At 61.0% G+C, this 57,671-nt stretch carries 46 protein-coding genes (2 of these 46 running past the window's edge); 24 read left to right on the forward strand and 22 right to left on the reverse strand.

Annotated features, from left to right (window positions below; all coding sequences use genetic code 11):
* Positions 1–652, forward strand: the 3' portion of a protein-coding gene (locus F6X39_RS18320) for a DNA-binding protein (RefSeq protein ID WP_187617634.1). It extends 578 nt beyond the left edge of the window; only the last 652 of its 1,230 coding nucleotides appear in the window; its start codon lies off the left edge, out of view; its stop codon occupies positions 650–652.
* 69 nt (positions 653–721) lie between these two features.
* Here F6X39_RS18320 and F6X39_RS18325 read toward each other — a convergent pair whose 3' ends face one another.
* From F6X39_RS18325 to F6X39_RS18335, 3 genes are all read right to left on the reverse strand, one after another.
* A complete protein-coding gene (locus F6X39_RS18325; protein ID WP_184031072.1) occupies positions 722–1,804 on the reverse strand; it encodes a tyrosine-type recombinase/integrase in 1,083 nt (360 codons plus the stop codon).
* Between the two features lie 115 nt (positions 1,805–1,919).
* Positions 1,920–2,318, reverse strand: coding sequence for a DUF2471 family protein (locus F6X39_RS18330; RefSeq protein ID WP_184073414.1), 399 nt, complete (start codon positions 2,316–2,318; stop codon positions 1,920–1,922).
* A gap of 67 nt (positions 2,319–2,385) precedes the next feature.
* Complete coding sequence (locus F6X39_RS18335; protein ID WP_187617635.1) at positions 2,386–3,033, reverse strand: helix-turn-helix domain-containing protein; 648 nt, start codon at positions 3,031–3,033, stop codon at positions 2,386–2,388.
* A 137-nt stretch (positions 3,034–3,170) separates the two neighbouring features.
* Here F6X39_RS18335 and F6X39_RS18340 point away from each other — a divergent pair, with 137 nt between their 5' ends.
* Together F6X39_RS18340 and tdh are read left to right on the forward strand one after the other, a co-directional pair.
* A complete protein-coding gene (locus tag F6X39_RS18340) occupies positions 3,171–4,376 on the forward strand; it encodes a glycine C-acetyltransferase (RefSeq protein WP_187617636.1) in 1,206 nt (401 codons plus the stop codon).
* A 28-nt stretch (positions 4,377–4,404) separates the two neighbouring features.
* Positions 4,405–5,436 (forward strand): L-threonine 3-dehydrogenase, encoded by a 1,032-nt coding sequence (gene tdh, locus F6X39_RS18345; RefSeq protein ID WP_187617637.1) that lies wholly within the window; start codon positions 4,405–4,407, stop codon positions 5,434–5,436.
* Positions 5,437–5,477: 41 nt separating this feature from the next.
* On the opposite strand, the gene F6X39_RS18350 is transcribed toward tdh, so the two are convergent.
* The gene (locus F6X39_RS18350) at positions 5,478–6,128 is read right to left on the reverse strand and encodes a YceI family protein (RefSeq protein ID WP_187617638.1); all 651 of its coding nucleotides are present in this window, start codon (positions 6,126–6,128) and stop codon (positions 5,478–5,480) included.
* A 122-nt stretch (positions 6,129–6,250) separates the two neighbouring features.
* On the opposite strand from F6X39_RS18350, the gene F6X39_RS18355 reads away from it, so the two are divergent.
* The 6 genes from F6X39_RS18355 (at position 6,251) to F6X39_RS18380 (ending at position 14,552) form a co-directional block, all read left to right on the forward strand.
* Entirely contained in the window at positions 6,251–6,916 is a 666-nt protein-coding gene (locus F6X39_RS18355) for a TetR/AcrR family transcriptional regulator (protein WP_187617639.1), read from the forward strand.
* A 13-nt stretch (positions 6,917–6,929) separates the two neighbouring features.
* Positions 6,930–7,409, forward strand: a complete 480-nt coding sequence (locus F6X39_RS18360; protein ID WP_187617640.1) for a DUF1348 family protein — start codon at positions 6,930–6,932, stop codon at positions 7,407–7,409.
* A gap of 249 nt (positions 7,410–7,658) precedes the next feature.
* Positions 7,659–8,177, forward strand: a complete 519-nt coding sequence (locus F6X39_RS18365; RefSeq protein WP_184031106.1) for a hypothetical protein — start codon at positions 7,659–7,661, stop codon at positions 8,175–8,177.
* A gap of 1,595 nt (positions 8,178–9,772) precedes the next feature.
* On the forward strand, positions 9,773–10,792 hold the full coding sequence (locus tag F6X39_RS18370) for a DUF6236 family protein (RefSeq protein ID WP_175163447.1): 1,020 nt from the start codon (positions 9,773–9,775) through the stop codon (positions 10,790–10,792).
* Positions 10,793–11,154: 362 nt separating this feature from the next.
* Positions 11,155–12,984 (forward strand): hypothetical protein, encoded by a 1,830-nt coding sequence (locus F6X39_RS18375; RefSeq protein WP_187617641.1) that lies wholly within the window; start codon positions 11,155–11,157, stop codon positions 12,982–12,984.
* Positions 12,981–14,552, forward strand: a complete 1,572-nt coding sequence (locus tag F6X39_RS18380) for a hypothetical protein (RefSeq protein ID WP_187617642.1) — start codon at positions 12,981–12,983, stop codon at positions 14,550–14,552. Before F6X39_RS18375 ends, F6X39_RS18380 begins: the two co-directional genes overlap by 4 nt.
* A 426-nt stretch (positions 14,553–14,978) precedes the next feature.
* Here F6X39_RS18380 and F6X39_RS18385 read toward each other — a convergent pair whose 3' ends face one another.
* From F6X39_RS18385 to F6X39_RS18430, 10 genes are all read right to left on the reverse strand, one after another.
* Positions 14,979–15,539: an ATP-binding protein gene (locus F6X39_RS18385; protein WP_187617643.1), complete on the reverse strand. Its 561-nt coding sequence runs from the start codon at positions 15,537–15,539 to the stop codon at positions 14,979–14,981.
* Position 15,540: 1 nt separating this feature from the next.
* On the reverse strand, positions 15,541–16,707 hold the full coding sequence (locus F6X39_RS18390; protein ID WP_187617644.1) for a toll/interleukin-1 receptor domain-containing protein: 1,167 nt from the start codon (positions 16,705–16,707) through the stop codon (positions 15,541–15,543).
* A 418-nt stretch (positions 16,708–17,125) separates the two neighbouring features.
* Positions 17,126–18,721 (reverse strand): GMC oxidoreductase, encoded by a 1,596-nt coding sequence (locus tag F6X39_RS18395; protein ID WP_187617645.1) that lies wholly within the window; start codon positions 18,719–18,721, stop codon positions 17,126–17,128.
* Positions 18,718–20,250, reverse strand: a complete 1,533-nt coding sequence (locus F6X39_RS18400) for a patatin-like phospholipase family protein (protein ID WP_187617646.1) — start codon at positions 20,248–20,250, stop codon at positions 18,718–18,720. Before F6X39_RS18400 ends, F6X39_RS18395 begins: the two co-directional genes overlap by 4 nt.
* Positions 20,247–20,651, reverse strand: coding sequence for a DUF4345 family protein (locus tag F6X39_RS18405; protein WP_175164047.1), 405 nt, complete (start codon positions 20,649–20,651; stop codon positions 20,247–20,249). Before F6X39_RS18405 ends, F6X39_RS18400 begins: the two co-directional genes overlap by 4 nt.
* A gap of 3 nt (positions 20,652–20,654) precedes the next feature.
* Positions 20,655–21,038 (reverse strand): patatin, encoded by a 384-nt coding sequence (locus F6X39_RS18410; protein ID WP_187617647.1) that lies wholly within the window; start codon positions 21,036–21,038, stop codon positions 20,655–20,657.
* Positions 21,035–21,526 (reverse strand): hypothetical protein, encoded by a 492-nt coding sequence (locus tag F6X39_RS18415; RefSeq protein ID WP_175164043.1) that lies wholly within the window; start codon positions 21,524–21,526, stop codon positions 21,035–21,037. Before F6X39_RS18415 ends, F6X39_RS18410 begins: the two co-directional genes overlap by 4 nt.
* Positions 21,523–22,407 (reverse strand): acetoacetate decarboxylase family protein, encoded by an 885-nt coding sequence (locus F6X39_RS18420; protein WP_187617648.1) that lies wholly within the window; start codon positions 22,405–22,407, stop codon positions 21,523–21,525. Before F6X39_RS18420 ends, F6X39_RS18415 begins: the two co-directional genes overlap by 4 nt.
* 26 nt (positions 22,408–22,433) lie before the next feature.
* A complete protein-coding gene (locus F6X39_RS18425; protein WP_187617649.1) occupies positions 22,434–23,453 on the reverse strand; it encodes an esterase in 1,020 nt (339 codons plus the stop codon).
* Between the two features lie 165 nt (positions 23,454–23,618).
* Positions 23,619–23,948 carry a hypothetical protein gene (locus F6X39_RS18430; protein ID WP_175164037.1) on the reverse strand — a complete coding sequence of 110 codons (330 nt, stop codon included), beginning with the start codon at positions 23,946–23,948 and terminating at the stop codon, positions 23,619–23,621.
* 559 nt (positions 23,949–24,507) lie between these two features.
* On the opposite strand from F6X39_RS18430, the gene F6X39_RS18435 reads away from it, so the two are divergent.
* The 6 genes from F6X39_RS18435 to F6X39_RS18460 all read left to right on the forward strand — a co-directional run bounded on the left by F6X39_RS18435 (position 24,508) and on the right by F6X39_RS18460 (position 32,383).
* Positions 24,508–25,560 (forward strand): hypothetical protein, encoded by a 1,053-nt coding sequence (locus F6X39_RS18435; RefSeq protein ID WP_187617650.1) that lies wholly within the window; start codon positions 24,508–24,510, stop codon positions 25,558–25,560.
* A gap of 269 nt (positions 25,561–25,829) precedes the next feature.
* Positions 25,830–27,335: a metallophosphoesterase gene (locus F6X39_RS18440; protein WP_175164033.1), complete on the forward strand. Its 1,506-nt coding sequence runs from the start codon at positions 25,830–25,832 to the stop codon at positions 27,333–27,335.
* 2 nt (positions 27,336–27,337) lie between these two features.
* Positions 27,338–29,362: a CHAT domain-containing protein gene (locus F6X39_RS18445; RefSeq protein ID WP_187617651.1), complete on the forward strand. Its 2,025-nt coding sequence runs from the start codon at positions 27,338–27,340 to the stop codon at positions 29,360–29,362.
* 51 nt (positions 29,363–29,413) lie between these two features.
* Positions 29,414–29,998, forward strand: a complete 585-nt coding sequence (locus tag F6X39_RS18450; RefSeq protein ID WP_187617652.1) for a hypothetical protein — start codon at positions 29,414–29,416, stop codon at positions 29,996–29,998.
* A gap of 7 nt (positions 29,999–30,005) precedes the next feature.
* Positions 30,006–31,373, forward strand: a complete 1,368-nt coding sequence (locus F6X39_RS18455; protein WP_187617653.1) for a TRAFs-binding domain-containing protein — start codon at positions 30,006–30,008, stop codon at positions 31,371–31,373.
* A 107-nt stretch (positions 31,374–31,480) separates the two neighbouring features.
* Positions 31,481–32,383 (forward strand): toll/interleukin-1 receptor domain-containing protein, encoded by a 903-nt coding sequence (locus F6X39_RS18460; RefSeq protein ID WP_187617654.1) that lies wholly within the window; start codon positions 31,481–31,483, stop codon positions 32,381–32,383.
* A 10-nt stretch (positions 32,384–32,393) separates the two neighbouring features.
* Here F6X39_RS18460 and F6X39_RS18465 read toward each other — a convergent pair whose 3' ends face one another.
* From F6X39_RS18465 to F6X39_RS18500, 8 genes are all read right to left on the reverse strand, one after another.
* A complete protein-coding gene (locus F6X39_RS18465) occupies positions 32,394–33,173 on the reverse strand; it encodes an N-acetylmuramidase domain-containing protein (RefSeq protein ID WP_175164023.1) in 780 nt (259 codons plus the stop codon).
* Positions 33,174–33,184: 11 nt separating this feature from the next.
* Positions 33,185–34,240, reverse strand: coding sequence for an SLATT domain-containing protein (locus F6X39_RS18470; protein WP_187617655.1), 1,056 nt, complete (start codon positions 34,238–34,240; stop codon positions 33,185–33,187).
* Positions 34,241–34,949: 709 nt separating this feature from the next.
* Complete coding sequence (locus F6X39_RS18475) at positions 34,950–36,584, reverse strand: DUF4157 domain-containing protein (protein ID WP_175164019.1); 1,635 nt, start codon at positions 36,582–36,584, stop codon at positions 34,950–34,952.
* 221 nt (positions 36,585–36,805) lie between these two features.
* Positions 36,806–38,800: a hypothetical protein gene (locus tag F6X39_RS18480; protein WP_187617656.1), complete on the reverse strand. Its 1,995-nt coding sequence runs from the start codon at positions 38,798–38,800 to the stop codon at positions 36,806–36,808.
* Positions 38,801–38,817: 17 nt separating this feature from the next.
* Positions 38,818–42,033 carry a WD40 repeat domain-containing protein gene (locus F6X39_RS18485; protein WP_175164015.1) on the reverse strand — a complete coding sequence of 1,072 codons (3,216 nt, stop codon included), beginning with the start codon at positions 42,031–42,033 and terminating at the stop codon, positions 38,818–38,820.
* Positions 42,030–43,232 (reverse strand): AAA family ATPase, encoded by a 1,203-nt coding sequence (locus tag F6X39_RS18490; RefSeq protein WP_187617657.1) that lies wholly within the window; start codon positions 43,230–43,232, stop codon positions 42,030–42,032. Before F6X39_RS18490 ends, F6X39_RS18485 begins: the two co-directional genes overlap by 4 nt.
* A 37-nt stretch (positions 43,233–43,269) precedes the next feature.
* Positions 43,270–43,992 carry a hypothetical protein gene (locus F6X39_RS18495; protein ID WP_187617658.1) on the reverse strand — a complete coding sequence of 241 codons (723 nt, stop codon included), beginning with the start codon at positions 43,990–43,992 and terminating at the stop codon, positions 43,270–43,272.
* Positions 43,989–44,564, reverse strand: a complete 576-nt coding sequence (locus F6X39_RS18500; protein ID WP_262414740.1) for a toll/interleukin-1 receptor domain-containing protein — start codon at positions 44,562–44,564, stop codon at positions 43,989–43,991. The genes F6X39_RS18495 and F6X39_RS18500 overlap by 4 nt, the downstream gene beginning before the upstream one ends.
* A gap of 916 nt (positions 44,565–45,480) precedes the next feature.
* On the opposite strand from F6X39_RS18500, the gene F6X39_RS18505 reads away from it, so the two are divergent.
* The 9 genes from F6X39_RS18505 to F6X39_RS18545 form a co-directional block, all read left to right on the forward strand.
* Positions 45,481–48,168 carry a glycoside hydrolase family 15 protein gene (locus tag F6X39_RS18505; protein ID WP_187617660.1) on the forward strand — a complete coding sequence of 896 codons (2,688 nt, stop codon included), beginning with the start codon at positions 45,481–45,483 and terminating at the stop codon, positions 48,166–48,168.
* A gap of 460 nt (positions 48,169–48,628) precedes the next feature.
* The gene (locus F6X39_RS18510) at positions 48,629–49,684 is read left to right on the forward strand and encodes a sigma 54-interacting transcriptional regulator (RefSeq protein WP_262414738.1); all 1,056 of its coding nucleotides are present in this window, start codon (positions 48,629–48,631) and stop codon (positions 49,682–49,684) included.
* Between the two features lie 380 nt (positions 49,685–50,064).
* Positions 50,065–50,322, forward strand: a complete 258-nt coding sequence (locus F6X39_RS18515; protein WP_187617661.1) for a hypothetical protein — start codon at positions 50,065–50,067, stop codon at positions 50,320–50,322.
* Between the two features lie 87 nt (positions 50,323–50,409).
* Positions 50,410–52,437, forward strand: coding sequence for a phage tail sheath C-terminal domain-containing protein (locus F6X39_RS18520; RefSeq protein WP_187617662.1), 2,028 nt, complete (start codon positions 50,410–50,412; stop codon positions 52,435–52,437).
* Between the two features lie 30 nt (positions 52,438–52,467).
* Positions 52,468–52,989, forward strand: coding sequence for a phage tail protein (locus F6X39_RS18525; protein ID WP_175164000.1), 522 nt, complete (start codon positions 52,468–52,470; stop codon positions 52,987–52,989).
* Between the two features lie 84 nt (positions 52,990–53,073).
* Complete coding sequence (locus F6X39_RS18530; RefSeq protein WP_187617663.1) at positions 53,074–53,805, forward strand: hypothetical protein; 732 nt, start codon at positions 53,074–53,076, stop codon at positions 53,803–53,805.
* A gap of 245 nt (positions 53,806–54,050) precedes the next feature.
* A complete protein-coding gene (locus tag F6X39_RS18535; RefSeq protein ID WP_187617664.1) occupies positions 54,051–54,641 on the forward strand; it encodes a hypothetical protein in 591 nt (196 codons plus the stop codon).
* Complete coding sequence (locus F6X39_RS18540) at positions 54,638–55,912, forward strand: Pvc16 family protein (RefSeq protein WP_175163994.1); 1,275 nt, start codon at positions 54,638–54,640, stop codon at positions 55,910–55,912. The genes F6X39_RS18535 and F6X39_RS18540 overlap by 4 nt, the downstream gene beginning before the upstream one ends.
* Positions 55,909–57,671 carry the 5' portion of an ATP-binding protein gene (locus tag F6X39_RS18545; RefSeq protein WP_187617665.1) on the forward strand. The gene runs 205 nt beyond the window's last position, so 1,763 of the gene's 1,968 nt are visible here — the first part of the coding sequence; it begins with the start codon at positions 55,909–55,911; its stop codon lies beyond the right edge, outside the window. Before F6X39_RS18540 ends, F6X39_RS18545 begins: the two co-directional genes overlap by 4 nt.

Consider the following 57,671-nt stretch of genomic DNA (forward strand, 5'->3'; position numbering starts at 1 on the left):
GCAACGGCTCGAAAACGAACAGACTGCCAATGCTGCGTTGCGCGACCGGATCGACGCGTTGCACGTCGAATTGCGGCAAAGCACGGAGCACTATGCACAGCAGATCAAGGATGCGGTGGCCGAAGCCGAGCGGCGCGTCAAGCCGATGCTGGTCGAACTCGACTCGCTGCGTAGCATGGCCGCGACGTATCAGTCCGGCGTGCGTGATGCGAGCCGCAAGGAATTCGAGTTCATTCAGCAGATTGCCGCCGCCAAGGCGCGCGCCGATCGGCTCGACGCGCAGCTGCGCGAGCAGTCGGACGAAGTCGACGCGCTGACGAAAGAAGTCGCCACCCTGCGCGGCCAGCAGGGCATCGATCCAGCCATCGCCGTACTGCTGTGCTCGCTGGCTACTGACGGGCGGCTCACGAGCAAAGAATTGAGCATGATCGGCACCGCGGCTGACGGCCACGTGACGCTGCCCGCGAGATGCCCGAAATGCGAGGAAGGTGAGCCGGAGCTGTCGCAGGTCGATCACCGTTTCGAACTGTTGTGCCCGGAATGCGAGCACTCTTCCGGCCTCGGCGAATCGAGGCTCGCGGCGGTGAACCAGTTTCTGTCGAACGATGGCGCCACCGCGCCGTCGTCCCGCTCCGTCCACGCGATGCGTTAACCAGAGGCGGCCAATCCAACGGAAAAACGTCAAAGGTGAGGAAATTCGGGACCGCAACGGTGAGGTTCTTCAGGGTTCGCCGGCTCCCGTTTTCCTCGTCAAACGCCCGTCACGGCGGGGCTCGGCCAACGGCGCCGCAGCTGGATCCGGCTCCTCTGTCGCGGGCGAATCCTGCTGATCAATCCAGGTTTGCCACGCGCGATATAGCCGGTTCGCGGACACCGCCTGCACGAAGCCGAGCCATTGACCGACCTGTTCGGCCTCTACCCCGCTTTCGAAAAGGTCCGCCGCAAACGTGTTGCGCAAGGTCTGCGGACTCGCGCGCGATTGGCGCGATGTGGCAATCCCCGCTGCATCGACGAGCGCATCCACCGCGCGCAGCATCGTGGCCTTATGCATCGGCCTGCCCGACGGCGATGCGGGAAACACAAGCTTGCCGGCCAGCTGCGTCAGCCGGCGTTCGGCTAGCCAGGCGTCGAGAATCGCCGTTGCGAACGGCGCGAGTCGCGTGCGCCGCGTCAGCACTGGATTCGCGGACTCGATCGTGACCCACGGCGAGCCCTCTCTCACGCAACTAACCGTAAGCGCTCCCGCTTCGCCCGTCTTCAGTCCTGCGCCCAGAAACACCGCGATCAACGCGCGATCGCGTCGCTCTCTCCAGCGCTGCGCGGTCGACAACGCCGGCAACGGCGCGAACAGCCGCGCGATCAACGCAGTGCGTTCCGCATGCGTGAGAAACCCGGTCGGCTCGTTGTCGCGCGCATTGCGCCACGCGGCTTCCCCGTCCTGAGCGATGAAACGAGCCGGGTTGGTCGACGCCGATTCGATCTCGCGCACGTGATCGAGCACGCGCTCGATAAGCCGCAAATAGCGGATCCGCTGCGTTCTGCGAATCTCGAGGCTGGCGACGAATTCGGCGATCGCGGGTGTGTCGACCGTCGCGAGGCTTTGTTGCCGCGCGCCGAGCCAATCGAGAAACTGACCCCACTGCGCCTGATAGACCAACGCCGAAGAGCGACGGAAGTGCTGCTTCGCAAGCCACGCATCGAACGCGACCTGCGGGTCGCGACGCCAGTCTTCGCGTTGCTGATCGAACAGATCGGTAGAGGGCGCGGGACGGGGAACGGGGTCGGACAGATGAGGAGGTGACATGGGCAATCCTTCCGTTAGTTGCACCGTTTGGTCCGCGTATTGTAGGCGCTGAGCGCCGCAAGGCCGACCGCGAGGAAGGGGAGAGGATCCGAGCCATCCCGATGTAGTGCCGCCATTAGCCGCCCCACGCCCGGGCGCGCTTTAAGGGCGCATCGGCCGGCCGTGGCAGCGCCGCCCGGCGCGCCGCTTCCTCGTACGCATTGACGGCAAACGCAAAAACGGCCGGCAATGCGTTGGAGGTGCCGAAATCCACGCCGTCATCGGTTTCTGGATAAGGCAGATCGGACGGGCGCTGGAACAGCCCGAGCATCAGCGCGTCGTGCCGGCTGGCAAAACCGAGATCGGCCAGCGCCTCGGCTTCGATGGCATGGAGCAGACGCCACGTGAGCGGCACCTGCCTGACGATGTAGCGCGCGGCGATGCTCCGCACGATATGTTCGAGATCGCGCGCGGCGGTCTGGAAGCGCAGCGCGGCGAGAGTTTGATCGGTAGGGTCGGTTTTCAGGTTGTTCATTCTCGGCTCCAATCGACACCTGATACTGTACAAACATACAGTACCAGGCGCAACCTGGCCGAACGGCCTAACCGTGAATCACGACCAGCAGCGCCTTCGCCTCGCTCTTGCCGACGTTGCGGATCGCATGCGGAACATCCGCGACGTAGCGCGCGGTGTCCGCGACCTTGAGCCGCTTCGTCGCGCCGGCCGCCTCGATTTCGATCGAGCCGTGCAGCACGGTCAGATGCTCGCGCGTGCCTGGCTCGTGCGCGTTCGACACGAGAGCCCCGCCTGGCTGCAGCGTCAACTCGTACCACTCGAACTTGCCGGCCAGATCGATCGGTCCCCACACACGCAACTGGTATTTCGCTTCGTGACCGCTTAGCGTAGGAATATCGTGCGGTCCGGAAACGGCGATTGCCTCAGGCGACTTCGGCGGCGCAAACAGCGAATCGAGACTTACGCCGAGCGCATTGGTCAGCCGCCATGCAACCGCGATCGTCGGATTGGCCTTGTCGCGCTCGATTTCCGAGAGCATCGATTTCGACACGCCGGCCGCGCGCGACAGATCATCGAGCGTCATGCGCCGCTCGGCGCGCAGCCGTTGAATCTGTTCGCCGACGCGCGGCGGCGCCGCAATCGCCGCACTCGGCGGTAATGCCGCGCTGGCGGAGGTGGGCGCCGCATTGGACGCGGTGCGACGTGTACCCGAACTTGCCATTTCCTGACCCATCGTTTAGAGTTGTTCGATATACCGGATTTTAGTTCGGAAAAACGAAAATATCCGATAAAGCTGACAACCGACTATAACAGGCCGCCCTTCCCGCGCGCATGCGAATGCGGGCGCCATCACTCTCAGGAGTCCCGTTCATGCGTGACCAATACCTTGCCCATTTGCGCGGCACCCTCGACCAGATCCGCGCCGACGGCTTCTACAAGAGCGAGCGCGTGATCGCGAGTCCGCAGTCGGCCGACGTGCGTCTTGCCGACGGCAGCGACGTGCTGAACTTCTGCGCAAACAACTATCTCGGTCTCGCCGACGACGCGCGGCTGATCGAAGCCGCCAAGCAAGGTCTCGACAGCGACGGCTTCGGGATGGCGTCGGTGCGCTTCATCTGCGGCACGCAAACCGTGCACAAGCAACTCGAAGCGGCGCTCGCCGCGTTCCTGCAAACCGACGACTGCATTCTCTACTCGAGCTGCTTCGACGCGAACGGCGGCCTGTTCGAAACGCTGCTCGACGAAAACGACGCGATCATCAGCGACGAGCTGAATCACGCGAGCATCATCGACGGTGTGCGGCTGTCCAAGGCGAAGCGTTTTCGCTACAGGAACAACGACCTCGGCGATCTCGAAGCGCGCCTGCAGGAAGCCGATGCGGCGGGCGCGCGCTTCAAACTGATCGCGACCGACGGCGTGTTCTCGATGGACGGCATCATCGCGAACCTCGCCGGCATCTGCGATCTGGCCGACCGGTACGGCGCATTGGTGATGGTCGACGACTCGCACGCGGTCGGCTTCATCGGTGAACACGGTCGCGGGACGCCCGAGCATTGCGGAGTGATGGCGCGCGTCGACATCATTACCGGCACGCTCGGCAAGGCGCTCGGCGGCGCATCGGGCGGCTACGTCGCGGCGCGCAAGGAAGTCGTCGAACTGTTGCGGCAGCGCTCCCGTCCGTATCTGTTCTCGAACACGCTCACGCCGAGCATCGCGGCGGCGTCGCTGAAGGTACTCGAATTGCTCGCCAGCGATGAAGGGGCGCTGCTGCGCGCACGCGTGCGCGAAAACGGCGCGCATTTCCGCCGCGCGATGAGCGCGCTCGGCTTCACGCTCGTGCCGGGCGAACATCCGATCATTCCGGTGATGCTCGGCGACGCGCAACTCGCGGGAAAGATGGCCGATGCGCTGCTGAAGCAAGGCGTCTACGTGATTGGCTTTTCGTTCCCGGTGGTGCCGCGTGGCCGCGCGCGCATCCGCACGCAGATGAGCGCCGCGCACACGCCGAAGCAGATCGACCGTGCCGTCGAGGCGTTCGCGCGCGTCGGCCGCGAGCTCGGCGTCATCACCACGTGATCGCCGCGTGATTCGAATGGAGAAGCAGATGAAAGCATTGGCAAAACTCGAACGCGAGCCGGGCCTCACGCTGACCGACGTGAAGAAGCCCGAAGTCGGTCATAACGACGTGATGATCCGCATCACGCGCACCGCGATTTGCGGCACCGACATTCATATCTGGAAGTGGGACGACTGGGCGCAGAAGACGATTCCGGTGCCGATGCACGTCGGCCATGAATACGTCGGCGAAATCGTCGAGATGGGGCAGGAAGTGCGCGGCTTTGCGATCGGCGATCGGGTGTCGGGCGAAGGACACATCACCTGCGGCTTCTGCCGCAACTGTCGCGCGGGCCGCCGGCATCTGTGCCGCAACACGATCGGCGTCGGCGTGAATCGCGAGGGCGCGTTCGCCGAATACCTGGTGATTCCGGCCTTCAACGCGTTCAAGATCCCGCCTGAAATCTCCGACGATCTCGCCGCGATCTTCGATCCGTTCGGCAACGCGACGCATACGGCGCTGTCGTTCAACCTCGTCGGCGAAGACGTGCTGATTACCGGCGCTGGGCCGATCGGCATCATGGCGGTCGCGATCGCCAGGCACGTCGGCGCGCGCAACGTCGTGATCACCGACGTCAACGACTATCGCCTCGAACTCGCGCGCAAGATGGGCGCGACGCGCGCGGTGAACGTGTCTCGCGAATCGTTGCGCGACGTGATGCACGATCTGCACATGACCGAGGGCTTCGATGTCGGACTCGAAATGTCGGGCGTGCCGAGCGCTTTTACGGGCATGCTCGAAGCGATGAACCACGGCGGCAAGATCGCGCTGCTCGGCATTCCACCCGCGCAAACCGCGATCGACTGGACCCAGGTGATCTTCAAAGGCCTTGAAATCAAGGGCATTTATGGGCGCGAGATGTTCGAGACCTGGTACAAGATGGTCGCGATGCTGCAAAGCGGCCTCGATCTGTCGCCGATCCTCACCCACCATTTCAAGGTCGACGACTATCAGGAAGCCTTCGCGACGATGCTCTCCGGCGAAAGCGGCAAGGTGATTCTCGACTGGACGACTGCCTGAGTCGGTGCTTCGCCGTCAGAACGCTGACGCCCGCAGCGCGCTTACGCGCCTGCGGGCGTTTTCACGAACTCGGCCTGGATGCGCACGTGAATATCGTCGCCGACGGCCGGATACCAGGTAGATAGACCGAACTTCGCGCGGCTGAAATGACCGTCCGCGGAAAAGCCAAGCGTGTCCTTTTTCGTCAGCGGATCGGGCGCGAAGCCGTTGAACGTGACGTCGAGCGTGACCGGCTGCGTGACGCCGCGGATCGTCAGATCGCCGCTCAGCGTGCCGCGCGCTTCGCCGGTGCGCTCGAAACGCGTGCTCGCGAAGCGGATCTGCGGATAGCGCTCGACGTCGAGCATGCTGTCGCTTTTCACCATCTTGTCGAGCAGCGGCACGTTCGTGTCGATGCTCGCGGCGTCGATCGCGACCGACGCCGTGCTGTGGTCGAGGCCGCCGTCGTTCCAGTCGAGCTCCCCCTGCTTGCGATCGAAACGCATCGTAAAGCGCGTGTATTTGAAGTGATCGATATCGAACGTGATGCTCGTATGGTCCTGATCGATGTCGTAGCGTCCGGGCGGCACGCGCGCCTCGTTCTGACTGACCGAATGCGTGAGCACCTGGATCGGCGTGCAGGCCACCGCGCCCAGCAGCGTTGCGCCGAGCAGCGCGCGTACCCACGCGGTGCGAACGGAGGATGGTTTCATCGAAGCGATTCTGGTTGAGCGGTGATCAAGCGACTCCATCACAATAGCAGCAAGCGCACCCACAGCGCCGAAGCTCGAAGAAAAACTTGACGAGGGAGAATGATCGTTCTACCTTTTCGTCCATGACACACGAAACGATTCCGACCGATCCAAACGACGCGGCCCAGCCCGGCACGGCGCGCGCGCGGCTGCTCGATGCCGCCGAGGCGCTCATCTACGCCGGCGGCATCCATGCAACCGGCGTCGATGCGATCGTGCGGCAGTCCGGCACCGCGCGCAAAAGCTTTTACACGCATTTCGAGTCGAAAGATGCGCTAATCGCGGCCGCGCTCGAACGGCGCGACGAGCGCTGGATGAACTGGTTTATCGCCGGCACGCAACGGCGCGGCAAGGGCGCGCGCAGACGCCTGCTCGGCATGTTCGACGTGCTGCGCGAGTGGTTCGCATCGGCGGATTTTCATGGCTGCGCGTTTCTGAACGCGGCCGGCGAGATCGAATCCGCCGACGATCCGATCCGCGTCGTCGCGCGCAGACACAAGGCACGGCTGCTCGGTTTCGTGCGTGCCGAATGCGTCGCGTTCGTAGCGGAAGCGCAAATCGATGCGCGTCGCGCGGCGCCGCTCGCGCGGCAATGGCTCGTGCTGCTCGACGGCGCGATCGCGGTGGCGCTCGTGAGCGGCGAAGCCGATGCGGCGCTCGACGCGCAGGCGGTTGGCAAGACCTTGCTCGATGCGGCAGCGAAACCCGCCGCAACCAAACGGCCGCCATCGCGGCACACCATAACCTGACTGAGGAACCATCATGGCCGATACGATCGAAGCTCGCCCGCCGCTGCCGCCATTCACTCGCGATACCGCGATCCAGAAAGTGCGCGCCGCGGAAGATGCGTGGAACACGCGCGAACCCGAGCGCGTATCGCTCGCGTACACGATGGATAGCGTGTGGCGCAACCGCGCCGAATTCGTGCGTGGCCGCGCGGAGATCGTCGGCTTTCTGCGCCGCAAGTGGGCGAAGGAGCTCGACTATCGGCTGATCAAGGAGCTGTGGGCGTTCACCGACAACCGCATCGCGGTGCGCTTCGCGTACGAATGGCACGACGATTCGAACAACTGGTTCCGCTCGTATGGCAACGAGAACTGGGAGTTCAACGAGCATGGTCTGATGGCGCATCGTCACGCAAGCATCAATGACCTGCCGATCCGCGAAGCCGACCGCTTGTATCGCTGGCCGCTCGGCCGGCGGCCCGACGATCACCCCAGCCTGTCCGATCTCGGTCTGTAGACGTTCCCACCACATTCATCGCCGGCGGCGCACCCGATGCGCGCCGCGAACTTCTTCACCGCTTGTTCATCACGGCGCCATCGGTTCTCCGTTATCGTGGCGGTTCCGGCTGCGGGGGCACGTCGCGTGCCCGGCCGGCCGAGCGAGTCCTCGACATCGACCGCACGGCTTCAGGTACAGTGCGCGACGGGCGGCACGCGGATCGCCAGAACACCATGACACCGGCGCTCGACCGGTGACGGAGAGGAAATGCACGTCAGGCAGATGAACAAGAATATCCGGCGCGCCGCGGTGGCGCTTTTCGCCAGCTTCGCGGCGCTCTCCGCGGCGCACGCGGGCAACTGGTGTGACGGCGGTGTATGGGTCGACGCGATGCTCGGCTCGTATCACATCAACCCCGATCCCGATACGCACTTCGAGCAGTTCAATCCCGGGCTTGGCGTCGAATGCTGGCTGAACAACCAGTGGGCGCTGACGGCCGGCGGCTTTCGCAACTCGCTGCGTCGGCCGTCCTACTACGGCGGCGGCGTATGGGCGCCGGAGTTCGCGCATTGGGGCATCGTGCGGATCGCGGCGATCGGCGGGATCATCTCCGGCTATAACTATGGCAACTGGGGGCTTGGCAGCAATCACACGATCGGCCCGGTGGTCGCGCCGATCGTGATGCTCGAATACAAGCGCGTCGGCGCGAACTTCATCGTCATTCCGCCGATCCCATCGGACAATCTGCCCTTTACGATTGGTTTTCAGCTGAAGGTAAAGTTCTGACGGAGCTGTGCGTTGTCAAAAAAGTTGCGACTTGCGGGAAGTCCTAGGTTTTTGGCAATAAAGTTGCGACTTGCCTTGCCCGGCAGCCATGTGACCTTGAAGAGTTGACGATCTCCGCACGTCTGTTTACCTGGTTGACCGAAAGACAGTTACGACTTCACCTGTCACACGGGACTTTCTCGTCTTCGATGAATCAAGGTATCGGTCTCAGATAGGTGACGAAGTTGAGCATGACTGCCACCAAAATATTCCGCTAAACCGGGCTTGAGTATAAGCCAACGTTGTTGAAATGATTGATTTGATTTCCTCGTTGCGCTCCGCCGTCCGTATTCACGGGACGAGTAAATGAGCCCCATAACAGATAAGGCACAACAGTCGCGGCCGTAAGGCGCCTCCTAGAACGACTCACCGTGCACGTGAGCGGAGTCTTACGTCAGGTATCGTGCACCGTTCTCGGCGGTCCGGGCACTTCCTGGAACCGCTCACCTTGCCTGTGGTGAAGAGGCCGGTCAGATGCCCGTGCACCGTTCTCGGCGGTCGGGCACCTCCTGGAACTGCTCACCTTGCCTGTGGTGAAGAGGCCTGTCAGATGCTGTGCACCGTTCTCGGCGGTCGGGCACCTCCTGGAACTGCTCACCTTGCCTGTGGTGAAGAGGCGGGTCAGATGCCCGTGCACCGTTCTCGACGGTCGGGCACTTCCTGGAACCGCTCACCTTGCCTGTGGTGAAGAGGCCGGTCAGATGCCTGTGCACCGTTCTTGGCGGTCGGGCACCTCCTGGAACTGCTCACCTTGCCTGTGGTGAAGAGGCCGGTCAGATGCCCGTGCACCGTTCTCGACGGTCGGGCACTTCCTGGAACCGCTCACCTTGCCTGTGGTGAAGAGGCCGGTCAGATGCTGTGCACCGTTCTCGGCGCTCGGGCACCTCCTGGAACCGCTCACCTTGCCTGTGGTGAAGAGGCCGGTCAGATGCCTGTGCACCGTTCTTGGCGGTCGGGCACCTCCTGGAGCTGCTCACCTTGCCTGTGGTGAAGAGGCCGGTCAGATGCCTGTGCACCGTTCTCGGCGGTCGGGCACTTCCTGGAACTGCTCACCTTGCCTGCGGTGAAGAGGCCTGTCAGATGCTGTGCACCGTTCTCGGCGCTCGGGCACCTCCTGGAACCGCTCACCTTGCCTGTGGTGAAGGGGCCGGGCAGATGCCCGTGCACCGTTCTCGGCGCTCGGGCATCTCCTGGAACCGCTCACCTTGCCTGTGGTAAAGAGGCCGGTCAGATGCCCGTGCACCGTTCTCGGCGGTCGGGCACCTCCTGGAACTGCTCACCTTGCCTGTGGTGAAGAGGCCGGTCAGATGCCTGTGCACCGTTCTCAGCGGTCGGGCACCTCCTGGAACTACTCACCTTGCTTGTGAAGGTTGAGGTCGATGCCCGCACGTTAAAGCACATAATCTTCAAAATGGACCGAGCTAACAACCGCAACCTCCAGGCTCCAGCTCTAGCCCTCTCACTTTAGATGCCTCCTTTTCGTGACGCGGCGGTCGTTAGGTTCGTTAGTGTCGGAACATAGAGTGGGTCCACCATGAATCTGAACCGGAAATCTTATGCGTAACAACGCACTGTACTTCCCATACGTCTCCATTCCAGATACGGCATGGACAATGCGTACCCTTCTCTATTGGGACAAAGTTTCCGCCATCGTCCCGCTCGAATTGGCGTATCGCCCCGAGGAGCTCGATGTGTTCATGCGAGAGCTTCTCGACGTAGGATTGGTCAACACCGTTATACCGGCGCAGTATCTGTGGCGATTGGAGCAGTTCGATACCGCATTCGTGAAACTCGTCGAAGCAAGGTTGAGAACGTTTCACTACTCACCGGAGAAAATCAAGGCGCGGCCTCGCGTCCGTATCCACATCGAAAAACTTCAAGGCATACCGGAGTTTCTGGTTCGCTCCGGCGCAGCCGAACGATTGGACGACTCGTGGTACATGGTCGAGGCATCGATAGCAAAACTGTTCATGGCGTATCTCGCTGTATGCCTAGGAGGACTGGAAGAGGTCGATGCAGCACCTGTGACGAACAGGTGGGAGTACACATCTCTGTTAGGGTTAGGCCGAACTCAGCGTCGCCCACAGAGGCCTGCGCATCAAGACGCCCGACATGAGATTCTCGACTGTCTCTTACCTGTGCCTGAGGGCGAAGTAAATCTGGCTGCCATCGTGAAGTTTAAAGAACAGTATGGCGACCTACTTCCTGCTCTACGGAGGGTGATTGAAGTTCGCTCCGCCGAGATCGCCCTTCTACAGGACGCCGAAGACCGTGCGGACGCCATTAGCGATTTCGTCAAACAATCTAAGCTGCAGATTGATGAACTCAGTGACGCAATGCGCTTCAACTGGAAGAAGCTAACGTTCGGCGCGTTGTTCCCTCTCGCTGCCAACGGCATTCAATGGGCCACAACCTCACCTGACAGCCCAGCGTTGTGGGCAGGCACAGCTCTGAGTTTCGCAAGTGCGGCGTACACTGCGCTAACCTCGCCGGGCGAAAACAGCGCTAGCCTGCGCAAAGAGCCGCTTGCGTACATCGCGCACGCGCATCGGCGATTCGCGACGAAGCGCGACTAGGTGCTGAAACCGACGCAATGAGTTCGCGCGATCTTTGAAAAACTTGGGCGACGCTCGTGTCAGAAGCTGTGACCTAACGAGATGGCTGTCATGCCAGCCGACTGTCACGGATAGGACATAAAGTGAGCGCCCAACACTTGGTGTTCCGTTCGCAGTAACTCAACTGCACGGAACACCGGATGCCAAGGCTAACTGGGGGGATGGTGCGAAATCTCCAAGTGCGGACAAATCTCAATAGACATGACCGAGCGAACCTCATAGTCCGTTGCGACGAAATCCCCGCTATGATGCAAAGTACGCCTCGCTGGCGAAATTTCCCGCTCCCTTATTAGCAATCCGACCATTGTGATGGATTAACGGCCATGTCCGCCGACCCGATTCTTTATTGCCTTGAAAATTTAACCGATTACCGTGTTTTCGAGCGTCTTTGTTCGGCCTTGTTAGCTGGCGTCGGATATATCGCCATCGACCCATTAGGCGGAACCGGGGATGAAGGTCGCGATGCAGTTATCATCCCGCTCGAAGATGGCAGAAAAATAGTTTTTGCCTACACAGTGCGCAGCGACTGGAGACAAAAACTGCGCTCTGACTGCAATCGAGTTCTTGAGAAAGGCCACGGTCCTGACCTCTTCGTGTTTGCTTGCACACAGGCCCTCTCGGCCTCAGAGAAGGATTGGGCCCGCGAGCTCTTGGCAGCTGAGTACGGTTGGAAACTGGACCTGTTCGACATTGAACGTATGCGGGTACAACTCGCCGGCCCCCAAAAGCATTTGTTGGCACAACACCCGAGCATTTTTACTCCACCGTTCTTCCCACAGCGCGGAGGCCAATCGATATCGGCAAGTCACGACACGATTCTGATTGACCATGTTCCCGCAGACCACGCCGCCGCCGCTTGGCTCGCCCGCCGCCTCACCTTGGCCGGATACCGGACTTGGTGCCAAGGTACTGCCCCCGTCCAGGGAGAGAATGTCGACGATACCGTTCGTCAACTCATTGAGTCACGTGCACGCCTCTACCTTCCCTTTTTGTCGACATCCGGCCTGGAAGATTCTGCGTTCCTCGAAAGATGCACAATTGCCGGCATGCGAGAGGATTTCGTTGTGCCTTGCGCAGGTAGTGGGTACGTTGCTGGACGCCTTCCCTCGAGGATTGCAAAACTAGAACCTGCAAGCTTCACGCCATCTTGGAATACAGGCCTTCAACACGTTCTGCAGCGTCTTTCTTCACTCGGTGTCCCCTTGTCCCATGAAGTAGAGCGTGGTCGGCAGATAGCGTTGCGCGACTATTTCCCTTCCTCGGTCACAGTGCCCGAACCTGAACCGGTCTTTGCAAACGCGTTTGCCGTGAAGGTTCCTGAGGCGATGCTGCTCTTCGATTTGGTGAAGACACTAACCAAATCCGAAATGAGCGACCTCCGAAAGTCGTGGGCGTTTGCAATCATTCATGAGCGAAGAGTAGCTGCCTTCACTCATCCTCCCGCCACAGCACCGATTCGTCGAAGCGCACGCCCCTCGGAGGTTCTCTGGTCGCACTTTCCAGAAACAGAGGGGCGTCGAACCAAGAACGTGGCAACAGAGCTGATTCGTCGGAGTCTGGAGGTCGCCTGTTATGAAAAAGGCCTCGAACGATGCATGTCACGCGATGTACTCTATTTTCCTGCGCCGAAAGTCGGCGAGCGCAAGCAGACAGTCCGGAACGTCGATGGCCGGACGACGTGGACCCAACTGACCGGCCAAGTCCAAAAAGGATATGGCGAGCGGGCGTCGAAGTTCGCTTACCAATTGTCACCCGCATTCTCTCCCAAGCAGGGCCCAGACGGCAGTTGGGAGGTTTTATTGCGCATATACGTTCGCGTAACGACTCTCGAAGGCGTGCCGTTTGAGGGTCCTGAAATCAATCGTCGAAGAAAAATCGTCACGAAGTCTTGGTGGAACCAAAAGTGGCTGCGTTTGCTTCTCGGCATAGTCCAAAGCCTCGAAACGGGCCCGGACACAATCCAGATAGGAACGGGACCTCGCTCGGTCACGATGTCAACGCGACCTTTGATGTGGGAGTGTCCAGTAGGTCTGGATGTTGTGGCTCTGGCCCGCGCGCCAGACATCGGCGAAGAAATCGCTGAATATCGTTCGCGAGATGCAGAAGGCACTGAAGATTACGCACCGTCTGGCGAGAGGCACGAAGAAGCATGAACAAATTTCACTATCTTGGCGAACCACTGCTCTTATTCGGCCACGACCAGATGGCCGAAGACCCCCACGACGGACTCGCACTGTTTGGCCCCGCCGAAGCGCGAACGCAAATTCCAGACACGGTAGTAGTCGGCACGAAAGAAGGGATTGAACTTTGGAGCGAATGGTGCGAAGCATTGAACGCGCCGGCGTCTTGTGTTGACCCGCAAAAGCATCGCGCATGGCCGCCTTACCCCGGGTTCGATGTAGCTTTCGGTCCTAAATGGCCAAACCCAGTTCGAAGCTTCGCAATTGACGCAGTAGCCCTGTCTGATGCGTCCCGCATCGCCGATAAGTTCGACCGAGCCTTTGCCGTGGCAAACCTCTACGTGAACGAGATGAGCCGGCTTGCAAAATTGGACTCGAGGCCTGCCCTCGCTATCTGTGTCGTGCCAGACGAGGTCGCCGAGAACTGCCGACCGAATGCCTCTGTTGCGGTCTCGAAGCAAAGCGAGTTGTCACGAAGTAAAGACGAGAAGACGTTTCTGACCAAAGCAATCGCTGACCGCGACGCGGGCCAAACGCGGATGTTCGATGACGAACCCGATGTCGCTGAGATAATTGGTGACATCGAAGAATTTGAAGAATCGCACTCGATGTCCCCAGATTTTAGGCGCCAATTGAAGGCCAGAATGATGGAGGCTGAACTGCCTGTTCAAATCATCCGAGAATCGACATTGCGCATTACGGAACAGGTGAGGCAAGGGTTGAAGGGAGCGAATCCACTGTCGGACCGACTTTGGAATTTTGCCACAGCCGTTTACTACAAGTGTGGCTCGAAACCCTGGAAGACCCCTTGGGCTCGCGAAGGCGTTTGCTATGTCGGCTTGGCATACAAGCGCACAGACACCGGTCAGAACGCGTGTTGCGCGGCGCAAATGTTCTTGGACAGCGGGGATGGAGTCGTCTTCATAGGCGAGTTTGGCCCTTGGTATTCCGCTGAGCGCAAGGAGTTCCATCTGCCACCAGAAAAGGCCGAAGCGCTACTGCGCGGCGTCTTGGCAACGTATCGAGAACAGGACGGAAGGCCATTGAAGGAGATTTTCCTGCACGCTCGGTCTGGCATTGACGCGGAAGAGTACGAGGGTTTTAAACGGGCTTGCCCACCTGGAGTCGACCTCGTCGCAATTCGAGTGAACCAAGAGCGGAACACGTACCGCCTCTACCGGCATGACAACAATCCGGATACTGCGAAGCGAGGACAGCATCCAGTTTTACGAGGTGTACTCTGGGAACGGACATCCCGTTACGGATTGCTGTTCACGAATGGATTCAAGCCACGATTGGGCACTTACGATGGATTCGAAGTACCAGTACCTTTGTCAATCACCATCCAGCACGGCGAGGGAGACTTGGTCCAGATTGCAAAAGATGTTCTCGGACTGACCAAGCTCAACTACAACGCCTGTGTACTCGGTGAAGGACAACCGATAACGGTGAAGTACTCGGATCGTGTTGGTGAAATTCTGCTCGCAAACCCTGGACTTCCACCGGAGAAGTGGCGCGCGAACTTCAAATACTATGTGTAGAACCCCGCCGTTTAAGAAGTACAGGCTATCGCCTCGCTAATTTTCCGCGTGGCAGAAGAAGCTCAACAACTGCATGCCATCGGGGCCATCGAGACTGCACAGACGGAACGGCAAGCTAGCTACTTTGAAGCTCGTCTGACTGACATCGTCAAAAGCGTGGCGGCCGACCTACAATTGAGATACGAAAAGGACATTCAGTTGCCCATCGCTGGCGGGTTGGTTGCTGACCATCTGTTGCAAAGCCAAACACCTCCAATCGTCGTCGCGGCAGCTAGCGCGGCACGGTTACTTCAGGCGGAGGTCATCCATATGCAATGTCGGATGGAACGAAATCCGGGATTTGTTCTTGCCGTAGTCGAGGACCGGAATGTTCTGGACAAGCATCAATTCGAACACGCGAACTACTATACGGGCAAGACAGTCACGTCAACGAACAAGACTTTTGTTCGTTGCTCCCGTCGACCCGTACCTAGGAGTGCGATGAAGAATTGGGCGGCGCGCGCGCGCCGCTTCGTCGTCGCGCGCCGCCGTGAAGATCTCCTCGAATTGGTCGAATACGAGTACCGGCGTGACTAACTGAGTGCGATCGTTCCAGAACTCGACGTCGCGGCGCTGGAAATAAGACCACAGAGTTTCGTCCGGCGCGGGCGGCGGGCATCGCACAGCGGCGCGTTCGCATGCCGCGAGCAGGGAATCGAACACCTGTTGTACGAGGGGAGCCGCGTCCTTTGCATGGTCGAGACGGATATAGACCGGCAGCCACGCTTCGTCGCGCAAGAGAGGAAACAGACCAGCATTGAGCAGCGAGGTTTTGCCGAGTCCTGAGCGACCGTGCAGCACCGTCAGCGTCTCGCGTCGCACGAGGCGTAGCAGGGCCTGTGTTTCCTGGTCGCGGCCGAAGAAAAACCGGCGCTCGCTTTCGCTGAAGGATGCGAGTCCCGGCCAGGGATTCTCCGGCGTCAGCGGATCACGCGCGAAGTCGTCCATGTCAATGAGCCGGTTGACGTCGATGGAATTCCCGCACGAGCTGCGCGAGCTGACCTATCGATGCCGCGTCGATCTTTCCACCGGGCGCGTCGATCGCCTGACGGCGTCTGAAGCAGGCGGGCAGCGCGTCGGCGCTCTCCATGCAAGTGTCGTCGATCACGACCGGGACGATGAACGGCTCGCCCGCTGCGATGCCGTCCGCGATGCGGCTTGCGCTGTTCCATTCTCTCCAGAAGTATCGGCGGCGATTGGATTCGCGGAGTGTTTCGCGCGACACGATAGGCACGAATAACGAACATCGCTCGACGTTGCGGCGGATTTTTTCGTCCCAGTCGTCGCCCGCGTGCAGCGCTTCGAGGTCGAACCACACGTCGAGGTGATGCATGCTCAGTGCGCTGGCGAGCTGCTTCGCCGCCCGCTGGTTCTCGCTCGCATAGCTGATGAAGATCGCGCCTCGCGCAGCCATCTTCGCGACGCGCGCGGCCGCAACGGGGCGAGACGGCGGGGTGTCTCCGTGATGTCGGAGGCGCCAGCGGCGCGCCAGTTCTTTTGCAAACGTATAAGAACTCGTCTTGACGACGCGTGTCTTGCGGCTGAAGTTCTCGAGAAAGAGCAGCAGGCCGGCGGCGTCATCGGCCTGTTCGCCGACCAGCGTTTCGCAAAACCGGCGCGATTGCGACAGCCCCGCGCTGCGCGACGCACGCAGGAAGAAGCGCGTCACCCAGTCGTTAAGGCCGCAACCGAGGATGAGCAAATAGTGCTCGCGCAGCGCATCGAACAGATGTTCCGGTTGACGCTGCCGGTCCTGCAGCGCATGTAGAAACTCGAGCAGATCTTCTTCGCAGGTCACGAATTCGGGCGCGCAGCATGCTTTGCCCAGTAGGTGAAATACGACCGGCTCCGTCAGATCCTCGAACGGCACTGGCAGGTCGCTGATGTTGTTCGGCGCATAGGCGATCCTTAGCGCGCGTTGCTGCGGTCTTGCGTCATCGATGGCTTGCGCAAGCGCGGGATCGCAGGTGAGCAATACGAACAGCTTGAACGCCTCGATAGATGCGAGATCACGCAACGCATGATCGTGGGTGAGCGTGATACCCGGTTTGAGAATTGCGTAGATGTCCGAGTAGATTTCCTGTCGGTCGCCGCCGCAGCTCAGATATCTGGACACTACGTCATTGTATGTAAGCCGCTTTGGAAGATCGCATTCAGGCAGGTTCAGCCTCTTAAGCAGTCTTTTAGAAATCCACTGGTCAATTGGCACGAGTGTACCGTCGTCGGGGAGCAGCACGAGTTCCGGGCCAATCACTGGGATGACGCGGCCATCCTCGATGGAATCGAGGAGCGTTTCCCATTGACGCTCAGGATCTTCGTTCATCGCGTGTCCCATCTGTAATTCAGTGGCGTGCCGGCGTGCACCGGGCCTCTGACACGATGTCGTGCTTGAATCGAATCATGAAGCAAAGCATATTCGTTGTCGAGTGAACGCCCAACGGGAGGATTTGGTTCAATTTCCGAGTCAATTGAAAAGCCGTCGTTCGCGCGTCTCTCGGGCGTCACGCCAGATGACTATCCTCTCAACCTCCCGATCAAGTCTTGCCGAGCAACAACGCGACGTTGCGTTCCGCGAGCGCAGCGATAGTGCGCGATGGATTCAGCCCTAACGCTCGCGGGACAACGGCACCATCCATCACGTACAGATCTTCATAGCCGAATACTTTACCGTTCGCGTCAACCACACCATCCGCCGGGCTAAGGCCCATGTTGCAGCCGCCGAGCGGGTGAGGGGTGATCAGCTTGTGCAACTCGCTCCACGTCGGCGGGATGAACGGTCGGCCGCCGGTGGCGGCCGACAACCGCTCGTGTGCATCGATCATGGCATCGACCACCGCTCGGGATCGCAGGTACGACCAGTCGAGCCGCAACTCGCGGCGCCAGGGGGCATACCAGCAGCGATCCAGGCGCATCCGCCCGTCGCCCGGATCAATCGCCTGGCCGAACCACGGCATCATGCTGTTGACGGGGTCCTCGGAATCAAAATGGTGCGCGAAACTACGCCAGAAAGTGTGCAACACGCCACGAGGCGTACGCTGAAGGCAGCGTTGCACGAGGTCATGCGTAAGATCGGGTACCCCGCCGTCTTCCACGAACAGTGACTGCCCGTTGGCGCCAGCATGGTCCAGCAGGTCGATCGCGGCGGAAATGGTCACGCCATGTGACGGCGAAATCTTGCGGTCCCGATAGAACGTTGGAGTGACGAAATCGCCGTTGAACGCCCATCCGCAGCCCAGCCGCGAAGATAGATCGGGCAGTGAGCGATGTTCGTCGCGACAGCGTAGCAGCAACTCGGTGCTGCCGATTGAGCCGGCGCTAACGATCACTTTGGCTGCCGTTGCGGTCCCGGGCGTGCAGCCGCCTGTTGATCGATCAACGACATTGAAATGCACACGCCATCCAGGGCTAAGCGGCTCGATCTTTTGCACTACATGCAGCGGCAGGATCTTTGCGCCGTGACGCTCGGCGACGGCGAGATAGTTCAGGTCGAGTGTATTCTTCGCCGACACCTGGCAGCCGATGTCGCAGTTGCCGCAATGTACGCAGGTGCCTTGCGGCACATCATGCACGTTAATGAACGGGACCGAATGCCTGTTGCTGCGAGCATCGGGCAAAGACGGGTCGTAGTTACGCGAGAAACTTACGGCCAGCGGCAGCTTTCGAAAGCGGTCGCCCCAGCCGCATGCCTCGGCGGCCTCGCGCATGAGTCGCGTGCGTTCGCTAAGCTGGTTGTCGGGCAGTTCCTGAACCGACAGCATGTATCCCACGATCTCGTAGTAGGGCTTGAGCGCTTCATACGTGATCGCGGGCGGCCAGCCGCGGTCAAAGGCATCGCGTTTAGCTTCGACCGAGACATTGGCGTAGATCAGCGATCCTCCACCCACACCCGCGGCAGCGACTACCCACATGTTCGAGAATGCGCGCAGGTCGGCCCAGCCATTGAATCGTTGCGGACGCTGCTGGTTCCACAACCAGGACTCGGCATCGTCGCGCGGATAGGTTTGCGGGGTCCAGCGGCGGCCACGTTCCAGCACCAGTACGTCGCGTCCCGCTTCCGCAAGACGACAGGCCGCGACTGCACCGCCAAAGCCGCTGCCGACGATGATCACATCGTGTTCGAACGCGCTCATGTCGGCGATCTCCTGATATAGATGCGCCACAGTTCCGATACGAAGAACCTGAAGAACTGCGAGATCGCACGTGCCGCTTGTCGCGAGTCAGGAGCATTTGTGGCGTAAACCGTTTGCATCAGGCGCCCGAGCTGGGGCACGCCAAGGTGTAGGACGCCGGCGCCGACGACGGGTCTCGTCGCATCGTTGCCCCGGTGCAACGTGGTGTAAAGGGTCGTCGTCTCGCCCCACATCTTGAACGGGCTGCCAATGCGGACATGCTTCTTGCCTGCCAGATAGTACGGTTGGCCTTCGTGACGAAATCCGATTTCGTAAATCATGTAGGTCAGCTCTGGATGGTCGGAAGGCGTGAACAGGCCGAAGACGCCCGACTCCGACGGCATCGCGAGTCCAAACGGGGCGAAATCTATGTGGCCTGTCAGGCCACCGAGGTGACGAGGGTCGGCAATGAAGGCCGCCATGTCGTCGATGTGAATCGTGGCGTTCATGGTCAGCGGGGAGCCATCCCTGCCGCTCTCGACGGCGCCTGGGTCGGCAGCCCCCAGACGAAAGCCGCCCGCCATCGTCTCGCGAAAGCTCAGTCCCACGCCGGGCTCGCGCATCAATGATGCACTCGGGTTCAGCGGCGACGAAGTACCGATGCGCAGCGTACGTCGCGCGTCACGGTAGCCCATGTCGATCAGTGTCGCGGCATCGATCCGTCCTCGATAGAAATCGGGGTCGAGGGGCAGCGGCAGCTCCGGTTTGATCACATGCACGGAGATGGGCTGATCGTGTCCGAAGACACACTCGCCGCGCGCGATCCTGCGATTGATATCCGCGATCGTCTCCAACTCCAGGTTAAGCGCGCCCCCCGCACTCATCTCGATCATGTGCACGTACTGGTTGAACGCGCCATCGCGGTAGACGGGCGTGTTGCCGATGCACCAGACGAGCCACAGCTCGCGCGCGCCGCGTTCGACACAACTCAGCAGATTGGCGTCCTTGATCCAGACCGCATCCGTCCATGTTTTGCCGTCGGCCTTCACGGCGGGCATGAAGATAGGCAGCGAGGCGGCCGCGACCAGCCGCTGCAGGTCGAGCTGCGTGTGAGGGATGGGCACCACGGTTTTGTCGTCGAAGCAGCAGGCATTGAAGGAGCCATCGATGCCGGTCGCCCTGCGAACCCGTTCGATGTCGATACCCAGCGACGGATAGACATGCTCCGTCAAACCGGCGGCACTGCCCAACGCACTCACGTTCGCGACGTGCAGGTAATCAGGCGCTGGGCGCAGCGCGGCGAATTGCTTGACGGGCAGTGCTCGCCAACGCGCGCACAACTCGTCCGGCGGCACACCGGACAACAAGGCAGCCAGATTGATCGTGCCGCCCGAGGCGCCGTCGGCGTGACTGAATCGCAGTCCCTCGTCAATCAACGCCTTGACGGCGCCCGCCTGGTAGGCGACACGCATGCCGCCGCCGGCCAGCACCAGTGCGCGACGAACAGAGGGATTGTCAGCCGCGATAGGCGGGCAATGATTTGCGCTCACGACGTTCTCCCGCGCCAGACGACTTCCCACACCAGAAATCCCGTCACGGCCTCCAGTACACAGAACGCGATGAAGACCTTGGTGGGATTGCCATCGACGATGAAACTCAGTACCCGAGCCGCGACACCGGCGCACAGGCCGCCGAGAAACACGCGTGATGCCGTGAGAGGCAAGAAGATTTCATTCCGGAAGGCCCAGCAAAACACACCGAAGCCCAGCTCGAGCCCTTTGAGAAAGCGATATTGGCTGAGAAAGGTAGCCCGGTGCGGTTCGGGGATCGAATCCAATCGCACGTCGAAGATGTGAGGAAGCTCCCAGGCGGCAATGAAGATCCCGCTTCCGCCGATGCCCAGAAGCATCAGCATGTAGCCCCAGAAGCAAATGCGCGCCAGGCGTTCCATCGGTTATCCTCCGCGGCGTCGCAAGTCCAGATAAAGCAGGCCGCTGGCTCCGTCGAAGATGGCGACCAGCAGTGCCGCGGAAATGAATACGCCTCGCGTGACGCCCCACGCCACGAACGCCGACGCCAGCAGCTTCTGTAACGCTCCCCAAAGAAGCACGACGCCAAGGGCTTCCGTGCGCCGCTGCGCGTGCAGCAGACTGCCGCCGAACAGCATCATGAACATCCCTACCGTGGCGAACAGATGATCTGCGAGCCGATCGGGTGGTGCATACGCGATCAGGGCCAGTAAGGAGCTTGAGGCGATGACCTGGGCGGCTCCCGTCAGCACGGTTATGGCCGCTATCAATGTCGTCGCACGGCGCTCGAAAATGAGGAATCGCATCATCGCCCCAACGCTGAATAGCGGATGCGATATGTCCAGCGCGCGAAATACCAGGCCATCGAAAGCCACTGAATACACCACAACCCGGCACGTATCCGATTGAGCCGCATCCACTCGTTCAGCACCTCGTGCAACCTGATGGCATCCTTGATGTGACTGGCCATTTCTGCGTTGAGCGGGAAAATCCATTTCAATGTGAGAAACGTGGCAACGAACACACCGAGCAGAACCACGATCGGTACCCAGCGCGTGGGCTGACGCCATTCGCCGATGAGCATGACGACGCCGCTCGCCAGCATCAGTTTCGTCATCGTCGTGAAGAACGCGGTGGCTGCCGTCACCTGGGGGACGAACTGCAGATAGTAGTTGTCCGGGGTGAGCTGCGAGGCAATGGGAAACGAAAAGAGCACTAACGAGCCGCCCGTACCCAGGTACATCGATGTGCACAACAGCAGGAACACGTGGTTGACTATCAACAGGCGGCCGATCATGGCTCGGACTCCCAGTCTGCCGGGCGGGCTGGCGGCGCGAGCCACTGCTGCGATTGCCCGAGCGGATACGTCGTCTCGAGCCCTGGCATGGACTGAGCGGGCAGCTCGGCGCTGGTCACGAACCAGCACTCGAAGTAGTCATCCAGCACGCCGGTTGTCGACGGGAAGAAGCCTGTGGCGATCGGCTTGGGATCGATATCCAGCGTCTTTAGCCACGCCATGCGCGGGTGATCGCCGATAAACATGCGGGCGGACCTATGGGCGAACAGCGAGAAGCCGAGGTTGCCTTTGAAATAGATGTACGACTTCATCAGCATGCCGCGAAAGCAGCAGTAGTTGACTGCCCCGGTGCTTACGGGAAGCCACGCCGTCCGGGGCTTCCGCACGTCGATGCGCATCATCATCCGGCCATCGAGGTCGTACTGACTGCTGACCCACTTCTCTCCGATGACGAAGTCGAGGTTCGCCTGGTGCTTCGGCATGCCCCAGAGGCCACGACCACCTTTGACCGAAATCTCGGTCGACACGGGAAGGTCAACCACGTACTGCCCAGTGCCGAAGGTCTTCATGAAAAGGCCCGGCAACAGGCGTGGGGCCGGTTGGCGGCCGTGGGTGCAGGCGATCGCGATGGAGTATTCGATGTAGCGGCCGATGTTGGTGATGACATAGTCGATCACGGTCACGACGAGCAGGCCTCGACGCCAGAGCTGGAATGGATGGACTTCATTGCCCGGGATCACACTGCGCGCTGCGTCGAGGTCGATCGAAAAGACCGCCATCAGCGCCGGAGATTTTCGGGAAGCGACTGGCATCTGGAATGGAATGTCATCGACCAGTGCATGGCGGCCAGCAAGCCACCTCTGTCGTGCTGGTATCGCCATAACCGGCTCCCTTTGTCGGTTCTGAGTCATTGGGGGGCGGCCAGTGACGCCATGAGCACGGGAAACACGTCACGCTCCGCGTTCTTGCCGATGAATACGTCGAGATGCCCATATCCGCCCAGCACATGCAGACGGTGATAGTTAGGGCGGTAGCGTTCGAACCAGTCGAACGTAGCCTGCTGACTTTGCCACTTGAAGCAGTCGTTGAGTTCGCCAGCGATGAACGTAAAGCGCGCCTGCGTCTTCGGCGGCTGTGCTGTCGGGTCCGGCAGAAGCCCCGGCAACTGTGACACCAGGTGACCTGCATCCAGGCACCGGTTCATCTGCCGGAAGAACGAGATTGGCACATTGGCGAATTCCTGGCGGATCCAGTCGTGCACGGTATCGCTGAGATTTTCATGGCGCCATAGCACCGGAAATCCTATGCCGAATGTGAAGCTGGAAAATCGGCAGACCCCATTGGCACATTCGTGGTGGGTAAGCAGTACCAGACCTTTGAGCAGGTTGGGTACGACACCGGCGGCGTGCTCACCCCATTGAGGGTTGAGGTAGTCGGTCATCAGGCCGACGATGGGCAGCGCGTAGCGACCTTTGTGATATGAAAGCCAACCGACCTGAGGGTGAAGTGATACTGCGTTTGATACGATCGTGTCGACTTGCGGGACGAGCCCGGCAACTGCCGACAAGAGGAAGCTGGTTGACCCCTGACAGTGCACCACCGCTTTGATCGTGGGAACCCCGGTCAGCTCGACAACTTTTTTCACGGCGGCGGGGTGATCATATAGAGCAGCTTCGTCCAACGTCCATTCACACGGCGGAAGGTCGATACTGGCGCGCCAGTTTTCCAGCCAGACGTCATATCCCTCATCGATTAACGCTTCAACGAAGTTCGTAGCGTTTGGGGGGCGAAATATGTTGGCGCGCACACCTGCTCCATGTACCAGCAGGACAGGTCCCTTCGGAGCCTGCCTGGAGCCGCTAACGTGAATTAGGTTGCACGCGTGACCGTCGCCGGCTCGAAACGCGACAACCTCTTCGTGGGACATGGGCAACTCCTTCTGGGTGATACGAAGGTACGCAGTGCCAAAATGTCAATGAACAACAACGGCTGAATCGTGGCACTCCAGGTTGGACGGCGTCAAGCAGAATGGCCGAGAAACCCGTTGTAGTGATCTCAGATGCAAATGAATGTCCGGCCGAGCCAGACGGCCTCAAATTGAAAACGATTGGACGCGATTATGTTTGAAATCGACGATCGTGCAGACAGACTGATACTCAATGAGGATCCGGGTTTTCGCTGATAGCAGGCGCTGCGTGGCGTCAAATGGAGCGTGCTTCGCATGCATGGTCACGCGTTGCAGCTTAAATTTTTGCGGATGATCGACGCAGGCGCAGTTGCGGCTCAGTCGAGCGGTTGAGAAGGCGCCGAAGTTCAGGAGATAGAGGCCACAGACCTCATGGCCACTCGACCATCCAGAATAACAATTCTGGATTCTGAAATCCGCGTCGATGGGCTGGGCGAATGGTTCGCCTTCATCCATTTTCAAGAACGAACCGGCCGCTTATAACGCTCGCCGAACTCGCATCCACAGAACTTCTCGTGCATGTCAGAACTCCATCGCTGGATCTCGATGACTCACTTCGCGCAGGTGCGGAATCGGCGGATTTTGGCGGATAGGCGCTAGTCAGGATGACTATGAAGGACGGAATGGGCTGCAATGACCGCAGCCCTTCTGCGGTGGTCATCGTCGGTGCTGTGACGGCTTGAGCACCACGCCGCGTTCTTCGACGAAGTGGGTTGGCCGCGCGGGATCGATCTCGTGCGGCATCGGCTGCCGAAATTCGCATAGCGCTTAGAACATTCAGACTTTTTGTTCAGGTACTCATCGCGCTGCCCGTGACAAGCAGTGCGTTGTCATCCATGCCAGATTGCATGCGCCATCGACGCGGGCGCCCGACCGGCTTTCGTAGCCTGAACCCAGGTTCCCATATCAATACGGACAACAGGGTCGCGCCGATTCAATTTCTTTATCTCCAATCGTCTTTATTGCATCGTAAAGATGCGTGCGCAAGACACGAGCGGGACATAAGGAGACGAGAATGAGCACCGTCAAAATATTCCTGAGTCACACGTCGGAGTTCGTCAACATTGCGCGAAGTTTGAAATGGTCAATCCTGGCTCTGGCGTCTCCCGATTCGGTTGAGGTGAAGCTGAGCGAAGAAATGCTGGGCGGCGCCAACTGGCACGCGTGGATCGAGCAGAACACCCGCGAAACCGACGCCTTCGTATTCCTCTATCCACGCGCTGATATGGACAACGGCTGGCCGGCCTATGAACTCGCTCGTTTCACGGAAAATTGCGAAAAGCCGGTGATATGGATACGCAATCTTGAACTGAAAAAGCTTCCAGGCATGTTCGAGCAGTATCAGTATTACCCCGCAACGGAAGAAGGCATTCTCAAGTTCTTTAGTGAGGTCTTCGCGAAGGGATTGTTCACTCACGGTGAACCTCTAAACGCGGAAGTGGACGAAATCGGGTCCAAGTCATATAAAAGCGCGGTGGACGCCGCTAGCGAACTGGCAGAAGCCTTCGCCGATACGTTGATCAAACTAAAGTATTACACGAGGCGAATTCAGATCTCCCTTGCGTATGACAGGAACCGCAAGTTCGATCCGGAGCAGTCGCAGGTCGCAGGAAATGCCGAAGGCATGAAGATGCTAGGCATGAGTGCCGATGCCACGGTCAGTTGGTCTTCTGTATTGGAGATGTTCGAGGATCAGGTCGACTGGCCTCGTGAACTTGAGACGGAGTTTGCCTCGATAGTGGCAGGGGCACTACCTCCGCACCTTTCACCATTCGAGACTGAGCAGGGAATTTTCATCCCGATCATCGCAAAGTGCGAAGTCGCGCAGTCACAACTGCGACGGCTCACCGTGCTGTTCGTCGAAGCGAATAGCCAGAAGCTGCGGTCGATGTTCGAATGGAAAATGCCGGCGGCGATGCCTGGACGTGCAGCTTGTCAGACTGATGCTGAGAGTGCGCTACGACATCCTCGACCCGAAATACCAGGAGGCGAGATTCCATTCGCCGTCGCAAGAAATGTGCATCTCGCTATACGACGCGGTGCTCACCGAGTACAGAATTGCGCGTGAGGAAACCAGAAAGATCGGCATTTCGGGTGTGTCAGCTTTTCAGATGTTATTTGACAAATCGCTGTGGGACAAACTGGACGCAGCGGCTGAGGAGTATGCGATCCGAACCAAGGCTTTGAAAGCGTATCCTGAACTGCTGAAGACCGCCGAAGCGGACTTCGATCATGCCGCTGCGCTCAACAGCCTGCTAGATCTCGTTCTGCCGGACGGCTGCAAGCAGGCTCGAATCTCGCGCAGCGCATTGATGGACTTGGACCGAGGAGGGCGAATTGATTCCGGTACACAGTGTCGATCAGCTTTACGTCATTTCCGATCTCCACCTTGGCGGCACCCAAGGCTTCCAGATCTTCGGCTCCGCGGCTGAACTCGCGTGGCTCATCAGTGACCTTGCCCGGCGCGATCCGGAACAGGAGATAGCGCTCGTCATCAACGGTGACTTCATCGATTTCCTGGCCGAACCGAACGCCACCTACTTCGACCCGGACGGCGCCGTGGCGAAGCTTGAGCGCATTGCCTTGCAGGACCCGACATTCAAGCCCGTCTTCGATGCCATCCCGATCTTTCTCCAGCAGTCCAGACGTCGTCTGATCGTAAACCTTGGCAATCACGATCTGGAGCTTGCGTTGCCTTGGGTGCGCACGCGCCTCGCGCAAATCCTGACAAAGGACGCGTCACCGTCGAGCGGAGCGCACGCGCGCCTGCATTTCGTGTTCGACGGGTCGGGCGTGCAGTGCGATGTCGGTGGCCATTCCGTGCTGTGCGTGCATGGTAATGAGGTAGATCGGTGGAATCCGGCGGACTTCGAGAAAATAAGACTGATCGGCCGGGACAAGCAGTTTGGGCGCCCTGCAGAACCGTGGATACCCAACGCTGGCTCGCGGATGGTTATCGACGTGATGAACCAGATCAAGCGCAAATATCCTTTCGTCGATCTCCTTAAACCGGAAGGGGCCGGCGTCGTGCCGACCCTCGCAGCATGTGCTCCCGAAGCCATGCGGGACTTCAACAGCGCGATGAGGCTGGCGAACGTGGGACTCGTCCGCGCGTGGGCCGGCATGTACAAGCCAAACGGAATGCTGGGGGCTGAGGAACTGGCAGCGGGAGACCCGGTACAGCCCGCAACCGTGTCCGGCGGTCTGCTAAATGCAGCGGGACCGGCCACTTCACGTCAAGATCGCGATGGACGCGCGATGCTAGCTGCGGCGGATGCCATAGTCCGTCGGGGCGTCGATCCGCTTGCGTTTGTCGCGAGCGAGCAGGGCAAGCGACTTGACATGGCGAGCGCGCTGTACAAATGGGCGCATGATGCGCCGACGAGCGAGGTGTTGCGCGAGGCGCTCGAAAAGCTCGACAATGACCGGAGCTTCGACATCACGGCGCGCGACGAAACCGCCGTGCTGCTCGACAAGGAGATCGGCCCGGAGGTCGACATCATCATTGCGGGGCATACGCATCTGTGTCGCGCACTACGCCGCCAGAACGGCAAGGGGCGGTACTTCAACAGCGGGACCTGGGCACGGCTGATCCGCATCGATCCCGCCACCCGGAGCGATCCACAAAAGTTTGCCGAGATTTTTGAGGTGCTCAACGGTGGTGACATGGCAACTCTCGACAGCTTTCCCTCCGGATCACTGGTTTTGCGCCCCTGTACCGTCGTGGCCATATGGAAGAAGGACGACGGATCCGGCGCAAGAGCCGAGTTGCGGCAAGTGGTCAAGCTTGCGGAAGACGAGTACACACTCGAATCGATTAGTGGCAGCCTTCTGGATAACTGACGATGCGCAAGATCACACTCGAACTGCTCCGCCAGGGTCCATCGCACAACCAGTTGCTCTCGCCGCTCACGGCCTATATTGCACTGTGCGAAAACCATAGCGCGGTGACGCTGCATGTTCCGTTCGAGCACAATCAGATGCTCTACCGGCTGCGCGCGCTCAGCTATCAACTCGGAGCCGAGGCGCGTGAGTTTCAGCTCGGCGACACCGCGGTGGTGCTTGGCAAGCTGCTCGGCGAAATTCCCGGCCTGACCGCCGACCTCAATCGCCGGGGCGCCGACACCGCAGCGGGCGACGAGCCAGTCACGCACTTGCGGCTGATCCTGTCCGCCTCTGAGCTCGCGCTCCTGCCGTTCGAGCTCGCGACCGCGCCCGGCGGTTTTCCAGGCGAAGGTCAGCCGCTTACCCTGCAAACACAGCAGCCCATTTGCATTACGCGCGAGACGCGGCGCGTGCCGGAGGAATTCATCCGTTGGCCGAGCAAGCCGCGCATATTGTTTGCCTTTGCTTCCCCGCCCGGTTTCGAGGAAGTGCCGGCTGCGGCACATCTGCTCGCGCTGCGCGAGGCGCTCGCGCCATGGCTCGCGCTATCGGACGACCTCGATGACGACGAGCGGCTCAAGATTGTCGAGGAACGGTTGTCCGTGTTGCCTGACGCGACGGTCCAGAGTCTGGAGCGCGCATGCGCGGCCAGCGATTACACGCATGTGCATATTCTCGCGCACGGCGTCGATTTGCCGGGCGGCTACGACCACCGGTTCGGCGTAGCGCTGATCTCACCCATTGAACCGAACGGCTATGAGGTCGTCTCTGGTGCGCGGCTCGCGAGCATCCTGCGCACGCCGCGCCGCGACAAGGCTGGGAAGTTCGTGCGGCCTGCCGTCGTGACGCTCGCGAGCTGCAATGGCGGCAATGTCGGCGGCGTGACGGGTGTTGGGGCGAGCGTTGGGCACGCGTTGCACGAGGCCGGTATTCCACTCGTGATCGCGAGCCAGTACCCGCTGTCGTTCGGCGGATCGGTGATGCTCGTTCAGGATCTCTACCAGGGCCTGCTCTGGGGCGAGGACCCGCGAAAGCTGCTGGTGGGCCTGCGCAGGAGGCTCCACTCCTGCTTCAAGGACCAGCACGATTGGGCCAGCATCGTCGCGTACGCATCCCTTCCGCCGAATTTTGACGATCAACTGGCCGACGCGTGCATTCGACAGGCCATGAGCAGCATCAATATTGCATTGCGTGTGTCGGATCGTGTCATGGTGGCCTTTTCCGACCGGGAGTCCAGCATCAGCGGACGCCATCAGACGCTCGCCGGGGATAAACGTCAGGAGATGCTCCAGCACGTGCAAAGAAAAGTCGCCTACGCGAAGGAGCGCCTCGAAGCGGCGAATGAAGCGTATCCCGCCCAGCGGGCCCGGATCCTGGCGCAACTCGCCAGCACCGAGAAGCGCGAAGCGCAGATGCTGTATCACTCGATCAAAACCACTTCCCGCTTGACGAAGAAAGGCGGCAACGAAGTGGTGGACAAGCTGGAGCGTGCGCGAGGCTGGTATTGGCAAGCCTATCTGCTGAACCGGTCGCATCCCTGGGAGCTGGTGCAATATGTGTCGCTCACGTTGTTCCTGCGGTCTTTGGGCAGGCTGCCGGCTTCGGACTGGACGGAAAGCAAGGTAAGGCCCTTGTGGATCACGGCGGACGCCCAATCGCAGAACGATGCCGAGAATGGTTCCGCGTGCGAGCGCGCCTGGGCCCACGGCAATATCGCCGAGCTGAGCCTGATCGAGCCCTGGCTGAAGGATGTTCCATTAGCTCCCGACCAGACCTCGGTCGACAAGGCGATCGAGGCTTGCCGCAATGTGGTTGAACTGGCGGGTCCATCATCGTTTCATGTATTTTCCACCCGGCGCCAGATCCTTCGCTATCTTGAGTGGTTCGGCCCTATGGGGGGCTGGAAATGGCCCGGGCTGCAAGTAATTGCCGAACAGATGCTCGATGTGTTGCCAGTTGGCGAAGAACCTGAATGGGACTATTGAGCACATAGCGCCGCAGACGCTATTCGGGGTGCGTCGACAAGGATCTCCAAGGTGACTCAAATTTTTTTACCGAAGCATGTCTTTCTCTTCAGCGGGCATATGATCGATCGCCCCGAGCGCCGGCAGCCGCGCTTCCCACCGGAACGGGAAGGAGCGGTAGCGAAGGATATAGCTGCAATGCTCGACGGTCTCCACGCTGGCAGTGCCGACCTCGCCATCTGCGGCGGTGCATGCGGCGGCGATCTGATCTTCGCGGAACTGATGCTCGGGCGCGGTGCGCATCTCGATCTTTATCTGCCCTTCGAGCCGCAGGTGTTCGTGCAGGATTCGGTTGACTTTGCGAACTCGAACTGGCACGCACGCTTTGAGGCCGTGCGGGCACACAAGTGCGCCCGCACTTTCGTGCTACCCGAAGCCGCGACCGACGAGGAGCGCCGGGCATCACCCTACGAGCGCAACAACCTCTGGATGCTTGAACGTGCGCTGGGGTGTGGCGCGCAGAAGGTTCATTTCATTTGCGTCTGGAACGGCCAGGCGGGCGACGGGCCGGGCGGCGCCGGCCATATGTACGAGGCCGTCAAGGCCGCCGGCGGCGTTGTGGGGCGGCCCATCCATCCGCTCGGATCGACACAGTGAGCCAATCATGCCGAAACCTATTTGCTTCGCCATCATGCCCTATGGGCGCAAGCGGACGCAGGCGGACACCGCGCACGCTCCGGGCGAGATCGACTTCAACGCGTTGTGGGACCTCGCCTATGTGCCGGCAATCAGAGCGCTAGGCTACGAGCCCGTGCGCGCGGACCAGGACACCGGCTCGATGATCATCACGCAGATGCTGGAACGCATCTTCTATGCGGACCTGGTGCTCGCGGACATGACCATCCCCAATGGCAACGTCTACTACGACGTCGGCATCCGCCACGCGGCCAGGCGCACCGGCTGCGTGCTGCTCGCGGCCGACTGGTCGCAGCCGCTCTTCGACGTGGCGCAGATGCGCACGGTCCGCTATCCGCTCTCGAACGGCAATATTGATCAGGACACTGCGCAGCGCATCCACGAATGCATCATGCCGGGCATCAGCGCGCTCACGGATGGCGAATCGCCGATGTTCAATGCAGTGAGCGGCTTCCCGGACAATCCGGATCCGGCCCTCGCGTCCACGATGAAGCAGCACATGATGGACCTGGCCGTGTTCCAGTCCGCCGTGCGCAACGTACGTCTGCTGCCGCGGGAAGAGCGCATGGAGGCGGCGCAGGAACTTGTGAAAAAGCACGGTGTGCCGCCGTTGATGGGAGGCGTCGTGTTCGCATTGCTGCTGCTGTTGCGCGATGCGGCAAATGAGCAGGCGGACTGGAGCAAGCTGCTCGACTTCATCGACAAGCTGCCGCAGGAATACCGCGAGAAGCCCGAGGTGCAGGCACAGCGCGCGTTCGCCGTGTCGCAGACGGGTGATGTGCAGTCCGCGATCGACCAACTCGAGGCTTTGGTAGCGATAGCCGGGCCGTCGGCAGAACGTTTCGGCTTGCTGGGAGGCCGGTACAAACGGCTGTACAAAGCGGCCGCGGATTCGAAAAGGCAGTCGCGACTTCGCGACCAGGCAATCGACTACTACGAACGGGGCATGGATCTCGACTTCAACGAGTACTACTGCTCGTCTAATCTTCCGCGTCTGTATCGCGAGCGCAATTGCGACGGTGACTTGAAGCGCGCGCAAACCGTGACGGCGCTCGCGACCGCCGCTTGCGATCGCGCGTTCCGGCGAGGCGTCACCGACGAATGGCTACGGCCGACGTGGCTGGCCCTTGCGTTCGACGACGGCAACGCTGATCTGGCCGAGGATCTCGCGAAAAAAGTCGTCAGCGAAGATGTGACGCGCTGGAAGATCGATAGTGTGCTGGCCGATCTGTGCGTCAGCGCGCGGCTGGTCGAGGACGAGGTTCAACGCGGGCGCCTTGGCGCGGTAGCCGACTGGCTGGCCACGCAATCGGGTGTGAAAAGCGTCACGACGTGAGGTGTTCGGGGCGCGGCCTGACGGGCCCGTTGGAGGGTTTTTTCCACTGCCGTTGTCACGCACGAAATTGGCGCTTGAAAAAACGTGCAGTCGTCGCGGAGGTTATCGTGGCAGAAGATCAAGATGGTATTCCCGAGTTCTTCGACGTATTCATCTCGTATCGTCACAGCGACGAGGCAAGAGCCCGGCAACTCGCAACGACGATTCGCGGCTACGGTTTCACACCGTTCGTCGACGCGGATTTCGCCGAACTCGCTGACACAAGCAACGTGACGCACGAAAAAGTTGAGATCCTCCGCAACAGGATATCGCGCGCGACGTGCCTGATCATGATTTATCCAACGCAGGAGGAGGGCGCCAGGATGCCTGCCAATTCTGCGTCTGCGCCCGGTATAGGCTTCTGGACACCGTGGGAGCTAGGTTTTTTCGACGGGAGCATTTCGTCACGGATCGGCGTTTTTATACCCTATGAAAAGACTGAACGATTCAACGCGAAAGACTACTTTAACGGCAGCGAGTATCTCCAGATATATCCCACCTTGAGCGACTCCAACCTCGAAGACTTTCTGAAACGGAATGCTGTGCGAGAGCGACGCATCGACAACGTGTCCGGCGCGTTCGTGTGGCTGCAGAATCTTGCCGAGGAGTGGGTCGCGAACCCTGTCAACGTCAGTCTTGGCGTTGGTGAGTGGTATGCCGATCATGCGGCTCGATTCTGGCGAAAACAAGGCGTCGACGTCTGGGCGGATTATTTCGCCAGCCTGAAAGTGCAACTGGACGATCTGCGGATCTCCTGGAGTCCTCAGTTTCGCTCTCCCGTCTTCGATGCGTTGCGGAAGGTGACCTCGTCAGACCAACACGCGATGCAGAATGATGGAATCCATCCTCAGATCACTCCGGTGCCTGGATTGGGCAACGCCGGGGGACCCATCGGCGATGTCGGGTATCGCCAACTGCCGATCATGGATATCGCAGCAATCTTCAAGGCATTTAGCGGAGATAAACCTTAGAGCGAACTGGTCACGGTGCCGCGGATTTCAGTGCGTCGAGCGTCGCATCGTCGAGTTCGGCCGAGACGTTGAGTCCTTTGGCACGCTGAAAGGCAATGATCGCCGTGCGAGTTCCGTTGCCAATCACCCCGTCGACACCGTGTGTGTCGAACCCAAGATAGGTCAAAATGGCCTGAGCCGTCCGCAATTCGATGCTCGGTAGTCCCTTGATTCCATATAGTTGCTGATAGTGAAGCAGCTTGTCGTCGTACGCGTTTTTCTTGTAATCCTTGCCGTTGTAGAAGAAGGCGACGCGCGGCCATACTTTCTGCCGGAATGCCGAAGCGAGAGGTGCGTTGCTCGCGATGAAGCGTCGCGCTCCATCAAGCTGGGCGTCTTCATCGACGACGAAGGCCTGGACCATGCCGTCGACGTTGGTGTAGCCCAGCTTCGATGCATTGAATCCCATGAGCTGTGGCAGACCCCAGGACGCGCTCTCGAGTGCGGCCTGCCGGTCGAGCTGCATTGCACGCGCAAGGCGGTCGTACTCGGCCGCCCCGCCGCTGTAGCCGCCGGGAGTACTGGAACTGATGTCGGGGTTTGATGCACTGAAGCGCCCGCCAGTGCGATTGTGAAAGACGTGCCGCTCGAAGAGTATCTTTGGGCGACGATCAGCGAGAAATCCAAAACCCCGGGTTTCGACGGTGACCAGTGCCCATAGCGAAGAAGCATCGACATCCAGCGCACTGAGGACAGTGTCGAATCCGTTCTGCGTCAACGGCGATCCTTTCCCGACAAACATGCTGTTCATACCGGGCTCCGTCATAACATGATGGTGAGCGGCTTGTCCTCGTCTTCGATCGTCACGTTATCCTGCAACTGTGCGCGCACGGCTTTCTGCGCGCGCTGTCCGGTCGCGACGATCGCGTGATCCATTCCAGGAGCGAGTTGCAGTTCGACAAATCCATCGCCCGCTACGTCGATCTGCGTGCCGTCGACCTCGAGGCGCAGGGAGCCTTCGTCCAGCGTGTCGATGCCGTCGATCGCGAGACGCACGTTGACGGTCGCTACGCGCTCGTCCTCATGCGCGGCTGGGGGTGGGGAGCGTTGAGAAGTGGCAGCCGCGCTGTACCCGCCATTGGTCGTGCCGGCCCGGCCGCCAGCGTCATCCGCGTCTGCCTCCGGACCTGCACCTGCCTGAGCGCCTGGTGAACCGCCCAGCGACACCTTCAGATTAGGATTTCGATCGAATGTATCGATCATCTGGCTGAACCGCTTTGCCCATTGTTTCGTCTCATCTTCCGCCAGCCATTCCACCTTGATGACGAAATCGCGCAAGATCGCCGTGAAAGATGGGGGACGTTCTTTGCCGATAAGGGACCCTTGTGCCTGTGCCATCGCCTGAGCCCAGCTGAATCGAAAGTCTGCCAGCAAAACTTCGAGCCGTGCCTGCGATTGACGGAAACGAATCCACGAACCGGATGCGTCGAAGAATTGGTCGAAGACGACCAGCGCACCCGCAACGGCCAGCAACACATAGCCGATCTCCGCCAGTGGCAACGCAGCGATCATGTCGAGCCACGTCGAAGGCGTGTTCGGAGTCTTGCCGACGGCAGCGATTTTGATCAGAAATGTGAGCAATATTGGTGCAAGCGTTCCGAGTGCAAACAGAAGGAGCGACATAAAGCGGATTCGCTTGGCTACGGCCGCGCGTTCGGTGGCCTTCGCGTCGTACCAGTTGATGCGGTCGGTCGCATGCGTAACGGCCGTCGAGAACAACTGGCCCAATGTAGCGTCCCACGCGCTTCCCCGGTATTGGTCTGGGCGGGTGGGAAATTGCCGATATGCACCACCATGTGCTTCGTCAGGAATATTCATTGTTTTCTCGCGATAGAGCGAGACTCACGCCGGGATCATTTCTTTTCGCCTGGATTGCGAATCTAGACAGCCGTCGCCTCGTAATGGTCCCTCCATCAAAGAAGCATGCAACTTGAAAATTGAGCCAACCCCGTGTTCGAGGTTTCGCGGGGATAGAGCAGTACGAATGCGTGTGACGCGCGGCTGGTACTCGACGTCTGGTGGTTTAGTTTGAGGGTGTAGCAGCCGCATTCCAAACGGGAGCGTTTTTGTGGGATTGCTGTAGCGAATGTACGTTTCAGCGGTGCTCTTCAGCAAGGCTAGGACAATCAACGTACTTCGCTATGTACGGCAACGAACGATGCGAGCTAATTAAAACCCGAAAATACCGGGTTTCTAAAAAAGACGCGAACGTAGGGGCGCAAGTTCTCTTTTCTTAAGAAATTAATAAATCAAGCGATAGCGCACTCCATGTCGATCGCGGGATCAAAGACGAATCGAGCCGCTCGATAGAACACGGATCATCGAAACCGGAAGTGCGCTAATGGCTAGCGCGGACACCTGGGCCGCGAAGTGGCGCGGAATACGGGACGTGTCTGGACGTTTTTTCAGCGATTTCCCGAAGCCTGCCGCGCGGATCAGGACGAAACGAGCGAGCCGCTGAGCAGCAGAGTACATGCTGCGCCAGGCAGAGTTTTACGTCGGCACTGGCGATGAAAGCGAGCGCAGTCTACTTGCCGTGGTGGAAGTGCACCACGGCGAAGCGGTCCAGCGCGCGTTTGGTTTCGTCGGTGGTGTTGACCGCTTTCGTGGAACCGAAGCTGATCAAACCGCCGCTATCGGCGCAAGCGCCTTCCAGCAAATTTGGTTCGGGGTCCGCAATGCGGGCGACCGGCACGTTCAATTGTTGCCGTAGCCATTCGGCGCGGCGCGAGCCAAGGTCGCAATTGTACTCGGTAGTTCCCTCTATTGAGGCGGCCGCAGAGATTGAGATCTTGAGGCCAGGATCACCCGCGAGAGCTTTTCCGATTTGCGCTTTGAGACCTTCGAGATCTCCACTCGCCAAAACGCCTTTGTCGTTTCCCCCACCGTGCGTCGGCCGATCCTTGACGAAGAAAAACGTGGCGTCCGAAGGTGGAGGCGGAATTGCGGGTTTGTCGGCGGGTTTGTTCTCCGGTTGATCCACGGTCTGCCTGGCGTCGGCGCGCTTCTGTTGATCGGCCGTCTTTTTGGGTTCTTCGACGGGCGGCTTCGCCTCGTCGGGTAGCTTCACTTCGACTCTTTCCGGAGGCGGCGCGGGTTTGCGCTTCACTGCGTCCCAAGCGAACTGGAATCCGGCGTTCACCTGCCACGTGCGGCTGCCGGAATATTGATCATCCGCAGGTCCTTTTGACCACGCACGACCGCCGGCCAAGGACGCCACGGCTTGCAACTTGAGCGGCCCCAACTCCACCAGATCCTGCGTGGCCTGAATGCCGCCGAGCAGACTGAACTGCTTGCCCGCGAGAGTGGGGTCACTGGAAGAGGTGGAAGCGAACCCGCCCTGGCCGAACAAAGCGACCTGAGTGCTGCCGGTGTTGATGAACAGATACGAGGGCTGCAGCGCGCCGGACCACTGGTCTCCGGTGGCAGTAGCGTTGCTGCCCCAGGTCATGATTCTTCCGTACTGGCCCACGAGCGCGAGTTCGAAACCGGTGCTGTTGGGAGCGCCGTGGAATTGGATGTTCGCGGCCAGTTGCGCGCCCAGCATCCAGGGCGGCGGCTTGGGAATGGTATAGACGCGCGAGTACTGAATCAGCCCCTGCGCCTGGAGCGTGAGCCACGGCGTCGGATCGGGCGGTTCTTCTTTCGCACCGCCTTTGTCGTCTGTCCGCGCGAGGGGATCGACGGGTTGGGGGTCGCGCTGGAGGGCGATGACACCATCGGCGGGTGGTAAGCGCATGTGTCCGCCAGCCGTCACCACGTCCGATGCGTGGCGCGCGGCCGCTTCTTCAGGGGAGTGCGCATCGGCTATGGGCAAGTGCGGCGGAATCCGGTTCGCGGCAGGGTGTTGCGCGACGTGGGCCAGTTCATGATGGAGCGTGTGAGCATTGCTCTCACGACCCATGACAACGTGCTCGCCAACGGCGTAGCCGCGTGCACCGACGTCATCCGCCGAGCGCGCGCTGCGCGAATCATCATGAATGCGTACGCGGCTGAAGTCGAAGTCGAACGCGGCGCCAAACTTTTGCCGGGAGGCGAGGTCGAGCGAGTGGCCCGGAGTGGCGAGGATTTCATGCACCGAGTGTGGGGCGAAGGTCCGCGCCAGCGCTGCGTTGCGCTTCGATTGAACAGGCTTCGACTCGGGTCTGGCAAAAGATCGCACGCTTGCCTCCTACACCGCTACGGTTCGACGTGTATATGCTGGGCGGCCGTCAAGCCGTCTAAGTCGAATCACGCCCCCAAATATAGGTCAATCGCCGACCGCTATACAATCCAGCGATAATCCGCTGCTTCCGTCGTCGGGCTTCACCCGCTGCAATGCGCCTGCGGTACAAACGGCATCGAACGGTAATCTGCGCTGAATGCGAGCGCGACTCCTGCCAATCAAACGACTGTCGGTGGTTCAATGGGCGTTCGGAGTGGTGGCTTCGTGCGTTCTTCCGGCTCGGCGGATTGGGTGTGCTTCGTACGCGCGCGCAGATTCCGGCGATACCACGCCGGCCATGTATAGCCGAATAGCGCGCCGATCCCGGCGCTCACCAGGACGGGCGTCCACGATCTCACCGGTATGTTCGGCCGGACCCGTGCGATATCCGGCATGACCCAGTTGATCACGAGCCAGCCCGCGATCGCCATCACGCAGGCGAGCGCGATGCTTTCCAGCGGACGCAACCACGGCGGATCGGCAGGTTGGAGCACATAATCGTCGCATAGCGATGCGAGCGTCACGGTGAGCGTCACCGAAAGCAGTAGCCACTTGGCCTGGGAGAAAAACGGCGTCATCGGCGCATTGCCGAAGTGCACCCGGATCGGATAAATCATGGCCGACAGCGCTAGCAGAATAAGGAACGTCGCGAGGCCCGACAGCGCATAGGCACCCTTGGGTCTGCCACTCCAGAAGGTGCGGCGCGCGAAGCTCAGATAGCGCTTCGGCAGGATCGCCACCGCCGCGGCGATGCAATGGTTGATGGCCACCAGGACGGCAACGATCACCGTCGTGGTGGCCCGATGGCTGAAACCATGATTCAGCAACGCGCCGAGCGCGAATAGCGCACACACGCCGAGGCCATTCCACGCAAGCGGTGCGCCCAGATAGAACGCCGGCCAGTCCGGCTCTTGCGGCATGGATTTGCCCTCATGCCGGCCGATGTGCTGCTGTAAGACATTGGCGGCGCGTTTGAAGCTGTCCCTGCCGACCGCGGCGATGCGCACGATGCTCAAGCCCTGTAGCGTCGCGGGGACCTCTGCGCCGGTCAGCGCGAACGTGCGGCTGATGGGAAGGCTCGCGCGGATCGCATCGAGCCGCCTCGACGCGTCGCCGATCGTGACGAGATCGTGGCTTTCGGCGACGAGCAGTACCCACGTCGATGGCGTCAGCAGCGAGCGGAAGTAGTCGGTCCACAGCGACGGGGTGGGATAGCACTCCCGCGCGACCAGCCCCTTCCAATCGTCATCGCGCGGAAGCTCTTTTCGTGCGTGGCTCAGCTCGCCGACGGTCTTGGGGAACAGTGTCTCCAGGCAGTCCGCGCGCGCGGCGACGCGGGCATGCGCGCCGTAGTAGTCGATCGCATTCGATGCCGGCGCCATGAGCGTGACCGGTCCGAGCAACCATCTGCCGGAAAAGAGGTTGATAAAGTTCCGCAGCGCGCGCGAATTCCGGCCTTCGAGCAGCACGATGACGAGCGACGGTGCGCGCTCGGGCCTTGGCCGCGATAGCGCGACGCGCGTAAAAACGAAGCCCGTTACGGCCGCTATGTCACTGACGGGCCGGTAGAAGCGGTCGGGTTCCCAACTGACGTTTATGATCCATGCGGCGAGCGCGCCGAAGCTCCAGATGGTGGCGGCGAACCACAGGCAGTCATCGGCGGCGCGACCCGTGATGCGGCCTTTCAGCTGAAGTCGCGCCAGCGCGCGCGGCAGCGCCGTGAGCAGAAGGAGCAGCAACGTGGCGCTCGCGAGAGCGGCGATAATTCGCAGACCGGCGGTCAGGCTCTCGAACTGTGTGTTCCGGAACGTCTGCGAGACGAAATCATAGAGATTGTTGGAAAACGCGAAAGCCAGGCGCAGCATGAACAACATCCCCGCGCCATAGTAAAGCGCGAACCACACATAACGCCAGGAGGTGCTGCCGAACGGCTTGTGCCGTTCGACCGTCAGGAACGACCAGGCCACCAGCCACATGATCAGCATGACCGCGGCATTGTCCAAAAACAACTGCCCGACATCGATGTCTCGGTCAGTCGTCCAAAAGAATTCTCTGTTGACGACATCGACCGCGCCCGCCGCCACCATGGATGCGGCGATCGCGCCGACGCGTCGCAGCGAACGCGCGACCGGCAGCGCGGGCAGTTCGATGGGAGCAGCGACATCGGTATCCACGATTTCTCCGCCTTGATTCATATACTGCTCAATTTCACCACCCGGTGGCGCAACCTGCGCGCGTTCAGCCACCCTATGATCGCAATCACGATTACCCACAGCAGGGTCGGCACGACCGGATGTGCGGCCATCAACGCGGACACGAGGCTATGCATCGCATTCAGATCCATCAACGACATCGCGAAGTTGTTATTCTCGCCGGTCCATAGCGTGGCTCGATCCGCGTCGCCGATGACGAGATGCTGGCCGTCCGGGCTGAACCCAACGTCGCTCACCGGACTGCCACCGCCCTGCCAGACCCTGAGCTGCCTGAGGGCGGGGTGCACGCTCCACAGTTGGACGGTTCGTTCGTCGGCGACCATGAACTGGCTGCCGTCCGGGCTTAGCGCGACGGCGTTTATGCGTTGGAATGACTTGGGGGGACAGATAGACGAATCATCCTCGAGATTCCAGAGGCATGCGACGTCATCGCCGAGCGTAATCACGCTGCTACCGTCGAGGTTGATGAACGCGTTATTGACGAAGCGATCCCATTTGAGAATCACCGAGTATTCGTCATTTCTCCATGCCCACGAAAAGACACCGTCAGAACTCGCAACGATGACGGTGTCCGCGTCATTCACGAATCTGGCCGCATAAGCCCCATAGCCGAAAAGGCGGCTTTTCATTTTTTGTCGGGTGCGCATGTCCCATATGTCAACCGTCCCTACGTCGTACGTCACCGCGAGAAACTGACCGTTATCATCGCATCCAATGGATCTCACGGACGCACTTATGCGCGGCAGCGGGTCGCCATCGCGCACCCCACGCGACAAGTGCCAGAACTGGATTGCACCGTTCGACGTCGTCGTTACTGCGGTGTCGCCCCGGCCGCAGAACGCGACGCGCGTCACTGAAGAAGCGTGGTACAACGGGTCGCCGCGCGGCTCGCCCGTGCGCACGCTCCAATTTTGCACGCGGCCATCGTCGCCGGCGGTCAGTACGTAGTCGCCGTCCGGGCTGAACCCGTATGCATTCATTCGCGTGCCACGCATGACATAGCTGATCGGATGATGTTGCTCGGAAAGCAGCATTCCCGAGTGAGAGCCCTTCCTTTGCATAGACGCGGCAACCAGAACCAGCGCGCAGATCATCAAACCTGCAACGACGATCCATAGCGCGCCGCGCGTGCCGTTGCGCACCATACCGCCGCGATACGCGAGTTCGGCCCACGCCCCCTTCAGCTCGTCGCGAAGCCCGCTCGCCGCATTGCGCCACGTGAAGCGGCGAGCGGGCGTGCGAGCGGGGCGTTTGCGTATCCAGTTCGCCCATTTCTCGGGAATACGCATGGCAAGCCGTTGCGCGGACATTCCACCCAGGTAGCCGAGACAAATAGCGACGCTCTGTTCGCCCACGGGCACACGAGCGCCGTGCGGATCGGGCACAGAATCCAGTTCGATGGTCATGCCCGGGCCTTCGGTCGGTGAAAGCGGTTCCAGCAGGCCGCGCACGACTTCGCGGATGCGCTCGTGCGTCTCCGGCGGCAATTCTTCCAGCAACAACAGCCGAAGCCAGTTCGGCATGCACTGCCTGCGCAGCCAGGGAAGCCGCGCAAGCCGCCGGTAATTGCGCGCGATCAGATAACGTAATTCGGCTTCGTGCTGGACGTTCGCGAGGCGGAAGAACCGTTCGCCGATCAGAAGCGTCAGCGGATGCCGTACGACCGGCGCGACCGCGAGCGCCGCGAGCCATTGGAAGCCGTTGTCGCCCAGATAGAGCTTCAACTGCGCGATCAGGCGTTCAGCGACCTCCTTGTTGCTGAAATCGTCGCTGAGAAAGTCGTACCGGCCTTCGGCGAGCAGGCGCGGATAGCGCTGCGGTTCGCTCAGCACGATGTTCGGCAGTTCCCCCGAAACCAGCAGCGTCGCCCATGCGCGCAGCGCGTCTTCTTCGAGCGGCAGAACCAGAAAGCCGGGATCGGCAGCGCGCTCGGGCTGTTCGATCAATTGTTCGCGCAGGTCCCAGTCTTGTGGTTCGATCAGGGTAAACAGCGCGCGATTTCGCCAGCGATAGAAACGCGCGGACTCGACCCATGGCAGGAGACGACCGTCCTGACCCGTGAATGCGTCGCGATCCGACACCACGATAAGCCGCTGACCGACAGGAGGATCAGGAAGACGATCGAGGGGTTCGCCGTGCGCGTCGTCGAGTTTTCCGCGTGCGGCGAGCCGGTACGCGACCGGTGCCTCGCCTTTACGGCGATGAAACATTCTGATGTCGACATCTAGCCCTTCCTGCCGAAGCCGGTTCGCCCACATGTAGAAGAGGCGTCCGCGCGGATCGGCCTCGTCTTCCGCATCGATCAGCATCAAATAGGATGGCCGCAGATTCGTGTGCCGGAAATGCAGTTCGGGAATGCCGAAGTTGCGCATCGTGGCTTCGATGGTTCGGCGCATGTGCAACGGTGCGCGGCGAGCGAGCGTGCCGCGCGCCGTGCGCGATTCGCGCGTATGACGTTCGAGCGGGGTGGCGATGTCGGAAGCCAGAGTAGGGACGATGTGCTGCGTCGCTTCGTGCAGCGAGCGTTCGTCGAGTTTGATGCTTGCGGACATCTGGCGTCGCTGGGTGCGCGCGAGGAACCACGCTGGCGCACACACGAACAGCAGAATCGCGACCAACGGCAGAAAAATGCCCCAGACGATCGACGTGTTCACTTCGTCGTTCGAGCGGGCCGCGGGATAGTACTGCTCGACCTGCCGCGGCACCGGGATGGGCTTCGTGATCAGTTGCTCCACTGCCGGGAGTTTCAGTTCGGGCCTCTGGCGCTCATCCAGAGGCGTGCCCCAGTTGACTGCGATCGCGAACACGGTCACTACGACGAAGAGCGCGGCAAAATACCAGACGATCTGGGGCGACTTCGCATAGAACGTCGTGAACCTGCGCCATGGGCTCTCCTTTGGGGGACGAAGCTCGGCCTCGTCGTCCGTACTGGTGGCTCTCGTGTCGTCGATCCACTCGCGGAATGCATCGTCGAAACGGCTCTGGTCTTCGCGCGACTTGCAGAAGATCGGGCGCAGGCGCGCGCGCAGCGTGTCGGGCGAGAGCGCCTCGCCGCGCTCCTCCAGATGCCGCAAAAGCCGCCCAGCGTTGACGAGTTCGGTCGCACCCGGCGAAAAACAAGCGTCGCGCAGGTGTTGCACGAGTTCGATGAACGGCGGCCAGGACCTTGGCGCCGACGTGTCGGGCGAGGTCATGGGCGTCTCGCCCATTCGTCGATCGCCCGCAATATCAGCCCGCGATCATCGCGATGTTTAGCCACGGCGGAGAGCGCGCGTTTTACGCCTGCGATGCTGTCGCGCATGAGTCCGTCGCTGGGGAGGCCCGAATTGCGCAGCGATTTCGCCCAGTCGATCAGCTCCGAGGTACCCGACTGGTAGCGCAACTCGGGCCCGCAGCGCTCGCGGCAATCGACGAAGAACTCGAGCAGGTCGTCATAGAGGCGCGTCGAGCCGGCGACGGCGAATTGCGATTGTTCGCCCGCGCTACGTTCGCTCATGTATCTCTCGGGGAAGACGCGCGCGAGCAGAATCTTGCGCAGCGTTTCCTCGTCGGGATCTTCGATATGAAAGTACACGCAGCGGCGCAGAAACGGATCAGGCAAATCGCGCTCGGAGTTGCTCGTGATAACGACTATGGGCCGCAGGCGGGCGTCGCGCGGTGCGGCGACCAGCCGGTCGCGCATCTCGCGAATGCGGAAGTCGAGGCGCTCGATGCCATTGAGCAAGTCGTTGGGGAAATCGCGGCTTGCCTTGTCGATTTCATCGATGAGCACGACGCTAGGACGCGGCCGGGCCAGGTGGGCGGGTTCGTCCGGAAAGGCGACGGCGAGCAGATCCTCGTTACCCTCGGGCGCGGCGCGCAGAACCGCCTGGCCAAGCGGCCCGAACGTGATGAAGTTCTCGGGTCTCAGTTTCGCGGGCATCGGATCCCCAGTGCCCGGCGCCTGGCCCGTGGTCTGGAACGTCAACTGCGCGCGCGCGATTTCGACATCGCCGAGTTGCGCGACCAGATCATAGCGATAGAACAGGTCGGGCGATTCGCTCATCGATTGGGCTTCGAAGCGCAGAACGGGCGCAAGATCGAATTCCCACGCGATGCGGTCGGCCAACTGGCTCTTTCCCGTGCCTGGCCGTCCTGTCAGCAGAAGCGGCTTGCCGAGAATGACGGCGGTGTTGACCGCTTCGGCCAATTCCGCGCTGGCGGAATAGCCTTCGGGATGATCGGTGAAGTTATAGATGACAGATGCGGCTTCGGCGTGGTCAGCCTCGTTACCGTCGGAGGGCGTCTCGCGCAGGATGACTCCGTTGCCTGCCACGCTCGCGTCTGGATTGCCGGACATCTCTGCGCGGCTGCCGTGCCCGATGAAAACCGGGAGTTCGATCTGGCGATTCATGGCTCCTCCATTCCTTGAGAGACGCGGCCTGACGGCACTACGCCGCACCCCGAAATAAGCGGCGAAGCCAACTCGTGCTGGGTGCGACGTCGGTTTCATTCCCGGCGGTCTCGTGCCGATGGCAGCATTTGCCGCAGCCGAGCCGCTGATGTTTGCGCAGACGCGTCGCGGCGGTGTGCAATTGCTGCTTCAGGGTCTCGCCCGATACGTCGCCCAGCCGCAGATAGTCGTTACCGTCGAGCAGTTCGTGCCACCAGTCGGGGGACGTGTCGGCGACGAGCGCGTATTCCCTCGGATCCGACATCTGATGAACGAGGATCAGCCACATGGCCAACTCCCTTTGCTCGGCGCTTTCTGGTGAGCCTTGCTCCCACGCGGCCTCCTCTGTGCGCTTGCGCCTGACGAACTGGCTCAGATCCACCAGTTCGGAAACGTGCGGCTCGGCGGCAATGTAGTCGTCCGTCAGGAAGGCGATGACATCGGTGACATCTTTCATGTTCTCGATCACCATCAGCGGACTGATATGTGAATTGGCGAGATCGCCCGCCTTCGGCGGCTGAAGTTCTTGACGCGACCGATAGATCGTCTTGAGCGGCGTGTTGTAGGCGTCGTACGGGTAGCATTTGAGCTTGACCCAGAAATCTTTCGCGCATTGATCGGCTTGCCCCAGGCGGTCCGACACCCAGGACAGATAAATGATGCGTTCTATCTGGAGACACTTTTCGATCTTTGTGCCTGCGGTGAACGTGACGTTCGTCATGGCCGGCTTCCCATAGTCCGCGCGGTTTGTGTATCGAGCGTCGGCAGTGTTTCCTTGAGGCGCTTCACGAGTTGCGTCAACTGCTCGGCAAAGCGCGCGGCCGAATCCTGACTGAGCGGTTCGAGCCGGAGGTTGCCGTCGAACGGCCCCAGGAAATTCACGTCGCTGACGGACTGGATGACACGCTCGCCGTCGCCCGGCAGGCCGAGCCTGTCCGGGCGGCCCGCATCGTCGAAAGTCAGGTATTCGGGGCTCATCGCTTCGGCCAGCACGAACAGCAGCCGCGGCTCGCCCGTTGCGCGAAAGCTCTCCACTGCGAACATCAGTTCGCGTTGGCATTCGATCGATTCCCAATATTCGTCGCAGAGCATGCAGACGAAGTGCGTCGTTGCCTGGAGCTGCTGCTGGAGATGCTGCGCCCACATTACGCCTGCACCCATGCCTTCGTCGATGAACAGATCGAAGCCCAGCGCCTTTGAGACGTTCTTCAAACGAACCTGCAGGCGACGAGTCAACTCCGTCCACGGGTCGCCGTGGCGGTAGGAAATGAAAACGAGGGGCCGTTTTGGCATGGGTCGCCTCTTCCTCGATGGAAACCATAGAATATTTCTTTGGATTTCCTGATTTTCCCTACTCAATCTAGCAGATGTTTTCTGGCCGCCAAGTACCGGTTATGGACGACGAACGCCAAAATAAATCATTTATTGGCTATTCCACTTGTGTTTCCCATCCGCCCACTGGCTGCTTCGACGAACCAGGCTGGAACCCTTGCTCGATCGGAAAATCGCCTTGCTCGTTACAGCGCAACACTAAATTACAGGACGAGCAAAAGAGAGAATTTTTAAATTGCCGGTTCCCACCTTTGCTTTCGCACAGTCCCGTGCGTTTGCTAACGCTAAATGAAGTACGCTCGGGACGCGTTGTATGCAGTGATGGGGCATACCCGGATAGCTTGACGTAGTGAACGAGCCTTTGTGGATTGCTTTGTCATCGAAAGGAGAAAATCTTTCGACATGGTCGGATAGGCCTTTGACTATCGCGGTACATCAAGACTACATCGACCTGGTACTTCAGGCAGTTTAAGCATCGCCGGATTCTCTGCATTCACCAAGCTTTCATTGGCTATTTAAGATCATCTTCGAGTCGAACTGAACATTTGTTCGAGATGCATTAGATTGAGGGTCCTCTCCGAATCATGGCGGACTGCAGAGTGGAAAAGGCGCTTCCATGCTAGGTGTTCCGCTGAATTCGATCGACGCTGTACTAATATGAATGCGGAAACCCGGCGGCGCGTACCGTGGCGCCGCACACGTTCGTTCGCACTCGGTCCTGATCGCCCCGAATCGCGGCGTCCATCCGCAGTTCATCCGGATTGCTGAAGTTCGCTAGCCGAGCGATGACGCGCTATCGCAGTCGGCGCGCAATGCGCGATACCCCGCCTCGCGGTGTCGAATCGGGCATCCAATTCGCGAGCCCCAGAGAATACCTATGAGCCCGACTTCGCCTTCGGCCACCTCCACCCGTGCGCTCTATCTGTCGAACTGGCGGGATCTCGTTGGCGTATGGAAGGCCGCGAAGCTTAGCCAGATCGACACATCCTGGACCGGCCCATGCCTGAGCGAACTCCATTGTCTGCGCGGCTCTCTCGCGCGCCGGACGGTGAACCAGATCGTCGACTACACCGGCTTCTTCCGTGACGAAACCAACGCGATTTCCTATAGCCACGCCGAGAAGTTCGACTCCGAAGCGTGGTTCGAAAGCGGCGCAGATGACGCCGGCGTGCTGACGACGCACTACCTGAGCTATCAGGGCGCGTCGCTGCCACCTCGCCTTGACCTGACCCGCAGCTTCGCGGCGCCGCCCGATCAGCCGTTCTTCATCGTTCGTTACACGCTGACCAATCCGACGGCCGAAAGCGTTACTTTCAACCTGCTCGATCAGGTACATCTCAACAACGTTGATCCGAGCAAGCAGGTGCACGCGTGGTACGACGCCGGACAAAACGCGTTCATCGCGGACATGACGGCCTCCGGGCAGTTATTCGTGCTGCTGGGCGCGCTGCAACCGAGCGACGGCTATCAGGCAGGCAACAACGCCGACGCATCGACGCAAAGCGGTACCGTGTCGGCCTGGTACAGCTTCGACGCCGAAGGCACGCTGAAAAACAATGCCGACGTCAGTGCTCCCGACGTATCGCTCGCGTTCAGCAAGCGCGTGGAGGTCGCGCCAGGCGCATCCGCGACGCTCTACTTCTATCTTGGCGTATGCGAGACACAAGCTGATGCCAGCGCCGCGATCGCCGCCGCCCGAGCATCTTCGGGCGACGCCTGGATGACGGCGGTCGCGTCCGCGTACAACACATGGCTCACCAACGGCAATCAGGGCCGGCGCGTGCATTTCGACGACGATGCGCTCAACCAGATGTTCGACCGTGCGCTGATCCTGATGAAGAACATCCAGAACCCCGTACTCGGCACGTTCGCCGCAACCACCAATCCCGTCGCCTATCAATACCGGACCTGGGTGCGGGATGCTTGCATCGCAGCGATCGGGCTCGACGCCAGTGGCCATCACGACGAAGCGCAACTGTACTGGCGCTGGATGAGCGGCAGCCAGGGCGGCGACGGCACCTGGAAGACGACTTACAACACATGGGACGGCAGCTATGTGCCCTTTGTCGAGCCCGAGTACGACTCGGTCGGCGCATTTCTGTACGGCGTCTATCAGCACTACGCGCTGACCGCCGACGCGACGTTTCTGCGCGACCTGTGGCCGAGCGTCAAGCGGTCGGCGGACTGGATCGTCAGCCATATCCAGCCCAACGGATTCGGCCAGGCGGACTACAGCATCTGGGAAGAAAGCGACAATCTGGAGCACAACAGCTACACGCAGAGCTGGTATGTGGTCGGCATGTATGCGACGCAGGCCATCACCGAGGGGCTCGGCGAGACATCCCTGACCGACTGGTATGCGGGCGGCGCGGCTTCGATTCTCACCGCTCTTCAGCGTCCGTCGGACTGGTTTCCGCCGGGTTCCTGGAATCCGCAAGGATATTTCTGTCGCGCGGTGAACGTGAACGACACGCCGCGCACGATGATCGACAGCTCGTCGGACATGCTGATCGCGCTGGGCGTTATCGATCATGAGTCCGGCCGCGCGGCGAGCCATGTCGATACGATCCTTAGCGCGCTCACGAATGAGAGCTTTGGGATCGCGCGCTATCCTGGCGACACGTTCTACTACACGGCGAGCTGGAGCCCGGGCGGCAACGAGGCCCTTGGGCCGGAACCGGCGTGGCCGCAGATGAGCCTGTGGGTGGCCGTCTACGACATCCTGCGCGGCCATGCCGCCGACGCGTTGGCGCGCCTGCAATGGTGCGCCAGCATCTGGGGGAAGGGGTACATGCCGCCCGGCGAGGCGGTCTCCAACGTGACGAAACAGCCGCTCGTGAGCTCAATGTGCGAACCGTTGACGGCCTCTGCGTTCATTCTGGCTGCGTTGCTCTACGAAAAGCAGGTGCGCTTTGGCTGCGTACCGCCGTCGTACAACGCGGGTACCTTCAAGACGATCGGAGTTAGCTATGCGGCGGCGGGAGACTGGAATCAATGGTCGAACGTTCCGTACTTCGTGGGCGCGCAGACTTCGGGCGCGTCGCCGATGTGTTCGATCAAGCGCGTGTACGTCACCAACGACGGCTCGAATCTCTATGTGCGGATCGACAACGTAGCCGGGACGTTCACGCGCTTCGCACAGCCCCCGTTGTTCGCGCTGCAGCTATACAGCCAGGATCTGGCGCAGGGCGGCGCGGCCGCCAGCAGCCTCGGCATCTTCAATCAGGCGTTGAGCCGGCCGATGAGCTTCGTCGTCTCACGTCGCAGCGATTCGGATTCGTTCTCGCGCTGGCGCGTCGCCAACAATGCATGGAGCGCCGAAGGCAACGTCGATTATGTCGAAGCGCCCCAATGGGATCCCGGGAGCGGAAGAATCGAGGCGATCATTCCGCTCGCCGCGCTGGCGAGCGCGGGTCCTTCGTTCGGAAGCTGGGCCGATATGCTGTTCGTGCTCGCCGCTTGCGACCCGGCCTCCGGCGCGTGGTCCGAGACGGATCACATGCTAATTCACTATCGGCTCAGCAACGGCGCTCAGGACTGGATCTATGGGAACATCGAAATGTGACGGAGGTGGAACGGGCACAAGGCAAACTCTGCAAACCTAACATAGGTCGGATACGGCGTTTGATAACCGGTCACATAGGATTTTCAGGGACTCGTACCGATAAATCCTGAATGACCTCTCGCCGGGCGAGAGCAAAGCGCGGATGGTGCTGCTGTCAGATGTAAAACGGCATTCACAGAGTGGAATCCCTGATCAGTATCGGTTTAATTTTGTGCTCGAGTTCTTCGTTATATTGCCGAGGGCCGGGCGCGAATCACAGACTTTTATCTGGACAAAAGAAAGTCTGAAGCTAGACTAATTCAGTAGCGCAAGCTTCCGGAATTGCACCACGGAAAGCTCCGACCTACGCCTCGCGCATGTGGCTCTACCCTTCGATAAAGGACACCGAATGTTTTTTACGCCGCATTCACGCATCCCACAGAGAACGAGTGGGCAATGATGCAACGCGGGCGTATCTGGCATGCCCGCTGGCGAGGAGTCGTTTCCGATGATTGGAAGCTCGCAATCGTTTCTGGAAGCCCAGCGGGTGATCGAACGGTTTGCCCGCTGCGACGTGCCGGTGCTGATAGAAGGCGAAACCGGCACGGGAAAGGAACTCGCCGCCCGCGCGATCCACTACGGTGGACAACGATCATCGGGGCCGTTTGTTCCCGTAAACTGCGGCGCGCTGCCGGATGCGCTTGTTGATAACGAGTTGTTCGGTCACAAGCGCGGCGCTTTCACCGACGCGCACATCGAGCAGGCAGGCCTTATCGCTCATGCGAGTGGCGGCACTCTGTTCCTGGACGAAGTGGATGCGCTTCCGCTGAAGTCCCAAGTCATCTTGCTTCGTTTCCTGCAGGATCACCAATATCGGCCGTTAGGCGCGCCCGAAAGCCGCCATGCCGATGTCAGGCTGATAGCAGCAACCAATGCCGATCTGGCTGAGCGTGTCGAGGAGGGAGAGTTCCGGCTCGATCTTCTGTTCCGCTTGCGTATTCTCGTGGTGACGTTGCCGCCATTACGCGAACGCGATCGAGATATCGAACTGCTGGCCGACAATTTTCTTCACGTCTGTGCGCAACGCTTCGGCAATGGCGACAAAGTGCTGCATCCGGCAACCTTCGACTGGATGTACCGCTATGACTGGCCAGGCAACATTCGCGAACTCGAAACGCTGATCTGTCGAGGCTACCTGCTGAGCGACGCTCGCGTCATCGAGATCGGACCGCCGGACCCCTTCATCTCCGATCGATGCCAGCCGGGCATCGTGCATCTTCAACCGGCTTCGCTGTATGGATCGCTGCGTCAATTGGAGGCGCCCGCCATGCTTGCGCATGAAGATTTCAAGACCGCAAAAAGCCGGGTTATCACGGAGTTCGAGTGCCGTTATCTGGCCGATGCGCTGAGCGCCGCGGGCGGCAACGTGACAAAGGCCGCGAGGATCGCGGGCAAAGAACGTCGGGCGTTCGGCAAGCTCCTGAAGAAGCACGGACTCGCACCAGCTCAGAGCGCTTTCGACGGCCCGCTGCGCTGAGCGCTGCGCTCGCTTATATGACTGCGCCGCCTGCTGCGACGGCGATCGAGCGCAGACAGCCCGTCCGCATCGCGGTTTCGACCTCTGAAGTCCGTTCCCGTTGCAGCGCGCATCAGCTTGGGGAGTATGCGCGTCTTCATCGGGGACACGCTTGACCCATGTCCGGGTCAGGCGTGCGGCTTCCCACAAATTCCATCGTGCCCCGTCCAGGCATGTCAAACCGCCGTCCACGCGATTTAGCGGGTGGGTTCGCATTGACCCGCTGCACGTTCAGGCGGGCGCCAGGAGTCGCTACAGGCAAGCATCCGTCGTCCGTCGCCAAATGGAATGGAGTTTGCATCGGGCGCTTTGCCTGTAATGAGCCACAAGCCGGTGCTCAAGTGAATAGCAAAGAAGCGCGTGTGGAGCGTATCCGGGATTCGATCGAATCGTATCTGGTTCACCATCCCGGCGCCGCGGATACCGTCAATGGAGTGTTGAGCTTCTGGCTGCCAGTAGCGTGCAGCGACGCGACGCTCGCCGATGTCGCCCTCGCATTGGGACAACTCGTTGACGAGGGCTACCTCGCGCAGAGCGAGCTGCCGGGTGGCCCGGTGTTGTACGAACGAGCTCCCGTTGCAGGCAACGCCACGCAGTGAGGCGATCGGGACTCGCGGCATCGCCGGACCGACCGTAGCCCGGATACAGTGCAACCTGCTTTGCTTTCTCGGAAAAGGAACTTCGCCATGCCCGCAACGCTCACGTATCCCGGCGTCTACATCGTCGAGTTGCAGAATCCAATGCACAACATCACGGGCGTGGCGACATCGATCACCGCGTTCGTCGGTTACACGGCAACGGGAATCGATAACCGGGCGCAAGCAATCTACAGCTTCTCCGACTTCGCGCGTCTGTTCGGCGGCCTCGCAATCGACAGCGAACTCAGTTATGCGGTCCAGCAGTTCTTTCTGAACGGCGGAACGACAGGGTATGTCATACGCGTGCCGCATCACAATGCGACGCCGGCGAGCGTCGAAGTGACCGGTGCGAGCGCCATCGACCTGACGTTCACCGCACTTTCCAGTGGCGTTTGGGCGAATGGCCAGATCACGATCGACATCGACTACGACGGCATCGACTTCTCGCTGCCCGGCGTCGACCCCAGTACATTCAACGTGACCATAACGAATCTCTCGGGAAACGTGGTCGAGACGTTTCCGCAAGTCTCGCTCAATGGCACGAGGCAGAACTACGTCGCTAACGTGATCAACGACTTCGATACTGGATCGCAACTGGTGAAGATGAGCGAGGCCGCCGATCCAACGAACCCGCTGCGCAAGAACACACCGGAGGTTTCGGGAGTACTCGGCAAAAGAATCCAACGCAACAGCGGAGAACTGCTCTTCTTCGACAAGACCAAGACCACGCCCCAGCTCATCGACAAAAACTACACCTTGACGCTACAGGTTCCGAAGCCGAAGAATTCGCTGCCCGACATCAAGGACGTGAACGTACTTCTTAAGGATGCGCCTATACCGGTGTCGTCCGCGGCGATTGCTTCCCAGGTTCAGAGCGCCCTCGCCAATGCGGTCGCGCTGAACTGGAACGGTGCGACCTTGCGTTTCATTGCGACGAAGAGCAATGCGGACGACGTGCTGCGCGCCGTCGCGAGCATCCCTACGTTGCCGGATGCACAAGTCGTATTTAGCGGAACCGCAGCCGCGCCGCTCGGGCTCGATGTCACCCCGACCAACGTTGCACATTACGCGCTCGGGACGGGCAATGCGATCGAAGGGCAGAAGACGTCCGTGGCCGGCACGGACCCGGGTAATCAACTTCCGTTCTCGGCCGATCTCGTCGGCGACCCGGCTTCGTTCAAAGGTATCTACGCACTGGAAAAGGTCGACCTCTTTAACCTGCTCGTGATACCGGACGCGACGCGCGCGCTTGCCGGCAGCCCGGCCACGCCCGATCCCAACGTGTCCGGCGCCGATGTCTTCCCTCCCGCGATCGCCTATTGTCAGCAGCGGCGTGCGTTCCTGCTCGTCGATCCGCCTCCCGATGCGACGACCGTGACGGCCGCGCTCGACTGGAAGACGAGCATGGCTATCACACCTCCGGAAAACGGCGCGTGCTTCTTCCCGCGGCTACGTCTGCCAGATCCGGTGAACAACTATCAGTTGCGCACGTTTGCGCCGAGCGGCGTGGTCGCGGGGCTGTTTGCGCGTATCGACGGATCGCGCGGCGTCTGGAAGGCGCCTGCCGGTACCGAGGCATCGCTGACCGGCGTCCAGGCGTTCAGCTATCACAACCAGTTGACCGATACTGAAAACGGCGTTCTGAATCCGATCGGTGTGAACTGCTTTCGCAACTTCCCGCTGTACGGGCCGGTGCTGTGGGGCTCACGCACGCTCGCGGGCGCGGATGCCGAGGCGAGCCAGTGGAAGTACGTGCCCGTGCGCCGGCTGGCGCTCTTTCTGGAAGAAAGCCTGTATCGCGGCACCAAGTGGGCCGTGTTCGAACCCAACGACGAGCCGCTGTGGGCATCGCTCAGACTCAGCATCGGCTCATTCATGAACGGACTCTTCAGGAAGGGAGCGTTCCAGGGACAGTCGCCCAATGCGGCTTACTTTGTGAAATGCGACAACGAGACGACCACGCAAAACGACATCGACAGCGGCGTCGTCAACGTGCTCGTCGGCTTCGCTCCATTGATTCCGGCGGAGTTCGTCGTGATCCAGATTCAGCAGATGGCAGGGCAGGTTCAGACCTGATTCGGAGATTCCCTCGCGGAGGTAAGCGTCATGGCCGAGTTCACCGTCAATGCACAGCGATTCGATCCATACAAGAATTTCAAATTTCGCCTCAAGTGGGACAACAAATACGTCGCCGGGATCAGCAAGGTGACGGGTGGCCTCAAGCGCACGACGGAAGTCGTCGAACATCGCGAGGGCGGCGATCCGAGCACGGGCCGCAAGTCGCCGGGGCGTTCGAAATTCGAAGCGATCACGCTGGAGCGCGGCGTTACGCACGATCCCGAGTTTGAGCTCTGGGCGAACAAGGTCTGGCAGTTGAATGCCGGGCTCGGCGCTGAAGTCTCGTTAGCGGACTTTCGCAAGGACATCATTCTGGAGGTCTACAACGAGGCCGGGCAACTGGCGCTCGCTTACAAGATCTACCGCTGCTGGGTGTCGGAATTTCAGGCACTCCCCGATCTCGACGCCAACGCGAATGCCGTCGCGTTGCAGCATATCAAGCTCGAGAACGAAGGTTTCGAACGCGATCCCCAGGTCAAGGAACCTACCGAGCCGACCTTGTCGCCATAGGCGACACGCGGTGCCGACCGGGCCTCGCCGCCAGCCGGGTCATAGCTTGTCACGGGCGGTGCCACTTGATCGATGAGACGGGAAATGCGTCCATTGCACGCTCAGAATCTGCTGCTCGCATGGGAGCGGGGCAGTTCGCCCGCCCACCTGCCGGCACTGCATCGCGCACTCTCGATGCTCGAAGTGGCTTGTCCGGAGCATTCGCGGGCCGCGCTCGCAGCGCTTGGCATGTCGGCGCGCGACAGGCTGCTGTTGCAGATGCGAGCAATGAGCTTCGGCGCACGTCTCGACTGCCGTTTCGACTGTCCTCAGTGCAGCGCGGCGCTGGAGTTCGCCGCGTCGACCGAGGCATTGCAGCCGCCTTGCGCGAACCCGTCCGACACGGTATTCGGTGCTTACCGACTCAGCTTGCGCGAAGCGTCTAGCGAGGATCTGTGCGTAGCGGCTCGCGAAACCGACGGCAGCGAGGCGCTGCGTGTGCTGATCGAACGTTGCGTGCAGGTCGAAAACGAACAGGGGCACCTCGAGCCGCCATCGACATGGCCGGTTGAATTGCGGCAACACGCGGGCGCATATCTCGAAACGCTCCACGCGTCGGCAGCGATAGTGTTGCAGTTCGACTGTCCCGCATGCGGTCGCCACGACGCACAGACGTTCGACGCCGCCTCCTTCGTGTGGCGCGAGGTCGTTCATCACGCGCAACGTCTGCTCGATGATGTGCATGCGCTTGCCTGGGCCTACGGATGGTCGGAGGCCGCTGTGCTGCGCATGCATCGACGCCGCAGGCAAGCGTATCTGGAACGGGTGGGTCTATGACTATGCAGACTGCGCTGGGCGGACTGCTCGACCGTGCACGCGGGGCGCTTTCCGGTGTGCGGCCAGCGCTTGAACCGCGCTTCGCACCTCGTTACGTCGAGCCAGAGGAGTCTGACAATGCGGACACGTCGACGCGTGCGCACGCCAGCGTCGAGATGAGCACTGCATTGCGCGGGCACGAGTTGCCGCTGCCACCGTCACCGGCTGCGATTCGAGCGCCGACGTCAACGCCGATGCCGGATCCCATGCCGATACCGGATCGTTTCCATGCGGACGATCTGCCGCCCGTGGTATCGAGCGACGTGCGAAGCGCCCTTGCCAATGCACCTGCCGACCCGCGGCATCAAGCGGACGTGTCCGTCCCGCTTCGCCCGGGCGCGGTCTCGATGCCGCAGCCAGATGTTGCCGTACACGAAACCGTGTCGCTGCGCACGGTTCCGGTCGAGCCGGCGTTCGTGCAGAGCCAGCCCGCGCCTTCGAGGGAACCACAGGCATTGCGTGGCCGTGATACTGGACGGTGGCAACCTGAAGCGCCGCTTCAGCAGGAGAAGCGCGACGTGACGCAGGCGCCGGCCCGTCAAAGTGCGCCGCTGCCGGCGGTTGCGCCGGCGTATGAGGCGCAAGCTTCGTCGCCTGGCGTGCCACGCTTGCCGCCGGTGTCACCGCATTTCGCCCAGTCCGCGGATACCACTGTGCCGCGCGTGCAGGTGAGCATCGGCCGCGTCGAAGTCCGGGCCGCACCTATGCGCGCGACGCCGGCCGCCGCGCCGTCGGCCGCGAATGCGGCACTGTCGTTGCATGCCTATCTGCAACGCTCCCGAGGAGGTCACTCGTGAGCGACTATTTCGCCGTCGCGGCTGTCACCGCGGTCATGCGCACGATCCTGCAGGACGCGCTCGCGCAGTCCGCGCTCCCTGGTCAGCTCGCCAATGCGACGATCACCGCGCTGCCGCCCGATCGCATCTTGATCGGAAATGAGGAAAAGGCGCAACTGAATCTCTTTCTCTACCGGCTCTCATCGAATACCGGCTGGTGCAATGAAGGGCTGCCTTCGCGTGACGCGAGCGGGCAACGCATCGCCAATCCACCGCTCGCGCTCAATCTGCATTACATGATGTCCGTGTACGGCCCGAATCCGTTTGACGGCGAGCTGTTGCTCGCGTGGGCGATGCAGATCTGGCATGAGACGCCTGTCCTCACCCGGGACATCCTGCAAACCGCGCTCACCGAAATGGCCAAGCCGATCGCCCAACCGGCGCCGGAAGAGCAGGCGCTTGCCACGACGACGCTGCCCGATCAGGTGGAACTGATCAAGCTCGTGCAGGAGCCGCTTGGCATCGAGGAGCTGTCGAAGATGTGGACGGCGTTTCAGGTGAGCTACCGCCCGACGGTCGCATATCAGGCGTCGGTCGTGTTGATCCAGCGCCGCGACGCGGCGCGCCTCGGGCCGCCCGTGCAGAAACGACATATCAAGGCGGTGCCGTGGCAGCAGCCGGTCATCGAGGACGTCTCGCCCGCGATCGCGAGAACCGGCGACATCCTGACGCTGCGCGGGCGCAATTTCATCGGCGATACGCCGGCATCGACGGGCGTCTCTTTCGACGGCGGTGTACCCGTCGCGCCCGCTCAGGTGCAGGGCAACGCGCTGCGCGTGCAGGTGCCCGCCAGCTTGCCCGCGGGCATCGCAACGGTGGCCGTCAGGCAGTCGATCGCGCTTGGCGATCCGCCGACGCCGCATGTCGGCTCCACGTCCAACCTCGCGTCCTTTACGCTCGCACCAACGGTGCTCTCGCCACTGGCCGGGTCGTTCAAGGCGGGCACCACGCTGACCGTGCAGACTGACGTGCAGATCGGTCGGATGCAGTCGGTGTCGCTCGTAATCGGCACGTCCGAACTGCCGATCGACATCCGGCCGGCAAGCGGGCCGCCGAGTTCGTCGAGCGTGGACATTCCGATTCCTGCCGACTTCCCATTCGTGCAGCCGGAGGCCAGCGTGCCGCTTTATCTGCGCGTGGACGGCGCACAGAGCAAGCTCTACATCGACCAGGACACGACGCACCCGACCCACGGCCAGCTCGTGCCGCAGATCACGGTGACGGCGCCATGAACGCGCGCGCACCGTCTTGGCCAGAGGCCAACCAGGCCGCTCTCGCGGCGGAGCTCGCGCGTGTGCTGCGCATGCTCGTCGCGGCACGCGCGAAACAGGGCGGGGACGGCGGGTCTGGACAGGCGATCGAAGCCGACGCGCCGCCGACGCCGTCCGACGACGCCAGCGCACTCGCGGCGCTTACGGCGCGGCTCGGCTTGAGCGCCTTCGAGCGTGACCTGCTGGTGCTGTGCGCGGGCGTCGAACTCGACAGCGCCTTCATGCCGGCTCTAGCCGCAGTCTTCGACGAACCCGGCCGTGCCCAGCCGACCTTCAGCCTTGCGCTCGCGATCCTGCCGGGTTCGCACTGGAGCGCCTGTACGCGCGACAGGCCGCTGCGCTACTGGCACCTGGTCGACGTCGAGCCTGGCGCGACGCTCCTGACGAGCCCGCTTTGCATCGACGAGCGCATCGTCCACTATCTCGCGGGACTCGATCCGCTCGACGCGCGTCTCGACGGCATCGTGCGACGCTGCGAGCCCGCATTCGCCGAGCTATCCGACGTGCCGGCGTTCTTACAGCCCGCTGTGGTGACTGCCGCGCGTGCGCTGCAGGGCGCCGCGCCGTGCGTCGCGTTGCTCGGGCGTTCCGCGCGCGGCCGCAACGAGGCCGCAGCGATTGCCTGCGCGCTTGCGGGTCGCGAACGCTTCTCGTTGCGCGTGACCGACATTCCGACAGGCGTGGCCGAGCGCGAACTGATCACGCGGCTGTGGAACCGCGAAGGACGACTGACGGGCGCGGTCCTCACGATTCAGTGCGGCGACTTCGATGAACCGACCGACTCGCTGCGCCAACTCGCGTCGTTCGTCGAACGCATTGACGTGCCGATGTTGCTCGAACTACCTGAGGACGCGCTGCCGGCAAGCTTCGACGCCATCAGGATCGACGTGCCCGAATTGCCGCCGGCCGAGCGGCGCGCGTTTATCGAGGCGCGGCTCGGGCCGCTTGCCGAGCGCATGAACGGACGCGTGTCCGTGAGCGCCGAACAGTTCCGCCTTGATCTTGCGGGCATCGAAACCGTGACGATGCTCACCTGCGATTTGAACGACGCTTCGCCCGATGCGCCGCTCGACCATGCATTCTGGCATTTTTGCCGCCAGCAGGCGCGCCATTCGATGGAGCAGCTTGCACGCCGTATCGAGCCGAAGGACGAATGTCTGCACCTCGTGTTGCCGGCCCAGCAGGCAAGCGTGCTCGACCAGATCGCCGCACATGTGCGTCAGCGCAGCACCGTGCACGAGACCTGGGGGTTCGCCGGATACTGCTCGCGCGGCCTTGGCACGACCGCGCTCTTCTCCGGGCTACCGGGGACCGGCAAGACGATGGCCGCCGAGGCGCTTGCCGCGATGCTCGAACTCGATCTGTACCAGATCGATCTCGCGACCGTGGCGAGCAAATACATCGGCGAGACGGCCAAGAATCTACGCCGCATTTTCGACTCCGCCTCAGAAAGCGGTGCCATCCTGCTCTTCGACGAAGCTGATGCACTCTTCGGACAGCGCACCGAGGTGAAAGACAGCCACGACCGCTATGCGAATTTCGACGTCAGCTACCTGTTACAGCGCATGGAGTCGTATCGCGGACTTGCGATCCTCACGACCAATATGAAGCATGCCATCGACAACGCGTTTCGTCGCCGCATCCGCTTCGTGATCGACTTTCCGTTCCCCGACGCCGAGAGCCGCGAGCGCATCTGGGCAAGTGCCTATCCGGCGGCCAC

Origin of the sequence: Paraburkholderia sp. UCT2, assembly GCF_014397665.1 — a bacterium.
GTDB classification, from domain to species: domain Bacteria; phylum Pseudomonadota; class Gammaproteobacteria; order Burkholderiales; family Burkholderiaceae; genus Paraburkholderia; species Paraburkholderia tuberum.

Coding starts and splice junctions, on each gene's coding strand:
- F6X39_RS18465 (WP_175164023.1), bottom strand. CDS start 33,173: ATGAACAGCATGTTTGTCGGGAAAGGATCGCCGTTGACGCAGAACGGA.
- F6X39_RS18375 (WP_187617641.1), top strand. CDS start 11,155: ATGTCCGCCGACCCGATTCTTTATTGCCTTGAAAATTTAACCGATTAC.
- F6X39_RS18420 (WP_187617648.1), bottom strand. CDS start 22,407: ATGGCGATACCAGCACGACAGAGGTGGCTTGCTGGCCGCCATGCACTG.
- F6X39_RS18415 (WP_175164043.1), bottom strand. CDS start 21,526: ATGATCGGCCGCCTGTTGATAGTCAACCACGTGTTCCTGCTGTTGTGC.
- F6X39_RS18370 (WP_175163447.1), top strand. CDS start 9,773: ATGCGTAACAACGCACTGTACTTCCCATACGTCTCCATTCCAGATACG.
- F6X39_RS18530 (WP_187617663.1), top strand. CDS start 53,074: ATGCGTCCATTGCACGCTCAGAATCTGCTGCTCGCATGGGAGCGGGGC.
- F6X39_RS18425 (WP_187617649.1), bottom strand. CDS start 23,453: ATGTCCCACGAAGAGGTTGTCGCGTTTCGAGCCGGCGACGGTCACGCG.
- F6X39_RS18445 (WP_187617651.1), top strand. CDS start 27,338: ATGCGCAAGATCACACTCGAACTGCTCCGCCAGGGTCCATCGCACAAC.
- F6X39_RS18365 (WP_184031106.1), top strand. CDS start 7,659: ATGCACGTCAGGCAGATGAACAAGAATATCCGGCGCGCCGCGGTGGCG.
- F6X39_RS18510 (WP_262414738.1), top strand. CDS start 48,629: ATGCCCGCTGGCGAGGAGTCGTTTCCGATGATTGGAAGCTCGCAATCG.
- F6X39_RS18385 (WP_187617643.1), bottom strand. CDS start 15,539: ATGGACGACTTCGCGCGTGATCCGCTGACGCCGGAGAATCCCTGGCCG.
- F6X39_RS18470 (WP_187617655.1), bottom strand. CDS start 34,240: ATGAATATTCCTGACGAAGCACATGGTGGTGCATATCGGCAATTTCCC.
- F6X39_RS18525 (WP_175164000.1), top strand. CDS start 52,468: ATGGCCGAGTTCACCGTCAATGCACAGCGATTCGATCCATACAAGAAT.
- F6X39_RS18455 (WP_187617653.1), top strand. CDS start 30,006: ATGCCGAAACCTATTTGCTTCGCCATCATGCCCTATGGGCGCAAGCGG.
- F6X39_RS18405 (WP_175164047.1), bottom strand. CDS start 20,651: ATGGAACGCCTGGCGCGCATTTGCTTCTGGGGCTACATGCTGATGCTT.
- F6X39_RS18360 (WP_187617640.1), top strand. CDS start 6,930: ATGGCCGATACGATCGAAGCTCGCCCGCCGCTGCCGCCATTCACTCGC.
- F6X39_RS18340 (WP_187617636.1), top strand. CDS start 3,171: ATGCGTGACCAATACCTTGCCCATTTGCGCGGCACCCTCGACCAGATC.
- F6X39_RS18495 (WP_187617658.1), bottom strand. CDS start 43,992: ATGACGAACGTCACGTTCACCGCAGGCACAAAGATCGAAAAGTGTCTC.
- F6X39_RS18505 (WP_187617660.1), top strand. CDS start 45,481: ATGAGCCCGACTTCGCCTTCGGCCACCTCCACCCGTGCGCTCTATCTG.
- F6X39_RS18350 (WP_187617638.1), bottom strand. CDS start 6,128: ATGAAACCATCCTCCGTTCGCACCGCGTGGGTACGCGCGCTGCTCGGC.
- F6X39_RS18430 (WP_175164037.1), bottom strand. CDS start 23,948: ATGGATGAAGGCGAACCATTCGCCCAGCCCATCGACGCGGATTTCAGA.
- tdh (WP_187617637.1), top strand. CDS start 4,405: ATGAAAGCATTGGCAAAACTCGAACGCGAGCCGGGCCTCACGCTGACC.
- F6X39_RS18380 (WP_187617642.1), top strand. CDS start 12,981: ATGAACAAATTTCACTATCTTGGCGAACCACTGCTCTTATTCGGCCAC.
- F6X39_RS18330 (WP_184073414.1), bottom strand. CDS start 2,318: ATGAACAACCTGAAAACCGACCCTACCGATCAAACTCTCGCCGCGCTG.
- F6X39_RS18500 (WP_262414740.1), bottom strand. CDS start 44,564: ATGCCAAAACGGCCCCTCGTTTTCATTTCCTACCGCCACGGCGACCCG.
- F6X39_RS18435 (WP_187617650.1), top strand. CDS start 24,508: ATGAGCACCGTCAAAATATTCCTGAGTCACACGTCGGAGTTCGTCAAC.
- F6X39_RS18325 (WP_184031072.1), bottom strand. CDS start 1,804: ATGTCACCTCCTCATCTGTCCGACCCCGTTCCCCGTCCCGCGCCCTCT.
- F6X39_RS18485 (WP_175164015.1), bottom strand. CDS start 42,033: ATGACCTCGCCCGACACGTCGGCGCCAAGGTCCTGGCCGCCGTTCATC.
- F6X39_RS18355 (WP_187617639.1), top strand. CDS start 6,251: ATGACACACGAAACGATTCCGACCGATCCAAACGACGCGGCCCAGCCC.
- F6X39_RS18410 (WP_187617647.1), bottom strand. CDS start 21,038: ATGATGCGATTCCTCATTTTCGAGCGCCGTGCGACGACATTGATAGCG.
- F6X39_RS18535 (WP_187617664.1), top strand. CDS start 54,051: ATGCCGATACCGGATCGTTTCCATGCGGACGATCTGCCGCCCGTGGTA.
- F6X39_RS18395 (WP_187617645.1), bottom strand. CDS start 18,721: ATGAGCGCGTTCGAACACGATGTGATCATCGTCGGCAGCGGCTTTGGC.
- F6X39_RS18490 (WP_187617657.1), bottom strand. CDS start 43,232: ATGAATCGCCAGATCGAACTCCCGGTTTTCATCGGGCACGGCAGCCGC.
- F6X39_RS18520 (WP_187617662.1), top strand. CDS start 50,410: ATGCCCGCAACGCTCACGTATCCCGGCGTCTACATCGTCGAGTTGCAG.
- F6X39_RS18335 (WP_187617635.1), bottom strand. CDS start 3,033: ATGGGTCAGGAAATGGCAAGTTCGGGTACACGTCGCACCGCGTCCAAT.